Raw genomic sequence first — 56,148 nt, 5'->3', positions numbered from 1 at the left:
AACGTCAGCCTGCCGGGCATCGAGCGGGACACCGCCGTGTCCATCGTGGACGCCGCACATCAGACCTGCCCGTATTCCAAGGCCACCCGGGGCAACATCGACGTCGTGCTCAGCGTGGCCTGAGCGGACTCGGCAGTACAGCGAAATGTCCACTTCGCCAACGGAAGCCGCACCGATCAACCACCAGGAGACGCACGTGAGCATCACCTCGACCGGCGCGGCCAGAACGCCCGCGATCCCGTTTCACACCATCACGCTGATCGTCGCCGGCGTCGCGGCCGTCGTCACGTTCGGTACGGGTTGGGCGATGCTCTCTGCGCCTGCGATGTTTCTCGGCTGGGTCGCCTACGGCGTCACCGGCGACACCGTGCGTCACCGCTATGCCAATCTCGCGTCGTACGTGGCCGGCCTGGCCTTCGGCGCCGTGACGACGCTGGTGATCAATCGACTGCAGCCATCACTCGGTCTGGCCGCCACCGGCATTGTGATATTTGCCCTCGTCGCCATTGTCATGTGTCTGCGAGCGCTGCCCGTGTTCAACTATCCGCCGGCATATTTTCTCGGCATCACCAGTTTCTTCTACGCAGGGCACGCGCCCACGGTCGCAACGGTGATTGCGCTCGGAACGGCGGGAGCCGTCGGAGCCACCGGCGCAGCGCTTTCCGACTACTGTCAGAGCCGCTTTCAGAAGGGAAACGAATGACGAAGCTGCCGCGCCTCATGGGCTGTGCGGTCATCGCGGCCACTGCGGGGCTCATCGCATCATGTGGCACGACCGTCGAGACCTCGGACCACTCGAGTCACGAGAGTTCCGCTCCCGCTACGACTTCGCACGCCGCCGGAGCACCCAGCGCCGCGGACGTGCTCGGCCCTCCGGGCGTGGTGCCGCTGACCGCGCCGCAGCCGCCGGCCAAACTGATCGTCGATCCACCAGTTCCCGAGGCCCTCGCCAAGGGACAGGTGTTCATCCAATATCGCGCCGAAAACCTGCGCATCGAACCGGTTTTCGGCCCCGAGGCACTCAAGGTGACTCCGCGCATCGGCCATATCCACGTCGTCGTCGACGGGGCCCCGTGGCACTGGGCGGACGCCAGCGGTGAACCGGTGATCCTGGTCGGCCTGCCGCACGGACCGCACAAGGTCGAGATCATCCTCGCGGATGCCAATCACCATCCGCTCGACCGCGTCACCACCGACTTCGTGGTCCCCTGAACCCGGGCTACTTCGGACGCGAGCCGAGATCGGCGAAATGGTTTCCTGCCGAATGGCTTTCGCAACCATTTCGCCGATCTCGTCCCCCCATCAACCCGCGTTGGCTGACTGCTGCGTCGCCGACGCCTTCTTTGGCTGCTTGGCGACCTTCGGCGCCTTCGAGGTCTTCTGCGCCTTCTCGGCCTTCGCCGCCTTCTCGGTCAGCTTGCCCGACTTGTCCGGCTTGCCCGCCGAATCGGCGTCAGACGAGGTTGCCCCCGTCGCCTTGGTCCCCGGCTCGGACTTGGTGGTGTCTTTCTGAACCGGCTTGGTGGTCTCGACCTTGGCCGGTTCGGCCGATACGGGGTCGGCCGCGGGTGTGGACGTGTCGGCCTTCGTCGGTTCGGTGACCTTCACCGGCTGCGTCGCCGGCGCCTCGGCCTCGGTCGGGGACGGCGCCTCCGCCTTCGAATCCTCCTTGGCCACAGATTCTTTCGACTTCGCCGGGGCGGTCGAAGACTTGTCGATGTCACCAGTCTTGATTGCTGCGGTCGCCGACGGCTTGGTGGCCGGCGCCAGAGCCTTTGTAGCCGTGTCAGTTACGGCCGTCGCTACGGCTGCGCTGCCCGCGGTCGACGCGACCGGAGCCTCCGGAGCCGGCGGCTTGATCGCGTTTGCGATCGTCTTGAGCCCGTTCAAGACCGCATTCACGACCCCGTACGACCCGAAGATGCCGAAGATGCCCTTGTCCGTCCCATACCCATTGAGTACACCGCCGATCACGTTGGCCGGCGCATTGATCAACTCACTCAAAGACGTGACCAGATCACCGCTTTTGACCGCGTCGTAGAACTTCTGCGCCGTGTCGGCGAGCGCCTTGTTCCCCTCGTACACCGTGGACAAGAGCGCAAAGCCCACCCCGGTAGCAACGGGGGTGATCGCCTTGACCACGTTTGCGAAGTTCTGGGCCATCTTCTGGGGGATATCGAATCTCAGGAGCGGAAAGAAGGTGGCTGCAACGGCGTTGACAAACAACGAGTTCCCCGTCATCACAGCGTCTGAGATATGGCCCGTGGCCAGCTGTTGACCGATCGTCTGCAATTGGCCAGGAACCGTGTTGGCCCAGTACCTGAAGCCATTGGCCATCCCCTGAACAATCGAAACGGTCTCGCCCACATAGCTCATCTGGTTGATGATCAGCTGTCGCAGGATCGGGAACGGGTCGGCGGCGTACTCCTGCCCCAGCTTCCCGATGTCGGTGAGCGTCGTCGTCAGCACGTCACCCCACACCGCGATCGGGTTCACGAATGCCGTGAGGTCCACGGTGCGGGTGGCGACCGCAGTGGTCGGCGCCGGTAGATGGAGGTCCGGCGACGGAATCGTCAGCGGGCTGAGGGCGATGACGCCGGCGGATGCCATCGCGATTCCCGCAGTCGAATATCGGCGCAGCTCGAATGCCATACGTTCTCCTTGGACTCTGAGGTGTCAGCACTTGTGGCCGCGCAGACGGTAGTGACCAGGCCGAAAGCAAACATTCGAAATATGCAACAAGTTCTAATTTTTATTGACTGGCTCGCAGATTCCTCACAGGATGTTCGGAGAAAGCCGCCACGAGCACGTGCCCGAGGGCGCATGATCATGGCCAAGCTGGACATTCGGAGGTTCGGCATGGCACTCAAGCCATGGAATGACGACCGCCCCATGACGCCCCGCATCGTCGTCGGCGAGAGGTCCGTCGACAGTCGCGGTATGTCGCTGCGATTCGCCACCGAGCGCATCGAGCGCACCACCGATTGGTGCTGCCATGACTCGAGCCGCCATCTGATCTATGTGCACCGCATGGGCGCGCTGCGGTCCATGGAGACCAACCTGGACTGGGGGCCGACCGATCGCACATTGCCACGCATCGGTGATACCTGGGTGGTGCCGGCGGGCGTGCGCTGCACGTCGGTCGTCACGGGCGACATCTCGAGCTTCTGTGAAATCTCGATACCCGAGAATGCGCTGGGCGAGGTCGTGCACATCCCACGGCGCAAGCATCACGATCCGCTGATCCTCCAGCTGGTGACCAAGATTCGCAGCGTCGCAGGCCGCGAAGACGCGCTCGCCCGGCTGCTGCTCGATTCCGCAGGCGAGACACTGCGATTACTGATCCGGGACACCTACACCACGAGGCCACCGGCCACGGAATCCGAGCGTGACACCCTGCCGCCGTCGGCACGCGCGTCGATCATCGAATTCCTGGAGACCAGCCTCGAATCCGACATCAACCTGGAATCGCTTGCGCACCTTGCCCAGATGTCCGTGGCGACGTTCATCAAGGCATTCCGGGGCGCGTTCCACACCACGCCGTACCAGTTCCTGCTCGACCGCCGTATCGACCGCGCCAAGACACTGCTGTCCTCGACCCGGTTGTCGATCACCGAAATCAGCGCGGCAGTTGGGTTTTCGACACCCAACCACTTCGCCACGACATTCCGGCAGCGCGTCGGCCTGACCCCGCGGGACTTCCGCAGGGGCCGCTAGCGCGGCAGGCCCAACAGACGCTCGCCGGCCACGGTGAGCAGAATCTGTTCCGTACCACCGGCGATCGACAGGCAGCGGGTGTTGAGGAAGTACCGGACGTCCGGCGAATCCTCGATACCGGAACCGTCGTGGGCGTCCATGATGGTCTCGGCCAGCGTCTGGCGGTAGCGCACGCCGATCAGCTTGCGCACACTCGACGGCGCACCCGGATCGTGGCCACCGACGGCCATCTGGGCCGTCAGCTGATCCAGCAGCGAACCCACCTGGGCCGCAACGATCAGTGCGCCAAGGCGTTCCGCCTCGGCGGCGTCCAGTTCGCGGTCACCGAGCACGTCCAGCAGGTGCTCCATGCCCTTGTCCAGCGCGCCGCCAGCGGCCATGGCGACGCGCTCGTTGGCGAGCGTCGTGCGGGCCAGGGCCCAGCCGCCGTCGACCGGGCCGATGACGCAGTCGTCCGGCACGAACAGGTCGTCCAGGAAGACCTCGTTGAACAGCGCCTCGCCGGTGATCTCGCGCAGCGGCCGGATGTCGATGCCGGGCGAGCTCATGTCGACGACGAAGTAGGTGATGCCCTTGTGCTTCGGTGCGTCAGGGTTGGTGCGCGCCAAGCAGATTCCCCAGTTGGCGCGGTGCGCGTTGGAGGTCCACACCTTCTGGCCCGTCAGCTTCCAGCCACCGTCGACCTTGACGGCCTTGGTGCGCAGTGCCGCCAGGTCCGAGCCGGCGCCCGGCTCGCTGAACAGCTGGCACCAGTACACGTCCCCGGTGAGCGTGCCGGGGATGAAGCGGTCGATCTGCTCGGGGGTGCCGTGCCCGAGGATGGTCGGCGCGGCCCACCAGCCGATCGAAATGTCTGGGCGCACAACGCCTGCGGCGCTGAGCTCGTCGTCGATCACGAGCTGCTCGCCCGGCGACGCGGCGCGGCCGTAGGGCGCGGGCCAGTGCGGCGCCATCAACCCGGCCTCGGCCAGCGCGGCCTGATGCTTCTCGACGGGCAGCGCGGCGATCTGGGCGACGGTGGCGGCGATCTCGGGACGGATCGTCTCGGCCGCACCGGTGTCGACGTGCAGCTGACGGCGCAGCCCCGCGCGGGTCAGCGCGGCCACGCGGCGCAGCCACGTGCCGTGGCCACCCAGGATCTGCGCGGTGGCGTACGCGCGCCGCAGGTACAGATGGGCGTCGTGCTCCCAGGTGAAGCCGATGCCACCCAGGACCTGAATGCAGTCGCGCCCATTGTGTTTCGCGGCGTCGATGGCGGCCGCGGCGGCCACCGCAGCCGCGATGGAGAGTTGTGTGGCGTCGCCCTCGACGGCGGCCTCGGCGACGTCGCTCGCGGCGACGGCGACCTGCTGCGAACGCAGCAGCATCTCGGCACACATGTGCTTGACGGCCTGGAAGCTGCCGATCGGCTTGCCGAACTGCTCACGCACCTTGGCGTATTCGGCGGCCGTCTCGAGCTGCCAGCGGGCCAGGCCCGCGGCCTCGGCGGCCAGCACGGTCACGGCCAGGTCGGCCACCGGCGCATCGAGGACGGTCGCCGCGGCGCCACTGAGCTCGACCCGGGCCAGCGGCCGCGAGAAGTCGGTGGCCTCGAGCGGCGTGACGGTGACGCCGGCCGCAGTGGCGTCGACCAGGAGCCACGTATCACCCGCGGGCAGGATCAGCAGGCCGTCAGGCAGGGCGCCCAGCACGAACTTGGCGGTGCCGGTCGCGGTCTGCCCGTCGAAGGCGATGTCGGACTTCAGCGCGAGACCGGCCGTGCGCTGCCCCGAGGCCAATGCCTCCAGCAGAGCGGGGTCCGTGATCACGAGAGTTGCCAGAGCGGTGGTGGCGACGGGGCCGGGCACCAGCGCGGCGGCGGCTTCGTCGACCATCACGCACAGATCGGCGATGGAGCCGCCGGCGCCACCGAGGTCCTCGGGCACCGCGACGCCGAAGGTCCCTAGTTCGACCAGACCCTCATACGGGCCCCGCCACGCATCGGCGCCATTCCCTTCGGCAGCCCGGACCGCGGAGATGGAACCCGACGCGACAGCCCAGCTACGGACCATTTCGCGGACCTCGGCCCGTTCCGAGTCGATAGTTGTGGAAGTGATGGACACCATGCGCTCCTAGCGTTTGGGCGAGAAGAACACGCTTCTCACTAGAACGTGTTCTAATGGTGACAGCAATCAGACGTCAAGTCGATCGCCATTACAGCAGGACACTCGGGTGTCCCGGGGCGCCTGGAGGTGGGAAATTACCGATCACTTTGCGTATCGTTTTCACCCAATGCGCTACCTGAAGGAACTGACCGCCGAATGCCGACGCCAGCAACACCCGAGTCCGATTCCGCCGTCCGCCCGCGGGAGGTGACGAACATGGCCGTACTAACCGAATCCGAGCTCGGTTCCGAAGCACAGCGCGAGCGCCGCAAGCGCATCCTGGACGCCACCCTGGCCATCGCCTCCAAGGGCGGCTACGAGGCAGTTCAGATGCGTGCGGTGGCCGAACGCGCCGACGTCGCCGTCGGCACCCTGTACCGCTACTTCCCGTCCAAGGTGCACCTGCTGGTGTCCGCGCTGGGCCGGGAGTTCGAGCGCATCGACGCCAAGACCGATCGCGCCTCACTGACGGGCGGTACGCCGTACCAGCGTCTCAACGTGATGGTCAGCAAGCTGAACCGGTCGATGCAGCGCAATCCGCTGCTGACCGAGGCCATGACGCGTGCTTTCGTGTTCGCCGACGCGTCCGCAGCCGGTGAGGTTGATCACGTCGGCAAGCTCATGGACTCGATGTTCGCCCGTGCCATGAGCGACGGTGAGCCCACCGAGGACCAGTACCACATCGCCCGCGTCATCTCCGATGTGTGGCTGTCGAACCTGCTGGCCTGGCTGACGCGTCGTGCCTCGGCCACCGACGTGAGCAAGCGGCTCGATCTGGCGGTCCGGCTGCTGATCGGTGACGGGGAGCACCCTAAAGTCTGACCGGTGCTCCCGGCTGATCTGATCGCGGCGCTCGACACCGTCGCCGCCACCCCCCGACTGCTCGTCACCTCGGATTTCGACGGCACGCTGTCGCCGATCGTGAACAACCCTGCCGACGCGCGGGCCCTGCCCGCCGGGTCGGCCGCCCTGCTGGACCTGGCTGCCCTGCCGGACACCTTCGTCGCACTGGTGTCGGGACGCGCCCTCGACGTCCTGCGCGAGCTGTCCGGCATGCCGGACTCGGTGCACCTCGTGGGCAGTCACGGCGCGGAGTTCAACACCGGATTCACGCAGACCGTCGACACCGCACTGCTGGCCGAGATCGTGGATTCACTCACCGAGATCGCAAACCGCTACCCGGGTGCAGCGGTCGAGACCAAACCGGCCAGCGCCGCCCTGCACGTGCGCAACGCCTCGGCGGCCGACGGCGAGGCCGCGCTGGCCGCCGCGCGCGAGGCGGGAACGCAGTGGGCCGCCGAGCCCACCGAGGGCAAGGCGGTGCTGGAGTTCGCGGTGGTCACCACCAACAAGGGCTCGGCCATCGACGCCCTGCGGGAGCGCGACGACGCGACCGCCGTGGTCTTTCTGGGCGACGACGTCACCGACGAGAAGGCCTTCGCCCGGCTGCGCGACGGTGACGTCGGCGTGAAGGTCGGCCCGGGGCCGTCGGCCGCGCAGTACCGCGTCGACTCCCCCGAGGACGTCGCGGCGGCGCTGGCGTACCTGGCGGCGCGCCGGGCCGGTTAGGCAGGCGGGCCCGACGTGCGGCCGCGGACGAGTTCGGTGTCGAGCACCTCGATCACCGGGATGCCGGACCGCGGCGGATTGTTCAACAGATATCCGGCCCGCCGGCCCTTCTCGAGGCTCGGCTGGGCGACGGTCGTGAGCCCGCGCGCCAGCGCCTCGGGGACGCCGTCGAATCCGGTGACGGTCATCTGGCCGGGCACGTAGATGCCGCGTGACCGCAGATGGTCCATCGCCGAGAGCGCCAGCACGTCGGCGGTGCACATCAGCGCCGTGATGCGCGGATTGGCTTGCAGCGCAACGGCAGCCGCCGTGCCACCGGAGCTCGGTAGGTGCTCGAAGGTCTCCACCACAGTCAGGCCGTCGGGGTTCAGGCCCGCATCGGACATCGCGTCGCGGACCCCGAGGATGCGTTCGCACTGCACGTGGAAATGCTGCGAGGTGAGCCGTTCCGGGTCCACCACGGCCGACTGCGCGTCACCGTGCGGCCAGTCCCGGCCGAGCCGCATGGTCAGCAGGCCGATCTCCCGATGTCCAAGGCCGACAACATATTCCGCGATCCCGCGCATGGCCGCACGATCGTCGATGCAGACCCGGGATGCGCCCTGCAGGTCCTTCGGCTGGTCGACGACGACGATCGGGACGCCGCGCTGCTGCACGACCGGTAGGTACGGATCGTCGTCGGAGGCGGCGTACACCGCGAACCCGTCGACCCCGGCGGACAGCACCGCGGCGGTGCCGTCCTCGACCGACCGATTGGGCCCGGCCGCCACCAGCAGCAGGCCCTGCCCGGCCTCCTCGCATGATTCGGCAAGTCCGGCAACGAAATCCAGCGCCGCCGGATCACGGAACGAGTAGTTGAGCGGCTCGGTGATGATCAGTCCGACGGCACCGGCCTTCCGGGTGCGCAGCGAACGCGCCACCGGGTCCGGCCCCGGGTAGCCCATCTCCTTGGCGGCGGCGAGCACCCGCTCACGCAACTCCGGCGAGAGCTGGTCCGGCCGGTTGTAGGCATTCGAGATCGTGGTGCGCGAGACCTTCAACTCGGCAGCGAGCGAGGCCAGCGTGGCCCGACGCCTCGGGTTGGGGCTCCTCGGCATATTTGTGACGCTAGCGCATCCGATTCGCGCTGCACGGCAACGGTGCACTAGATTTATTGCAAACGGTTTTCATTAACACTAGCCCACAGGAGCACACATGACCCGGACCAGGCTCATCGCACTGTCCGCCCTCACCGCGCTGGCCTCGGTCACCGGGTTGGCCGCCTGCGGGTCGCAGGACGACTCCGGCCACGCCAACGGCGCCGCCAAGGTCGTCACCACCACCAACGTCTGGGGCAGCGTCGCCACCGCCGTCGCCGGCGGACACGCCGACGTCAAGTCCCTCCTCACCAGCGACGTCGACGACCCGCACTCCTACGAGGCCACCCCGGCCGACGCGGCCGCCATCGCCGACGCCTCCCTCGTCGTCATCAACGGCGGCGGCTACGACCACTGGGCCGACGATGTGCTGAAGAACCACAAGAACGTCACCACCGTGGACGCCTACTCGCTGCTGCCGCACAGCGCGCCCGGCGAGGCCAACGAGCACGTCTTCTACAACATGGCCGTCGCCAAGGCCGTCGCCGCCAAGATCGCCGACGACCTGGCCAAGTCCGATTCCGCGAACGCCGACGCCTACCGCGCCAACGCCGCGGAGTTCGGCAAGAAGACCGACGCGATCGCCGCCACCGAGCACGCCATCGGACAGAAGCACCCGGGCGCCGCGGTGGTCTCCACCGAACCCGTCGCGCACTACCTGCTCGCCGCCGCGGGCGTCGTCGACAGCACCCCGCACGGCTTCGCCGCCGCCGCCGAAGAAGGCCACGACCCCGCCCCGGCCGACGTGGCCGCGGTGCTCGACCTCATCAACGGCCACAAGGTCGACGCCCTGGTGGTGAACAAGCAGACCGAGACCGCCGTCACCAAGCAGCTCCAGGACGCCGCCCGTAAGTCCGCGCTGCCCATCGTCGAGGTCACCGAGACGCTGCCCGCCGGACAGGACTTCCTGACCTGGCAGCGGCAGACCGCGGAGGCATTGGCCCACCAGCTCGATATCGCCGCGGCGCCGGGTCGATAATCAGTAACCGTGCCTTCTGAAGCGGTCGCCGAACTCACCGGCGCACGACTGTCGTTCGGCGACCGCGTCCTGTGGGACCGGCTGGACCTGACGGTGCGCCGCGGCGAGTTCATCGCGGTGCTCGGCCCGAACGGCACCGGCAAGACCTCGCTGCTCAAAGTGCTGCTGCGCCAACAGCTGCTGACGGCCGGGCGGATGACCACCACCGGCGCCATCGGCTACGTGCCGCAGCACCGCTCACTGGACACCGGGCTGACGCTGCGCGGCCGCGACCTCGTCGGCCTCGGCTGCGACGGGCACAAGTGGGGTTTCGCCGGTCCGCGAAAGCGCGCGCAGCGCCGCGCCGTGGTGACCCAGGCACTCGGCCAGGTCGACGGCGCGCGGCTGGCCGACGTCCCCGTCTCGGTGATGTCCGGCGGCGAACTGCAGCGGGTCCGCATCGCGCAGGCCCTGGCGTCCGACCCCGCGCTGCTGCTGTGCGACGAACCGCTGCTCAACCTCGACCCGGCCAACGCGAAACTGGTGTCGGCCCTCATCGACCAGCGCCGCAAGGACGCCGGTACCGCGGTCCTGTTCGTCACCCACGAGGTCAATCCCGTACTGCCGTACGTCGACCGCGTGCTGTACCTGGTCGACGGCCGCTTCCGGATCGGCACCGTCGAGGAGGTCATGACGTCCGAAACGCTGTCCGCGCTGTACCGCGCCGACATCCAGGTCGCCCGGATCGGTGGCCAGTACGTCGTCGTCGGCCAGGACGGTGCCGGCGTGGACAACTCCGAGCATGCGAGCGGACACTGCTGTGAATAACTTCTTCAACACGGCGCTGACCGCGGACCTGCTCGGCCGCGACTTCGTCCAGCAGGCCGTGCTCGCCGCGGCGCTACTGGCGCTGCTCGGTGGCCTGATCGGACCGTTCATCGTGATGCGGCAGATGTCGTTCGCAGTGCACGGCTCCAGCGAGCTCTCCCTCACCGGTGCGGCCTTCGCACTGCTGACCGGGCTCAACGTCGGCCTCGGCGCCCTCGTCGGAAGTGCCCTGGCAGCAATCCTTTTCGGCATCCTGGGGCAACGCTCACGCGAGCGCGACTCGGCCATCGGCGTCGTACTGGCCTTCGGGCTGGGTCTGGCCGTGCTGTTCATCCACCTGTACCCCGGTCGCACCGGCACCAGTTTCGCGTTGCTCACCGGGCAGATCGTCGGCGTCGGCTATTCGGGACTGACGCTGCTGGCAGTCGTCACCGTGCTGGTGGTCGCGATCCTGGCAGCCTGCTACCGGCCGCTGCTGTTCGCCACCGCCGACCCGGAAGTGGCTGCCGCCCGCGGGGTTCCGGTGCGAGCGCTGGGCATCGTGTTCGCCGCGCTGGTCGGTGTCGCGGCCGCCCAGGGCGTGCAGATCGTCGGGGCCCTGCTGGTGATGTCGCTGTTGATCACCCCGGCCGCCGCGGCGGGCCGGGTCTTCAGTTCCCCCGTCACCACCATCGTGGCGTCGGTGGTGTTCGCCGAGATCGCCGCGGTCGGCGGCATCGTGCTGTCGCTGGCGCCGGGTGTGCCGGTCTCGGTGTTCGTCACGTCGATCTCGTTCGGCATCTTCCTGCTGTGCTGGGGCGTCGGACGGGTCAGTCGCCGGTAGCGGGATCGACCACCCGTCGCTACGCTCGCCCGACCGCTCGCCCCGGCTCGTTGCTCCACTGCGACCACGAACCGGGGAACAGCGCGACGTCCCGACCCGCGGCCGCCAGCGCGGCCACCGCCACCGCCGCGGTGACGCCCGAACCGCAGTAGACACCGTCCACGTCTGCGCCTCCATCGGTGCGCAGGGTGCCGTCGGCCGCCAGCACGCTCGGCAGGTTGATCGCCCCCGGAATGTGCCCGGCGATGGGGTCGATGGGTTCGACGTCGCCACGGAACCGTTCCGGCGCGCGGACGTCACCCAGGCGCGGGCCCAGCGCGGCGGCCTCGTCGGCGGTCAGCGTCGGCATGGCGCCGGCATACAGGTCCTGGTGCGTGACGGTGACGTCGCCCGGTGCCGGTTCGACGTCACCGCGGTCCAGCGGACCACCCGAGGTGGTCCAGGCGGCCAGCCCGCCGTCCAGGATGCGGACGTTCTCGACGCCCGCGGCGCGCAGCACCCACCAGGCGCGCGCCGAGCCCGCGCGGTTCCAGTCGTCATAGATGACGGTCGGCACGCCATCCCGCACGCCCCACCGGCGCGCCGCCTCCTGCACCGCGGCGCCCGACGGCAGTGGATGACGGCCACGGCCCGTGACGGTGTGATCGGACAGCTCGTCCTCCAGCGAGACGTAGACCGCGTCGGGGATGTGCCCGTCCAGGTAGTCGTCGCGGCCGTCGGGCTTGGCCAGCTGCCAGCGCACATCGAGCAGCGTCACGTCGCCCGCGGCGATCAGCTGGGCGAGACCGAAGGCGGTGATCAGAATGTCGTCACGAGTGGACATGGCGTCGAGCCTAGGCTGGCTGCCATGGCGGTGGTGGATCTCAATGCCGATCTCGGCGAGGGCTTCGGGGTGTGGCGCCTCGGTGACGACGACGCGATGCTCGATCTGGTCACCAGCGCCAACATCGCCTGCGGCTTCCATGCCGGTGATCCGGCCGGGCTGCTGCGGGTCTGCCGGGCGGCCGCCGAACGCGGCGTGCGGATCGGCGCACAGGTGGGCTACCGCGATCTGGCGGGCTTCGGGCGCCGCTACATCGACGTCAGCTCCGAGGACCTGACCGCCGACGTGATCTACCAGATCGGCGCGCTGCAGGCGCTGGCGCAGGTCGCCGGATCAACTGTCAGCTACGTCAAACCCCATGGCGCCCTGTACAACACGATCGTCACCGATCATGTGCAGGCGCGGGCCGTGGCCGCGGCGGTGCACGCCGTCGACCCATCGCTCCCGGTGCTGGGACTGGCCGGTTCGGCGTTCTTCGCCGCCGCCGAAGAAATCGGACTTCGCACCGTGCCCGAGGCTTTCGCCGACCGCTCCTACCGCCCCGACGGACAACTGGTGCCGCGCACGCAGCGCAATGCGGTGCTGCACAACGTTTCCACCATCGCCGATCGGGTGGCCTCCATGGTGACCGCCGGCCGCGTCGGTGCCGTCGACGGCTCAACCATCAAGATCACCGTGAAATCAATTTGTGTGCACGGTGATTCGCCCGGCGCCGTCGACATCGCGCGGGCCGTCCTCGACCGGCTCACCACCGAGAACGTACAGATCGAGGCCTTCTGCTGATGCGACCGAAACTGGGCCGGCCCGACCTGGCCGCATACACCCGCTACTTCGACCAGCCCGCGGCCGGTTCCGACTCGCCGCTGACCGTCACCTGGGCCGGCGTCACCACCATGCTGGTGTCCGACGGTTCGTCGGCGCTGTTGACCGACGGCTTCTTCTCCCGGCCGAGTCTCTTGGCCGTCGGGCTGGGCCGGCTGAACCCCGCACTACCGCGCATTGATGGCTGCCTGCACCGGCTCGGCATCGACCGGCTCGATGCGGTGCTGCCGGTCCACACGCACTTCGACCACGCCATGGACTCCGCTGTCGTCGCCGCGCGCACCGGCGCACAGCTGGTGGGCGGGACGTCGGCCGCGAACATCGGCCGCGGCGGCGGGCTTCCCGACGCGCAGTTGACGGTGGCCACTCCCGGCGAGCCGATCACGTTGGGCGCCTTCGACGTAACGCTGTTCACCGGACACCACTGCCCACCCGACCGTTTTCCCGGCACCATCACCGCACCCGTGGTGCCGCCGGTACGAGCATCGGCATACAAGTGCGGCGAGGCGTGGTCGACGCACATCCACCACCGCAGCAGCGGCCGTCGTCTGCTCGCCGTCGGCAGCGCCGGATTCGTGCCGGGCGCCCTCGCCGGGCAACGCGCCGAGGTCGTGTATCTCGGGATCGGGCAGCTCGGTCTGCAGCCCGAGCAGTACCTCGTCGACTACTGGAACGAGACGGTTCGGACCGTCGGGGCGCGCCGGGTGGTGCTGACGCACTGGGACGACTTCTTCCGGCCCCTGCACGAGCCGCTGCGCGCCCTGCCGTACGCCGGTGACGACCTCGACGTCTCGATGCGCGTCCTGAGCCGGCTGGCCGCCGACGACGGCCTGCCGCTGCATCTGCCGACGCTCTGGCAACCCGCCGATCCCTGGCTGTGAACACCGCACTCCACGAGATCGGCCGATTGCTGCCGGTCGTCGGGTTTCTCGCCGCGGTCCTGGTGCTGGCCAAACTCTGCGACGACGAAGGGCTCTTCCACGCCGCCGGCGTCTACATGGCCCGGCACAGTTGGGGCGCCGGACAGTCCGCGGCGCGCCGCCTCTTGGTCATCGTCTTCATCATCGCGGCCGGGACGACCGCCGTGCTGAGCCTCGATGCCACCGTCGTGCTGCTGACGCCCGTCGTGCTGTCGACCGCACGCACGCTCGGCGTGCCGGCGCGGCCGCACGGCTATGCCGCGGCGCACCTGGCCAACACCGCGTCGCTGCTGCTGCCGGTATCGAACCTGACGAATCTGCTGGCCTTCACGACCGCAGGCCTGAGCTTCACCAGATTCACCGCGGCGATGTCCCTGCCCTGGCTGTTCGCCGTCGCTGCCGAATATGTGTTGCTGCGGTGGTACTTCCGGCGCGAACTGCAGGCCGGCGCCGTGGACCGACCGGCCCCACCCCCACCCGAGATCCCGTATTTCGTCCTGACCGTGCTGATCCTGACGCTCATCGGCTTCGGCGCCACTTCACTGCTCGGGCTGGAGCCGGCGTGGGCCGCGTTCGCCGGCGCCGCGGTGCTGGCGGTGCGGGCCGTCGTGCGCGGTCACGAGACGCCCATGGGCATCGTGCGGGCGGCCAACGTGCCGTTCCTCGTCGCCGTGCTGGCGCTGGGTGTATTGGTGAGCGCGGTACTGGATCTCGGTTTGGGCCGGGTCCTTTCTCAGCTGCTGCCACACGGCGCCACGCTGCCGGCACTGCTCGGCATCGCGGCCATCGCGGCGCTGCTCTCGAATCTGATCAACAACCTGCCCGCCGTGCTGGTGCTGCTGCCGCTGGTCGCGGCCGGTGGGCCGGTCGCGGTGCTGGCGGTCCTCATCGGGGTGAACATCGGCCCCAACCTGACCTACCCCGGGTCGCTGTCGAACCTCTTGTGGCGCAACGTGGTCCGCGGCGAGATGCCCGCGCGGGCCCGGGAGTTCACGACCGTCGGGCTGGTGACGGCGCCGGTCACCCTGATTCTGGCCGTGACCGGATTATGGTTGACCTGTTCGATGTTGGGACTGCGATGAGCGGGGAAGACGAATGGCCGACAGCTGGAACGAACAGATCATGGCCGAATTCCGGGCCAACGGCGGCAAGGTCGGCGGACCGTTCGAGAACCTGACGCTGCTCCTGCTGCACACCACCGGCGCCAAGAGCGGTGAGCCGCGGGTGAACCCGGCGGCCACGTTCGTCATCGACGGCAAGCGACTGATCGTCGGATCCGCCGGCGGCGCCGACGCCGACCCGGCCTGGGTACACAACCTGCGGGCAAATCCCAACGCCCACATCGAAATCGGCACCGAGGAATACGACGTCGTGGCGCGCGAACTGCCCCGTGCCGAACGGGACGCCGCCTACGCCCGCATCGTCGAGCGCGCACCCGGTTTCGCCGACTACGAGAAGAAGACCGACCGCGTCATCCCGGTCGTCGAGCTGCAGCGCCGCTGAGCCAGCGCGGTTACCGCGGCGAGAACAGCACACGTCGATTCGTTGTCGGGCGGCGCTGCCGCCGGGCCGGCGGTCCGCATCGCAGGCAAGATGGCTGTCGTGGACGTGAGCCGCAGATCGCTGATCGTGGGAGGCACGTCGGCTCTCGTCGGCGCGGGCCTCGGAGCCGGCGCCACCGGATACGTCACGACCACGCGCAGCGGTCCGATGCTGTGGCAGCGGGCCGACCGCGGCGGCGCCCCACCGGTCACCGGGCTGCACACCCAGTTCGGCTCCGACGCGGCCACCGAGGTCGTGGTGTCCTGGCACACCGCGTCCGCAGTGCAGAATCCCCACGTCATGCTGGGCACCCCGGACGACGGTGTCGGCACCGCCGTCGCGGCCGAGACCGTCACCTACCGCGACGCGGCGTCACGCAGTGAGATTCGCGTCCACCATGCCCGGTTGACCGGCCTCGCGCCCGACACCGACTACATCTACGCCGCCGTGCATGACGGCGCGAGTCCCGAACTGGGCTCGGTGCGTACCGCACCCCGGGGCCGCGCACCCATCCGGTTCACCAGCTTCGGCGACCAGTCGACGCCCATGCTCGACGCCAAGGTCGCGGCATCGTTCGGCAGCGATCACGTCGGATCGCCGGCCGCCGGCGACATCACCACCGCGGTCGAACGGCTGGCCCCGCTGTTTCACCTCGTCAACGGCGACCTCTGCTACGCCAACCTCGCGCACGACCGGGTCCGCACCTGGTCGGAATGGTTCGAGAACAACACCCGTTCCGCGCGGCACCGGCCGTGGATGCCGGCGCCGGGCAATCACGAGAACGAACTGGGCAACGGCCCCATCGGCTACGGCGCCTACCAGGCCTACTTCGGGCTGCCGGACTCCGGTTCCGACCCCGAACTGCGTGGCCTCTGGTACGCCTTCACCGCCGGCTCGGTCCGCGTGATCATCCTCGCCAACGACGACGTCTGCTACCAGGACGGCGGCAACTCATACGTGCGCGGCTACTCCGGTGGCGCCCAAAAACGTTGGCTGGAAAAAGAACTCGAACGAACCCGCAGCAACAAGGACATCGACTGGGTGGTGGTGTGCATGCACCAGACGGCGGTCTCCACGGGCAACAAGACCAACGGCGCCGACCTCGGCATCCGCGAGAACTGGCTGCCCCTGTTCGACCGGTTCAACGTCGACCTCGTGGTGTGCGGGCACGAGCACCACTACGAACGCAGCCATGCGCTCCGCGGCACCCTGCCGACCGACACCCTGACACCGAATCCGGTTGCCGCACAATCGGACTCGATCGACACCAGCAAGGGCACCGTGCACCTGGTCATCGGCGGGGGCGGCACGTCGATCCCGTCGAACACGATGCTGTTCCCCGAACCGCGCTGCCGCGTCCTCATGTCCGTCGGCGAGGTGAATCCCGGCACCGGAAGGAAGACACCGAACTACATCGAGGAAGCCGCGCCCTGGTCCGTCTTCCGCGATCGGGAAAACCCGTGCGGATTCGTGGCTTTCGATGTCGACCCAGGCCAACCGGGTGGCAATACCTCGATGGACGCCACCTACTACGCGGTGAGCGGTCCGTTCGGCGAGGTGCGGGCGGTCGACAGCTTCAAGTTGACGCGGCCCCGCACCGACCGCTGAATCAGCGGCGCTGCCGGGCGATCTCGGCCAGCACCACGCCGGCGGCCACCGACGCGTTGAGCGACTCGGTGGGGCCCGCCATCGGGATCGAGACGATGTGGTCGCAGTTCTCCCGCACCAGTCGCGACAGACCCTTGCCCTCCGAGCCCACCACGACGACCATCGGCCCCGAGGCGTCCAGCTCGTCCAGGGTGGTGTCGCCGCCGGCGTCCAGTCCGACGATGGTCAGGCCGGCGTCGGCCCAATCCTTGAGCGTTCGGTTGAGATTCGTCGCCCGAGACACCGGCAGCCGGGCGGCCGCTCCGGCGCTGGTGCGCCAGGCCACCGCGCTGACCGACGCCGAACGCCGCTGCGGGATCACCACGCCATGCCCGCCGAACGCCGCCACGGACCGCACGATGGCGCCCAGGTTGCGCGGGTCGGAGATGTTGTCGAGCGCGACGAGCAGGGCCGGGCTCGAGTCGGAGGTCGCCGACTTCAGCAGATCGTCCGGGTGCGCGTACTGGTACGGCGGCACCTGCAGCGCGATGCCCTGGTGCATGCCGTTGCTGGTGATGCGGTCCAGATCGTGGCGCTGCACCTCCATGATGGCGATACCGGCATCGGCCGCGCGCGTGACCGACTCGGTCAGCCGCTCGTCGGCCTCGGTGCCCAGCACGACATAGAGCGCGGTGGCCGGGACGCCGGCGCGGAGGCATTCCACGACCGGGTTGCGGCCGACCACGACCTCGACGTCATCGGTCTTCTTGTGCCGTCCCTGATTCGACCGGGCGGCCTTCTGCGCGATCTTGTACGCCTTGTGGTTGGGGCGCTGTTCGGCGCGCGGCGTCGCGCCCTTGCCCTCCAGCCCACGCCGGCGCTGGCCACCGGAGCCGACGGTCGGGCCCTTCTTGGTGCCCGCTTTACGAATCGCGCCGCGGCGCTGGGAGTTTCCGGCCATGTCCTACCTCTTCCCCGTCGCTTCGCTCGCCCCAGGAACCCCATCAGTCAGGGCCCACTGCGGGCCGTCAGCGGTATCGGTGACCTCGATGCCGGCCAGCTTCAGCTGGTCGCGGATCGCGTCGGCGGCAGCCCAGTCCCGGTTCTCCCGGGCCTCGGCGCGGCTCTTGAGCGCCCACTGCACCAGAGCGTCGACGGCGTTCAGCGCTGCCGACGTCTCGTCGCGGGTTTCCCAGCGCTCGTCGAGCGGGTCGCAACCGAGGATGCCCATCATGGCCCGGATCGACGTCGCCGCGGCCATCGCGCCGGCGTGGTCACCGGCATCCAGCGCGCGGTTGCCGTCGGCGCGGGCGGCGTGCACCTCGGCCAGGGCCGCCGGCACCGCCAGGTCGTCATCGAGTGCGGCCGCGAACTTCTCGGTCCAGGTACCGACCTCGACGGCACCCACCCGGGTGCGGACCCGGTGCAGGAACTCCTCGATGCCGGTGTAGGCCTTGGCCGCGTCCTGCAGCGAGTTCTCGGAGAACTCGAGCATGGACCGGTAGTGCGCACTGCCCAGGTAGTAACGCAGCTCGGCGGCCCGAACCCGTTGCAGCACAGCCGGAATCGCCAGCACGTTGCCCAACGACTTGCTCATCTTCTCGCCACCCATGGTGACCCAGCCGTTGTGCAGCCAGAACCGCGCGAACTCGTCGCCGCAGGCGTTGGCCTGCGCCGTCTCGTTCTCGTGGTGCGGGAAGATCAGGTCCATACCGCCGGCGTGGATGTCGAACACCGAGCCCAGGTACTCCTGGCACATCGCGACGCACTCGGTGTGCCAGCCGGGGCGGCCCCGGCCCCACGGCGTCGGCCAGGACGGCTCACCGGGCTTGGCGCCCTTCCACAGGGTGAAGTCCCGCGGATCACGCTTGCCGGTCGCCACGCCCTCGCCCTGGTGCACATCGTCGATGCGGTGACCCGAGAGCTTGCCGTAGTCGGGCAGGCTCAGCACGTCGAAATACACGTCGCCGTCGGCCGCGTAGGCGTGCCCGCGCTCGATCAGCTTCTCGATGACCTCGACCATCTGGGTGATGTGCCCGGTGGCCCGGGGCTCGGCCGACGGCGGCAGCACGCCCAGCGCGTCGTAGGCGGCAGTGAAGGCCCGCTCGAAGGTGGCGGCCCACTCCCACCAGGGCCGGCCGGCTTCGGCGGCCTTGTTGAGAATCTTGTCGTCGATGTCGGTGACGTTCCGGATGAACGCAACGTCGTAGCCCTTGGCCGTCAGCCAGCGTCGCAGCACGTCGAAAGCGACGCCGCTGCGGACATGGCCGATGTGGGGCAGGCCCTGCACGGTTGCGCCACACAGGTAGATGGATGCGTGTCCGGGCCGCACCGGGGTGAAGTCCCGCACGGCACCGGTCATGGTGTCGTAGAGCCTCAGGCCCTCGAGACGGTTTTCGGTCACGACGGGCCAGCTTACCGGCCTAATCGAGCGAGACCACCAGCGCCGTCGCAATCGCCGCCAGACCCTCGCCCCGACCGGTGAGCCCGAGACCATCGGTGGTGGTCGCCGAGACGGAGACCGGAGCATCCAGAAGCGCCGACAGCACCTGCTGGGCCTCTTCCCTGCGGGGCGCGATTTTCGGGCGGTTGCCGATCACCTGGACCGCCGCATTGCCGACTCGAAAACCGGCAGCCGTCAGCAGCGTGGCGACATGTTTGAGCATGTCGGTGCCGGTGACGCCGCGCCACTCGGGACGATCGGTACCGAAGACACTGCCCAGGTCACCGAGGCCGGCAGCACTCAGCAAGGCATCACAGAGTGCATGCGCGGCGACGTCGCCGTCGGAATGCCCGGCACAGCCGTCAGCATCGTCAAAGGACAGGCAGAGCAGCCAACACGGCCGCCCTGCCTCGATGGGATGTACGTCGGTACCGAGACCGATACGGAAGTTCACTGCTCCGTTGGAGATGGCGTTCAGGACGCCGCGGCGAGAACCTCGTCCAGGATGGTGGCGGCCTTCGCGTCATCGGTGTTCTCGGCCAGGGCCAGCTCACCGACAAGGATCTGACGAGCCTTGGCCAGCATGCGCTTCTCGCCGGCGGACAGACCGCGCTCCTGGTCACGACGCCACAGGTCACGAACGACCTCGGCCACCTTGTTCACATCACCGGAAGCCAGCTTCTCCAGGTTCGCCTTGTAACGACGAGACCAGTTGGTCGGCTCCTCGGTGTGCGGGGCACGCAGCACCTGGAACACCTTGTCGAGGCCTTCCTGACCCACCACGTCGCGAACACCGACGTATTCAGCGTTTTCTGCGGGTACTCGAACGGTCAGATCGCCCTGCGCAACCTTGAGGACGAGATATTCCTTCTGCTCGCCTTTGATGGTCCGGGTTTCAATCGCCTCGATCAATGCTGCACCGTGGTGTGGGTAAACGACGGTGTCTCCGACCTTGAAAATCATCAGATTCGGGCCCCTTTCACATAGCAATGTTAGCACGGGCGTCAGACACCCGCGGATCAACAATGCAGGTCAGGGGCCATACAGATGCGTGAAAGGGGTTGACAGCGCGGCGTTTACGTGCAGTGGCGGGGGCCACAATCCGGCCGAATTCCCCCGGATTCACGTCCCATTCACCGGTCATTCCCGGCCGGAAAGACGCCCGAACCAGGCAGATGGCGGGCCTCCGCTACCGCCGCCAACCGCCACCTACTACTCTGCATAGTCGAACGCCGGACCAGTCCGGGGACACAGCAGGACATACCCAAGGCCGTCACGCGCATCGCCGCTGGCGCCCAAGCAGGAGGCTTGAGTGAACCGCATGAAATCGCGCACTTCTGCCGTCACGCTGGCCGCCTTCGGGCTGGCCACCGCGGTGACGCTCACCGGCTGCAGCAGCGGCCAGGTCTCACAGAGCGCGAACCAGCTGCCTGCGGTCAACGGCACCGCCACCACCATCGGCAACGAGAAGGCCGGTGTGGATCTGCGCAACGTCTACCTGCGCGCCCCGCAGACCCGCGACTTCGTCAAGCCCGGCACCATGGTCGAGCTGCTGTTCGTCGCGACCAACAAGTCGCCCGACAACCCCGACAAGCTGATCGGCATCACCTCCGACACCGGCGAGGTGCTGGTCAACGGCGGCACCACGGTGCCCGCGGGCGGCGTGCTGCTGGTCGGCACCCCGGACGGCCAGAAGCAGACCCTGCCGCGGTCCGAGGACGCCACGACCTCCATCGCGATGGTGGCGCTGACCAAGCCCATCAGCAACGGCCTGAACTACAACTTCACGTTCAAGTTCCAGAACGCCGGCGAGAAGACCATCGCGGTCCCGATCTCCGCCGGCGAGGCCCCGCGCCGCGAGGCCGGCGACGCCGCTCCGGCACCTGCCGGCGGCGGCGAGGGACATCACTAGCCTCGCTTCGTTCCTCGCAGCCACCACCGGTCGCGCTGCGGGATGCACCGTCGTCGAACTCGGAACGGTGCAGGTCAGTACCGGCGCATTGATCGCGCGGGATCCGTTCGGCCCGAGAAGCGGCGGTTGCATACTCGCCGTCCCGAATGGCTCGTACCGGGTTTGGGCAACGGTGGTCGATGTGAGCGACGACGGCACTCCTGAGCCCCGCCAGGCATATTTGAGCGTGGCGATCGGCGACGGCCAACCGGCCCTGCTCGGTTCCGCCGACGAATTACTCGTGCCGCCCGTCCCCAGCTTCGGCGCGTTCACCGGCACCGACCACGGGCTGCTCGCGGTTCACGATGCGGCGGTCGAGGATTCAGTGCTGGCAGATCGCGCCGAGGCCATCGACCGCGGCCTGTGGGCACCGGATATCGGCCCGGGCTACGCCAATGTGTCACTCGACCCGGCCTCCGGTGCCAATGTCGTCGTCAGCGGATCCGGTTGGGGCGACGGCGGTTTCCCGGTCCTTGCGACGTACGACCGCGACGACAGGCCCGTCGCCGTACACGTGGATTTCGGTGTCATCGGGGACCACCCGGATGATCAACCCGGCTTGATGCGAAAACTGGCCAGGCGACTCGGATTCGGACGCCGAGCCTGACGCAATCTGTCGGTACCAGCGACTAAGTTCGCGGCATGGCCAGAACCGGTTCGAAAGTACGTTCGCAGTTCCGCTGCTCGGAGTGCCAGCACACCACGGCGAAATGGGTGGGCCGCTGCCCGGACTGCGGCACCTGGGGCACGGTCAACGAAGTCGCCGTACTGAGCACGCTGACGCCCGCGACGCATCGCGCCGTCGCGCCGGCGTCGCCCGCAGTACCGATCAGCTCGATCGATCCGGGCACGACCAGGCATTTCCACACCGGGATCAGCGAACTGGACCGCGTGCTGGGCGGTGGTGTCGTACCGGGTTCGGTGACGCTGCTGGCCGGTGATCCCGGCGTCGGCAAGTCGACACTGCTGCTCGAGGTCGCGCACCGCTGGGCCATGTCCGGGCGGCGTGCGCTCTATCTGTCGGGCGAGGAGTCCGCCGGGCAGATCCGGCTGCGCGCCGAGCGCACCGGCTGCACGCACGACGACGTCTACCTGGCCGCCGAATCCGATCTGCAGACCGCGCTCGGCCACATCGAGGCAGTCCAGCCCACCCTCGTGGTGGTGGATTCGGTGCAGACCATGTCCACCGCCGAGGCCGACGGCGTCACCGGCGGCGTGACACAGGTCCGGGCCGTCACCACTGCCCTCACCATGGCGGCCAAGACGACGGGCATCGCGATGGTTCTGGTCGGCCACGTCACGAAGGACGGCGCCATCGCCGGGCCGCGCTCACTGGAGCACCTCGTGGACGTCGTGCTGCACTTCGAGGGCGACCGCGCGTCGGCACTGCGCATGGTCCGCGGCGTCAAGAACCGCTTCGGCGCGGCCGACGAGGTCGGCTGTTTCATGTTGCACGACAACGGAATCGAATGCGTTGCCGACCCGTCTGGGCTGTTCCTCGACCAGCGGCCGGCCCCGGTGTCCGGCACCGCGGTGACCGTCAGCCTCGACGGCAAGCGGCCACTCATCGGCGAGGTGCAGGCGCTGATCGGCTCGCCGTCAGCGGGTTCGCCGCGCCGCGCGGTCAGCGGTATCGACTCGGCCCGCGCGGCCATGATCACCGCGGTGCTCGAGAAGCGGGCGCGGCTTCCCGTCGGCACCAACGACATCTACCTGTCCACGGTGGGCGGCATGCGGCTGACCGATCCGTCGTCCGATCTGGCGGTCGCGCTGGCCATCGCGTCGGCGTACACCGACCTGCCACTGCCGGCCACCGCGATCGCCATCGGCGAGGTGGGCCTGGCGGGTGATCTGCGCCGGGTCACCGGCATGGACCGCCGGCTCGCCGAGGCCGCCCGCCTCGGCTTCACCACGGCCGTGGTGCCCACCGGAATCGAGTCACCGCCGCGCGGGCTTCGGGTGCTGCCGGCCGACAACATCACCGCGGCGTTGCGGGTGTTACGCAAGATCACAGAGAATGTGGACCGGACCGGGTAGAGCCCGGCCGGAAAACCACCGAGGAGTGCACCGATGTCGGTGAAAGCGGGAACCCGGGCCGGGCGCGGCAACGTCGTGCATCTGGCCCGACCGACACTGCGCGAGACGTTGGGCAAGCTGGCGCCCGGCACGCCGCTGCGGGACGGCCTCGAGCGCATCCTGCGCGGCCGTACCGGCGGGCTGATCGTGCTGGGCTACGACGACAGCGTGGAGGCCATCTGCGACGGCGGCTTCCCCCTCGACGTCCGGTTCGCGCCGACCCGGCTGCGGGAGCTGTCGAAGATGGACGGCGCCGTCGTGCTCTCCAGCGACCTCACCCGCATCCTGCGGGCCAACGTGCAGCTCGTGCCCGACCCGTCCATCCCGACCGACGAATCCGGTACCCGGCACCGCTCGGCCGAGCGCGCGGCCATCCAGACCGGCTTCCCGGTGGTGTCCGTCAGCCACTCGATGAGCATCGTCACGGTGTACGTCGCCGGGGAGCGGCACGTCGTTCCGGAATCGGCGACCATCCTGTCGCGCGCGAACCAGACCATCGCCACGCTGGAGCGCTACAAGTTCCGGCTCGACGAGGTCAGCAAGCAGCTGTCGATGGCCGAGATCGAGGACTTCGTGACGCTGCGCGACGTCATGACCGTCGTGCAGCGCATGGAGATGGTCCGCCGGATCAGCCTGGAGATCGACGCCGACGTCGTCGAGCTCGGTACCGACGGCCGCCAGCTCAAGCTGCAGCTCGACGAACTCGTCGGCGACAACGACGCCGCCCGCGAACTGATCGTGCGTGACTACCACGCCAACCCCGACCCGCCGACCGCCGACCAGGTGACGGCGACGCTCGAGGAGCTCGACGCACTGAGCGACAACGAGCTACTCGACTTCACCACGCTGGCAAGGGTTTTCGGTTATCCGTCGACGCCCGAGGCGCAGGATTCGGCGATGAGCTCGCGCGGCTACCGGGCGATGGCCGGCATCCCGCGCCTGCAGTTCGCACACGTCGACCTGTTGGTGCGGTCGTTCGGATCGCTACAGGGCCTGCTCGCCGCGAGCGCCGACGACCTGCAGTCGGTGGAGGGCATCGGGTCCATGTGGGCCCGCCACATCCGTGAGGGTTTGTCGCTGCTCGCCGAGTCGACGATCGCAGACCGGCTGGCCTGAGATCAGTTGGCCGGGCCGGGCAGCGTCGGCTCGCCGGGCGCCGGGGCCGCCGGCGCCGGGGGCGGTGCCTCGCCCGCCGGCGGTGCACCCGCGCCGGGCTGCTGCGCCTCGGACAACACGAACGGCACGGGGGCCGATCGCAGGTTGCCCAGCTGGACGACCAGGTTGTAGGTGCCCGGCCCGATCGCCTGACGCGGCAGCGGGCAGTTGGGCGCCGAGCCCATGCCGGTCCAGGTGACCTCGGTGGTCACCTGCTCGCCGGGCTTGAAGCCGCGGACCAGGGTCTCGTTCGACGGGGCGCAGTCCAGGTTGGACCACAGCCGGTTGTTGTCCAGTGAGTAGACGTAGGCGGCCAGCACCGCGGCACCGACGTCACGCTTGCACTCGACGAGGCCGATGTTGGTGACCACCATCGTGAACTTCGGCTGGTCGCCGATCACGTAGGTCGGCTGGTTGGTGATGCCCTTGGCGGCCAGTGTGCTGTCCGGGCAGTCGTCGCCCGCCTTGAGCACCGGCGGCGGCGTGACCGCGGTGGTCGGGGTGGGCGTCGGGGCCGGAGCCGCGTTCGGCGGCGGCGCGATCGGACTCTTCACCCCGGGTGTTTCGCCCGGAAGCGGCGTCGCGGACGTCGACGTCTTCGCGGTGGGCTGAGCATCCTTGGAATCGCCCGTGCTGTTGCTGAAGACGACGACCCCGATGATCACAACCAGGAGCAGGACGACTGCGGCGACACCGATCGCCAGCATCCGACGACGGAAATAGATCTGGGATGGCAGCGGGCCATGCGGTTCTAGATCCGGCACATTGTCACGGTAAGGGCACAAAACGCGGTGGGCTCTGACCTGGTCCGGCGTGTCGTCTGTGAACTGGGGTGGTATTCGCCACCCCAGTTCCGCCGACTATTCGCCGATATCGCCGACGTGGTCGCGCTTGGTGATCCGACCCTCGGCCAAGTGATAGGTGGCGCCGACGATGGCGACCTTGCCCGACGCCAGACGCTCGGCGATGATGTTCGACCGCCCGCTCAGCAGGCGCACCGTCTCGTTGACGTGCTTGGCCTCGAGCTCGTCGACCTCGGAGAGTCCTTCGCGGCGGCCGACGAGGATCGACGGCGTCACGCGCTCGACGATGTCCCGCACAAACCCGCCCGGCACCGCGCCGTCGTCGAGAGCCGTGATGGTGGCCTTGACCGCACCGCAGCTGTCGTGGCCGAGCACGACGATCAGCGGCACTTCCAGAACGGCCACGGCGTACTCGATCGAGCCGATCACCGCGGAGTCGAGGACGTGACCGGCGGTACGCACGACGAACATGTCGCCGAGACCCTGGTCGAAGATGATCTCGGCGGCGACGCGGCTGTCCGCGCAACCGAAGAGGACGGCCGTCGGCTTCTGCCCGCCGGCCAGTTCGGCACGGCGCTCGATGCTCTGGCTGGGGTGCAGCGACTCACCGGCAACGAATCGCTCGTTACCCTCTCTCAGTGCTTTCCACGCGCTTATCGGGTTCGAGTTGGGCATGCCGCCCATTGTGCCCTGCACGCATAGCGGACGCGCAATGAGTTCAGGGCAAATTCTCATACCCGCCGACGAGCTCCTGGGCTGGTACCGCACGGCGCAGCGCGACTTGCCGTGGCGGGCCCCGGATGTCACCGCATGGCAAATTCTGGTCAGCGAGTTCATGCTGCAGCAGACCCCGGTGTCGCGGGTCGAACCGATCTGGCGGGACTGGATCGCCCGCTGGCCCACGCCGTCCGCGACCGCGGCGGCCGGGGCCGCTGACGTGCTGCGCGCGTGGGGCAAGCTGGGCTATCCGCGGCGCGCCAAGCGGTTGCACGAATGCGCCGAGGTCATCGCCACCGAACACGGCGACGAGGTACCCCGCGACGTCGAGACGCTGCTGACACTGCCGGGCGTCGGCGCCTACACCGCGCGGGCCGTCGCCTGCTTCGCGTATCAGCAGGACGTCCCCGTGGTCGACACCAACGTGCGCCGCGTGGTGGCACGCGCGGTTCGCGGTGTGGCCGACACGCCCGCACGCTCGCGTGACCTCGACGACGTCGCCGCGCTCCTGCCCGAAGATGGCACGGCACATGTGTTTTCGGCCGCGTTGATGGAACTGGGCGCCATCGTCTGCACCGCCCGCACACCGAAATGCGGCGTCTGCCCGTTGACCGTCTGCGCGTGGCGCAGCGCCGGCCATCCGGAGCTGGACGCGCCGACGCGTCCCGTGCAGAAATACGCCGGGACCGATCGCCAGGTCCGGGGTCGGCTGCTGGATGTGTTGCGCGGCAGCGCAACTCCGGTGACGCGGGCGCAGTTGGATGTGGCGTGGCTCACCGATACCGCGCAGCGCGACCGAGCCCTGGACTCACTGCTGGTCGACGGCCTGGTCGAGCAGACCGCCGATGACCGGTACGCACTCGCGGGTGAGGGCGAGCGCTAAAAACCCCGTTTCAATGAGAACGGCATGAAACCGCCTGCTTTCCAATGAGAACGGCATGAGTCAGTACCACATGCGGTGATGCTCCGATAGAACGGAAGCATGACCGCATACCGAATTTCAGGTGAACAGAAAGCAAACAACAATCGACGCGGCCTCGTCATCGTCGGAGCCGCCGCAGCCGCAATCGCTGCCGCGGCACTCGCCCCGGCCACGGCCTCCGCGCTGCCGACCGGCGGCGGCTCGGCCGTCGACACCATCAACGAGCTGCAGTCCCGCGGCTATCACGTCCAGGTCAACACCAGCACTTCCGGCCCGCTGTCGGCGTGCTCGGTGACCGATGTGCACGGGCTGACCGGCTCCAACATCGACGGCCGGGGCCAGCGCATCAACTCCGGTCAGTTCGACACCGTGTACGTCAACGTGCAGTGCCGGCCGCAGGGCTAGTCAACGCGCTTGCGGCGCAACCAGATTGGGACAGGCGAAGCGCCGCCGGTAGTCGGACGGGTTGACGCCGACGACGCGCCGGAAATGGTGCCGCAGCAAGGTTGCGGTACCGAATCCGGCCTTGTCCGCCACCCGGTCGACATCGAGATCCGTCTCCTCCAGTAGCCGACGGGCGTACAGCACGCGCTGATCGGTGACCCATTGCATGGGCGTCCGGCCGGTCTCCTCGACGAACCGCCGCGCGAACGTGCGCCCCGACATGCTCGCCCGTTTGGCCAGGCTCGCCACCGTGTGCGGCTGCCGCAGGTTGGTCAGAATCCAATCCAGATGCGGCGCAAAGCCTTCCGAGCACCGGACCGGGATCGGCTGCTCGATGAACTGCCGCTGTCCGCCGTCGCGCTGCGGTGGCACCACCATGCGGCGCGCGATCTTGTTGGTGATCTCGCTACCCATCTCGCGGCGCACCAGATGTAGGCAGGCATCGATGCCGGCAGCGGTTCCCGCGCTGGTGATCAGATTTCCGTCGTCGACGAACAGCACGTCACGGTCGACGCGGGCGGTGGGAAACATGCGAGCCAGCTTGTCCGCATGCATCCAGTGCGTGGTGCACGCCCGGCCGTCGAGCAGCCCCGCGGCGCCGGCGACGAACACCCCTGAGCAGATGGTCAGGATCATCGAACCGGAGTCCGCGGCATTGCGGATGGCATCCAGCGCCGCCTGCGGATAGACCGGACCTGCCACGGCCGGAATGGCGACCAGGTCGGCCCCCAGCAGCTGGTCGATGCCGTGGTCGGGGGTCAAAGAGGCGCCGACCGACGTCCGTACGGGCTGCCCGGCCACCGGCCCGCAGACCTTGAAATCGAAGTTCGGCACACCGTCGGCTGACCGGTCGATGCCGAAGACCTCGCACACCACGCCGAATTCGAACGGCGCCACTCCGTCCATCACCAGGACCGAGACACTGTTGATCATGGCAGTATTTTATCGATTGCCGTCCGAACTGCCACTGTTTATTCGGTTGCCCCGGATTCGAGAATTATCGGCATGAACACCATCCTGACTCTCGTCGCGATGGTCGCGATCATGGTCGCCCCCTTCGCACTCGGCGCCCTGTTGAGCGCCATCACCCGAAATCCCGGTGCGCGCAACGGTTTCGGCAACGTCAACTGGACCGACGTGGGAGACTCCCGCGACCTTGACCGCGTCGCGCACGACCTCGCCGCGGCACGTTCCCGATTCGAGTAATCAGACGGACGCGAGGAAATCCTCGACCGCGCGGCGGTAGACCTCGGGTGCGTCGTCGTGCACGAGGTGGCCTGCGCCGGGAACTTCCACATACGTTGTCCGGTGCCCGATCTCGGCCATCTTGCGCATCTGCCCCGGCGGCGCGACCCCGTTGCCGGCCTCGATGAGGAGTGTCGGCGCCCGTACTGCCGTCCACTGCTGCCAGTAATCCCGGGTGCCCCACTCGGCGGCGATCGCCACCCAGTGCGCCGCCTCGCCATGCAGCCGCCAACCGGTCTCGGTGCGATCGAAAGCGTCCAGGAAGTACTGGCCGGCGACCGGGCCGAAGAGATCCAAAACCTGTTGCGCCGAATCGAATTCGACCGGAATCGAATGTGTCCAGGGATCCCAGGCACCGATGGTGAAGCCGACGAAATCCGCTGCCATGTCCTCGACCACCAGCGCGGTGACCAGTTCCGGATGCTCGGCGGCCACACACCAGCTGTGCAGCCCACCCATCGAGTGCCCGATCAACCGCGCCGGGCGCCCCAGCGAACCGACCGCGTCGGCCAGGTCAGCGACGAACCGTTCGGTGCTGATCGGCTCGGAATCGTGGACGCCGCGCCCGCGGTGCCACGGGGCGTCGTACGTGTAGACCTCGCCCAATTCCGTCAACCACGGCAACTGCCGGTCCCACGTCGTCCCGCGGCCCATCAATCCGTGCACCAGCACAATCGGCTCGCCGGTGCCGCCCCGGGCGGTGAGCAGGTCGGTCGTCATGGCCCCATCCTGCCTGTCGACTAGCGCGGTAACCTGAACCACATGCCTGTGGTGAAGATCAATGCGATCGAAGTTCCGCCCAACGCCGGCCCGGAATTGGAGAAGCGGTTCGCGAACCGTGCCCACGCGGTGGACGGCCAGCCCGGCTTCCTCGGGTTCCAGCTGCTCCGCCCGATCAAGGGTGAGAACCGCTACTTCGTGGTGACGCAGTGGGAGTCCGACGAGGCGTTCCAGGCCTGGGCCACGGGCCCGGCCGTCGAGGCGCACGCCGGGCAGCGGGCGAATCCCGTCGCCACCGGAGCATCACTTCTCGAATTCGAGGTTGTGTTGGACGTTGCTGGTTCCGGCCAGCAGGCATAAGACCCGGGCTGCGCTCGCCACGGCCGGCGCAGTCATCGTCGTCTTAGGTGGCTGTAGCAGTACGCCCGCAGCCGTCGCGCCGCCATCGAGCGCTGCCTACGGCGCGCTGATCGACATGAGCACCCCGCAGGGCATGCGGTCCAGGCAGACGATGGACATGCTCAACTCGGACTGGTCCATCGAGCCGGCCGGGGTGAAGACGCTCGCCGCGCCCGACCAGGTCGACGACATCACCTACCGGATGAAGTGGATCTGGTGGGACCGCCCGTTCAAGCTCACCGGCATCGACATCGGCGCCGGACAGTCGACGCTGCACGTCACCAACTCCTATGGCGTGAACCAGGACATCCAGCTGCACGTCGACGGCAAGGGCACCGTCGACCGCATGGAGGTCTCGCTGCGTCCGCCGCCCGTCAAGTCCTGGGCCGACGTCGACGCGGCGATCGCGAAGTCCGGCGCGCACTACTCGTATCAGGTCGCCAAGGTCGTCGACGGCAAGTGCGTCAAGGTCGCCGGCACCAACGTCGACGAGCCGATGCCGCTGGCGTCGATCATGAAAATCTATGTGCTGCTTGCCGTTGCGCGGGCCGTGTCGGCCGGCACCCTCAGCTGGGACGACAAGGTCACCGTCACCGCCGAAGGCAAGAAGCTCGGTTCGGCCGGCATGGACAACCTGGCGCCGGGCACCCAGGTGACGGTGCACGAGGCGGCCCAGCAGATGATCTCGGTGAGCGACAACATGGCCACCGACATGCTGATCAACAAGGTCGGCCCGGCCGCGGTCGACGAGGCACTCGTGGTCGCCGGGCACCACGACCCGGCGAGTCTGACGCCGTACCCGACCATGCACGAGCTGTTCTCGATCGGTTGGGGCAAGCCCGATGTGCGTGACCAGTGGAAGAACGGCGACAAGGCGCAGCGCACGGCGCTGTTGCAGCAGGTGAGTTCACGGCCGTACGAGCCCGACCCGTACCGCACCCGGACGCCGGCATCCAGCATCGGGGCCGAGTGGTACGGCAGCGCCGCCGACATCTGCCGCGAGCACGTCGCGGTGCAGGCCGCCGCTGTCGGGCCGGCCGCGCCGGTCCGGGACATCATGTCGAAGGTCGCCGGCATCGACCTGGACCGCGCCAAGTGGCCGTACCTCGGCTCCAAGGGCGGCAATCTGCCGGGCGACCTCGGTTTCAGCTGGTACGCCGTCGACCACACCGGCCAGCCGTGGGTGGTGAACTTCCAGCTGACCTGGCCGACGTTCAAAGGTCAGACGGCGGCGCAGTGGCTGCTGAGCATCATCAAGCAGGCGTTCGATCTGATCCCGGTGCGGTGAGCACGCAGTCGCCGCAGCACGCCGCCCTGTCGCCGGCCAGCTGGTAGATCAGGCAACAGCTGTTTCGGCGAAATGCCGGCCCTGAGCGCAGCACTCCCCCGTCGACTCGGGGGTCCGCGAGCACCGCGTCGGCCGCTTGTCGTGCCTGCTCGGCCAAGTCGGGCCGGGTCCGGCCGATCTGCTGGGCCGCACTGTTGGCGGCCGACCCGACGTTGCCCCACAACACTTTCGGGCTGACGCCGAATCGCCCGAACGCGTTCGTGAGTACTTCCACTGCGGGCGCGCCCCCGGCCGGCCGCGCGGAGACCGCCAGTGGATAGGGACCGCCCAGCTGGTCCTGCCAGGCCAGGTCGGCCAATGACCACGACACCGGCTCCCCGAGAGCGGCGGTGCCGATCATCGGCGCGATCAGCCGCGCCACCAGCCCCAGGTGCGCGACGGACGCGGCAACGCGAATCTCGGGCTCGCCGTTGCCCATCAGCGCCGACCTGACCTTGTGCACGCGCGCGGTCAGCGCGTCGGGATCGTCGACGAGCTCGGCCATCGGCCGCCACGGCGGCATCGGCGAATCCTGTTGCCGCACAATGGCGAAGAACGGGCCGAACCCGGCCAGGTCGTCAGTCACCGGCGGGCTGTTGAACCAGCCGGCGCGCGGCCTCGGCGACGGCGGCGCGCCGGACGGCGGCGGTTTCCGGCGACAGCGGCTGATCGACGATGCGGTCGATACCGAATCCGCCCGCGGCCAATGCATAGGTCATGTCGTTGAGCAGCACCAGCAGATCCATCGGCCGCCACGACGCGTCGATGATTCCGCTCCGCTGGGCCTCGGCGATCCGGTCCAGCTTGGACTGGAAGATGCGGCGCAGCACGTGGTCACCGAACATCCCGTCGGCGGCCTCCAGCTCGATCCAGCGCTGCAACCGCGCCCCGACCGGGTCCGCGACCATGTAGTCGAAGAGCGCGACAGCGTACGCCGGCACGTCGTCGGGTTTGAAGATCGCGTCGTACGGCGCGTCCTGAATCCACTGCTCGACGACCGCCTCGAACAGGTTCTGCTTGCTCTGGAAGTAGCTGTACAGCCGCTCCTTGCTGGCATTGGCTTCGGCGGCAATGCGATTCAGCCGGGCACCGGCAAATCCGAGGGCGGAGAACTCCGCTTTGGCGGCAGCCATGATGCGCTCGCGTGTCGCATGTCCGGCTGCTCTCATAGCATCCGCCAGGGTAACAGCCAGCTACCTCACTGGTCGCGTTCGAGGAGGAAGTAGAACAGCTTGTCGTCGGTGCGCTGCCGCTTGCCGTTCATGATGCCCATGAGGGTGTCGCTGTCGACCCGCTTGAAGTGGTCGAACACCGGCTGCCCGTCGTAGACCATGGTCCCGGTCACCTCGCCGCGAAACTCGATGTCCCACAACGTCGCGCCGCCACGGCTGAGGTCCCTGTTCGAAAACAGTTGCCCCGCTTCGTCGTAGCAGACGATGGGCTCGACATCGTTGATCGATTTGAAGATCTTGCCGTACCACCGGGCCGCCTGCAGTTGGCCGTTCATCTTGTGGCCGGTGTCGAACTCGTCGCCTTTCCAGTTGCCGACCATGTCGACGGCTCGGACCGGTTCCAGCGAGGCCCAGATTTCGTCCAACTCGGCCGGATCGACATGAGCCTGGCCCCGCAGTTCGGCGAAACGAGCGCGGGCGGTATCGACGTCCACAGGGACCTCCCAAGTCAGTTGGTTCGGAAACTGACTGTAATCCCGAACCAACCGGTTCGGCAAGCCTGGATATTGACGTGCCCAGATATTAATTCAGGTGTGCCCGCCCGAAGACGAGTAGGGCAAATCGGTGCTGCTGTGCCGGTCGACCTGCACGGGACGACCGACGTAGGGAAAGGCCCGCTGCGGGCAGGCAGGGCGGTCACAGATCTTGCAGCCCGCACCGATCGGAATCGCGGCCTCAGGGTCGGCCAGATCGATGCCGGCGGAATAGATCAACTTGTCGGCGTGCGCCAGGTCGCAACCGAGACCGATGGCGAAACGCTTCCGCGGCCCCCGGAACCGACTTGGGGCCGACGTCGTCGTGCGCGCGATCCAGAAATACGACCGCCCGTCGGGCATCTGCGCCACCTGGGTGATGAACTCCCCGGGTCTCGCGAAGGCCTGGTGCACCACCCACAACGGGCAGTTGCCACCGACCCGGGAGAAATGAAAGGCAGTGGCGGACTGACGTTTCGAGATGTTGCCCGCGCTGTCGGTGCGCACGAAGATGAAGGGCACACCCCTGGCTTCGGGGCGCTGCAGCGTCGAGAGCCGATGGCATACGGTCTCGAATCCGACCTCGAACCGGCGCGCCAACTGGTCGATGTCATACCGCAGTTCCTCGGCCGCCGCCAGGAACAGCCGGTACGGCATCAACAGCGCGCCGGCGAAGTAGTTCGCCAACCCGATCTGCGCGACTTCCCTTGCCTCGGCGCTCAGTTGGTCGTCGGCGGCCACCAGCGCCGCGATCAGGTCGGCATACATCAACAGCGCCAGCTGGGTGGCCAGCTGGAATGCGCGCTGCCCCGGGTGCAGCCACCGGGCCACGTAGAGAACGCCGACGTCCTCGCGGTACAAGCGTTTGGCATTGGGCCCCAACACCTCCCCGTCGTCGATGACCACACTGATGCCGAGCTCTGCGGTCAGCAAGTCGGCCAGTTGGGCATCCAAACCGCCGAGCCGCATAGCGAACCGGCCGAACAACGATTCGGCCGCGGCGTCCAGTTCACCGACGTGGTTCTTCCGGTCGTAGAAGAAGTCCCGGACTTCTTCGAACGGCATCGGCTGCGGCAACGGCGCCGACGCGTCGACGGTGGCGCGGGTGTGCATGGCGTCGAGTTCGGTTGTGGCATCGAACAATCGGCGGTTCATGCTGACCAGCATCTGACCGACCGCCGGCATTCTCGCCACCAGTTCCTCGATCTGGCCGGCCGTCGCCGAGGTGTCGGCGAGGATCTCGCGCAGGTCGGAAACCAGCCGCGCGTCCGATTCGGGCGCGAAGTAGTTGGTCGGCAGATCGAAGCGCTCCGCCAAGGTGAGCAGCACCGGTACCGTCACCGGGCGCTGGTCGTTCTCCAGCTGGTTGACGTAGCTCGTCGACAAACCCAGGACGCGCGCCAGCGCGACCTGCGTCAGGCCCTGTTCCTCGCGCAGCCGTCGCAGACGGGCGCCCACGAATGTCTTTGCCACTGCCGCGAGCCTAACCCCCGCGGCTTACACAAAGTTCGCAAACTACAACCACCAAGGACGCAAAATTACGCAAATACAGGGTCTTTCCGGCTCGCGATCAGCTGCGTAGCGTGCGAATCATGCAGACACACGAGGTACGCACCCGACGCAGCGCGGAGGAATTCCCCCGCTCGGAACACCTGGCGTGGAAGATCGCGGAGGTGGCCGCCGATCCGGTCGACGTGACGCCCGAAGTCGAGGCGATGGTCGTCAACCGGATCATCGACAACGCCGCGGTCTCGGCCGCATCGGTGATCCGGCGTCCCGTCACCGTCGCCCGGACCCAGGCACAGGCGCACCGCACGCCGCGCGGTGCCACGGTATTCGGCATCGACGGCACCTACTCGCCCGAGTGGGCCGCCTGGGCCAACGGGGTGGCCGTCCGCGAACTCGACTTCCACGACACCTTCCTGGCCGCCGAGTACTCGCACCCGGGGGACAACATCCCGGCCCTGGTCGCGGTGGCCCAGCAGCTCGACGTCCGCGGCGCCGACCTGATCCGCGGCATCGCCACCGCATACGAGGTGCAGATGGACCTGGTCCGCGGAATCTGCCTGCACGAACACAAGATCGACCACGTCGCGCACCTCGGCCCGTCCGTCGCCGCCGGCCTCGGCACCATGCTCCGGCTGGACCCCGAGACCATCTATGCCGCGGTCGGCCAGGCGCTGCACCTCACCACCGCCACCCGCCAGTCCCGCAAGGGTCTGATCTCCAGCTGGAAGGCCTACGCCCCAGCGCTGGCCGGCAAGGTCGCGATCGAGGCCGTGGACCGTGCCATGCGCGGTGAAGGCTCCCCCGCCCCCATCTGGGAAGGCGAGGACGGCGTCATCGCCTGGCTGTTGTCCGGGCCCGAGCACACCTATCGGGTGCCGCTGCCCGGCCCCGGTGAACCCAAGCTGGCCATCCTGGACAGCTACACCAAGGAACACAGCGCCGAGTACCAGAGCCAGGCCCCCATCGACCTGGCGCGCCGGATGCGTTCGCGGATCGGCGATGTCGACCAGATCGCCACCATCGTGCTGCACACCAGTCACCACACGCACGTCGTGATCGGCACCGGCTCGAACGATCCGCAAAAGTTCGACCCGGATGCAACACGGGAAACCCTGGATCACTCGGTGATGTACATCTTCGCGGTCGCACTGCAGGACGGTGAGTGGCACCACGAACGGTCGTACGCGCCCGAGCGCGCCCGCCGGCCGGACACCATCGAGCTGTGGCACAAGATCTCGACCGTCGAGGACCCGGAGTGGACCCGCCGCTACCACTCGAATGACCCGGCGGAGAAGGCGTTCGGCGCCCGGGCCGTGGTGACGCTCAAGAGCGGCGAGGTGATCGTCGACGAGCTGGCCGTGGCCGACGCGCACCCGCTCGGCGCGCGTCCGTTCGGGCGTGAGCAGTACCGCGACAAGTTCACCACGCTCGCCGAAGGCGTCGTCGCCCCTGCCGAGCAGGACCGGTTCCTGGCCGTGGTCGACGGCCTTGCGGCCATGAAGCCGGGCAGCCTCGGCGCCCTCAACGTGCGCGTCGACCAGGTCGTGCTGGACAAGGCGCCCACGATCCCGTCGGGGATTTTCCGATGAGCGCCGGCCTGCTCGGCTCGCGGGTCTCGGCCGCCGACAAGCGGGTGGCGTTGCGGACGGCACTGAATTCCGGCCGGCTGCAACGCTATCCGGGCGCATTCTCGCCACTGGTGGCGAAGCTGGTGTCAGAGATCGGCTTCGAGGGGGTCTACGTCTCGGGCGCGGTGCTGTCGGCCGACCTGGGCCTGCCCGATATCGGGCTGACCACCTTGACCGAGGTGGCCGCCCGCAGCGCCCAGATCGCCGCGGCCACCGACCTGCCCACCCTGGTGGACGCCGACACCGGCTTCGGCGAGCCGATGAGCGCCGCACGCACCATCACGATCCTGGAGGATGCCGGGCTGGCCGGCTGCCATCTGGAGGACCAGGTGAACCCCAAGCGCTGTGGCCACCTCGACGGTAAGGCAGTCGTGCCGGCCACCGAGATGATCAAGCGACTGCGTGCCGCGGTCGCCGCTCGCCGGGACCCCAACTTCGTCATCTGTGCGCGCACTGATGCCGCCGGAATCGAGGGCATCGCCGCGGCCATCGACCGGGCCAAGGCCTACGCCGATGCCGGCGCCGACCTGATCTTCACCGAAGCACTGTCCACCCCAAGGGAATTCGAGCAGTTCCGGGCAGCGGTCGACACTCCCCTGCTGGCCAACATGACCGAGTTCGGCAAGTCGGAACTCGTGACGGCCCAGCGGTTGTCAGACATCGGCTACAACCTGGTGATCTACCCGGTCACCACGCTGCGTCTGGCGATGCACGCGGTCGAGATGGGCCTGCGCGAAATCCACACCGCCGGAACCCAGGCCGGCCTGCTCGGCCAGATGCAACACCGCAGCCGGCTGTACGAGTTGCTGCGCTATGCCGAATACAACCAATTCGATTCCGACATCTTCAATTTCACCCTCCAGGACGTGAAATCATGACCACTCAACCGCCCCACATCCACAAGGGTCTGGCCGGTGTCGTCGTCGACACCACCGCCATCTCCAAAGTCGTGCCCGAGACCAACAGCCTGACCTACCGGGGCTATCCGGTACAGGATCTGGCGACGCACTGCACGTTCGAGCAGGTGGCCTACCTGCTGTGGCACGGCGAGCTGCCGACCGAACACGAACTCGCGATGTTCTGCCAGCGCGAGCGGGCGTCCCGGCGGATCGACCGGTCGATGTACTCGCTGCTGGCCAAGCTGCCCGAGAGCTGCCACCCGATGGACGTGGTCCGCACCGCGATCAGCTACCTCGGCGCCGAGGATCCGGAAGAGGACGACAGCACGACTCCCGCCAACTACGCCAAGTCACTGCGCATGTTCGCCGTCCTGCCGACGATCGTCGCCGCCGATATCCGCCGACGGCAAGGACTTTCGCCCATCCAACCGCACAGTCAGCTGGGATACGCCGAGAACTTCCTGAACATGTGCTTCGGATCGGTCCCCGAACCGGCGATCGTCGTCGCGTTCTCCCAGTCCATGGTGCTGTATGCCGAGCACAGCTTCAACGCGTCCACGTTCGCCGCCCGGGTGGTGACCTCCACGCAGTCGGACATCTACAGCGCGGTGACCGCCGCCATCGGCGCCCTCAAAGGCTCGCTGCACGGCGGCGCCAACGAGGCCGTCATGCACGACATGCTGGAGATCGGCTCGGCCGCGAACGCCCCGAAGTGGTTGCACGGCAAGTTGTCTCGCAAAGAGAAGGTGATGGGCTTCGGACACCGCGTCTACAAGAACGGTGACTCTCGGGTGCCGACGATGAAGGCTGCGCTCGACCGGGTGGTGGCAGCCCGCGGCGGCCAGCGGTGGCTGGACATCTACACCGTGCTGGAGCGCGAGATGTTCACCGCCACCAGGATCAAGCCGAACCTCGACTTCCCCACCGGGCCGGCCTACTACCTCATGGGTTTCGACATCCCGGTCTTCACACCGCTTTTCGTGATGGCCCGCATCGTGGGCTGGACCGCACACATCATGGAACAAGCGGCGTCGAACGCACTGATCCGTCCCCTGAGTGAATACTCGGGCCAACCACAACGTTCCATTGCCTGAGCGCGCCATCACCAAAGTCCTCGTCGCCAACCGGGGTGAGATCGCGATCCGGGCCTTCCGGGCGGCCTATGAGCTGGGTATCGCGACGGTGGCGGTATACGCCCACGAGGACCGGAACTCCCCACACCGATTGAAGGCCGACGAGTCCTACCAGATCGGCGAGCCTGGCCATCCCGTTCGGGCTTATCTGTCGGTGCCCGACATCATCCGGGTGGCCCAGCTGTCCGGCGCCGACGCGGTGTACCCGGGATACGGATTCCTCTCGGAGAACCCCCAACTCGCGGCAGCGTGCGCCGCGGCCGGCATCACGTTCGTCGGCCCGAGTGCCGGCGTCCTGGAGTTGACCGGTAACAAGGCCAGCGCCATCGCCGCGGCCCGAACCGCCGGCCTACCGGCGCTCGCATCGTCGGCTCCGTCTGCGTCAGTCAGCGAATTGCTCACGGCCGCAGCCGGTATGGAGTTTCCCCTGTTCGTCAAGGCCGTCTCGGGTGGTGGCGGACGTGGCATGCGGCGGGTGACCGAGCCGGCCGCGCTGGCCGAGGCCATCGCGGCGGCGTCGCGCGAAGCGGAGTCTGCTTTCGGTGACCCGAACGTCTACCTCGAGCAGGCGGTCCTCAACCCCCGCCACATCGAGGTGCAGATACTGGCCGACGGAACCGGCGAGGTGATCCATCTCTTCGAACGGGACTGCAGTGTGCAACGCCGGCACCAGAAGGTGGTCGAGCTGGCCCCCGCCCCGAACCTCACCGACGAACTGCGGAACCGGATCTGTTCTGATGCGGTGACATTCGCGCGCCAGATCGGTTACTTCTGCGCCGGAACCGTCGAGTTCCTGCTCGACGAGCGCGGGCACCATGTGTTCATCGAGTGCAATCCGCGCATTCAGGTCGAGCACACGGTGACCGAGGAGATCACCGACGTCGACCTGGTCACCGCCCAGTTGCGGATCGCGGCCGGCCGGTCGTTGGCCGAGCTCGGGCTGAGCCAGGATCGTGTCAGAATCCGTGGCGCCGCCATGCAGTGCCGCATCACCACCGAAGATCCCGCCAACGGTTTCCGTCCCGACACCGGCCGGATCACCGCCTACCGTTCTCCCGGCGGTGCCGGCGTCCGGTTGGACGGCGGCACCAACGTCGGTGCGGAGATCAGCGCCCACTTCGACTCGATGCTGGTCAAACTCACCTGCCGCGGCCACGACTTCGCGACGGCGGTCAGGAGGGCCCGACGCGCCCTCGCGGAGTTCCGCATCCGCGGGGTGTCGACGAACATCCCCTTCCTGCAAGCGGTTCTCGATGATCCGGACTTCGCCGCAAGCAAGGTGTCGACATCGTTCATCGACGAGCGTGCGCAACTGCTGACGGCCCACACTCCAGGGGACCGCGGCACGCGCATCCTCAACTACCTCGCGGATGTCACGGTGAACCAACCGCATGGCGGTCGTCCATCGGCTGTGTATCCACGTGACAAGCTGCCGAAGATCGATCTCGACGGTCCGGCACCGGCGGGCAGCAAGCAGCTGCTGACCGAGCTCGGCCCAGAGCGCTTTGCGGCCGCCCTGCTGGAGTCGCCGCGGCTGTGGGTCACCGACACCACGTTCCGCGACGCCCATCAGTCGCTACTCGCAACTCGAGTGCGTACCTCGGGCCTGGTCAAGGTGGCCCCGTACGTGGCGCGCATGACGCCGCAGCTGCTGTCGGTCGAGTGCTGGGGCGGCGCGACCTACGACGTGGCGCTTCGGTTCCTGAAAGAGGACCCGTGGGAGCGGCTGGCCGCGCTGCGGGAGGCGATGCCCAACATCTGCCTCCAGATGCTGTTGCGCGGCCGGAACACCGTGGGTTACACACCCTATCCGACATCGGTCACGTCGGCGTTCGTACAGGAGGCCACCGCCACCGGCATCGACATCTTCCGCATCTTCGACGCGCTGAACAACGTGGAGTCGATGCGGCCGGCGATCGATGCAGTGCGCGAAACCGGTTCCGCGGTGGCCGAAGTCGCGATGTCCTACACCGGCAACCTCTCCGACCCCGCGGAGACGCTGTACACGCTCGACTACTGGCTGAAGCTGGCCGAGCAGATCGTCGATGCCGGTGCCCACGTGCTGGCAATCAAGGACATGGCCGGTCTGCTGCGACCACCCGCGGCGGCAAAACTCGTGTCGGCGTTGCGATCCCGTTTCGACCTGCCTGTACACGTCCACACCCACGACACCCCAGGTGGACAGCTGGCCACGTACGTCGCGGCCTGGCAGGCCGGTGCCTCTGCAGTCGACGGGGCGGCGGCACCGCTGGCCGGCACCACCAGCCAGCCTGCGCTGTCGTCGATCGTTGCGGCAGCCGCGCACACCGCGCACGACACCGGTCTGTCGTTGGCAAACGTCTGTGAGCTGGAACCGTATTGGGAGGCGTTGCGCCGCGTCTACGCGCCGTTCGAGGCGGGCCTGCCCGCACCGACCGGCCGCGTGTACACCCACGAGATCCCGGGCGGGCAGCTCAGCAATCTGCGTACCCAGGCCGCCGCCCTCGGGCTGGGCGGCCGGTTCGAGGACATCGAAAACGCCTATGCCGGAGCAGATCACGCTCTCGGCAGGCTGGTGAAGGTGACGCCGTCGAGCAAGGTGGTAGGTGATCTTGCGCTGGCGCTCGTCGGCGCCGGGATGAGCGCCGGGGAGTTCGCCGCCGACCCGCACCGCTGCGACATCCCGGATTCGGTGATCGGCTTCCTCCGCGGCGAGCTCGGCGACCCGCCCGGCGGCTGGCCGGAACCCTTGCGCAGCAAGGCCCTTCGCGGAAGGTCCGACACCAGGCCGACGGCAACCCTCACCGTCGAGGACTACGCCGAACTGGCGGAACCCGGTCTTACCCGCCGAGCGGCCCTGAATCGGCTGCTCTTCCCCGGTCCGACCCGCGAATTCCGCACGCATCGAGAACAATTCGGCGACACCTCCCGCCTGAGCGCCAACCAGTTCTTCTACGGGCTGCGCCGCGGCGAAGAGCACCGCGTCGAGTTGGAGAAGGGCGTCGAGCTGCTCATCGGTCTCGAGGCCATCTCCGAGCCCGATGACCGCGGCATGCGGACGGTGCTGTGCCTGTTGAACGGTCAGCTACGCCCGATCCTGGTGCGGGACAGGTCGATCGACAGCGCAGTCCGCGCGGTGGAGAAAGCGGACCGCGGCAACCCGGACCACGTTGCGGCGCCGTTCGCCGGCGTCGTGACGATCCGGGTGACCGTTGGCGAGCGGGTGAGCGCCGGCCAAACGGTCGCCACCATCGAGGCGATGAAGATGGAGGCAGCCATCACGTCGCCGAGAGCCGGTACCGTCACGCGGCTCGCGGTGGCGCCCACGGCCAGTGTCGAAGGCAATGACCTGCTGGTGGTGGTCAGCTGACCGTCGTAGTGTTCACGGCACGACGACGAGCTTGCCGTGCACATGGCCCGTCGTGCTCGCCGAGAGCGCGGCACCGGCTTCGGTCAGCGGGTACGTCTCGCTGATCGAGACGGCAAGACGTTCCTGCGCGACAAGCGTCGCGAGTTCGCGAAGGGCGGCGCCCAGTTCGCTTCCGGACCCACCGGCGTGCACCTCGATGCCGGTGTCGGCCTGGTCGAAGGCGACCAGCGTGAGCACCCGGGCCGGATCGCCGGTGAGCTCGATCGACAACGGAATCTCGCCGCGACCGGAGGCGTCGAGAACGGCGTCGACTCCGTCGGGTGCGGCGGCCCGCACCCTCTCGAGCAGACCATCGCCGTAGGTGACCGGCGTCGCGCCGAGCGAACGCAGGTATTCGTGGTTGGATTCACCCGCCGTGCCAATGACATTGACACCCTGAGCCTTTGCGAGCTGGACGGCAAAAGTACCTACGCCGCCCGCGGCCGCATGGATGAGCAGGGTGTCGCCCGCCTTGACGCCGAGCTTCCCCAGCACCGTGTACGCAGTGCCGCCCGCGCCTGCCAGCGAGCCCGCCACTTCCCAGCCGACGCCCTCAGGCTTACGGACGAGCTCGGCAGCTTCCGCCAGCGCAAGATCCGCGAACGAACCTGTCGTCGACCGGCCCAGAACCTCGTCGCCAACCGCCCACTCGGTCACCTCGGACCCAACGGCGTCGACGACGCCGGCCACGTCGGACCCCACACCGGCGGGCAGCTCGAGCGGCATCAGTTCGCGCATGTATCCGCCGAGGATCTTCCAGTCGATCGGATTGACGCCCGCGGCACGTACCGCGATTCGCACCTGGGTGGGTCCGGGAGCCGGCGGCTCGACATCGACCACTCGCAAAACCTCAGGTGTGCCGTATTCGGCGAACTGCACTACTCGCGACATCGATTCGTCTCCAATCGGTTTCCGGGCACTGGCCCAGCAAGGTCAAGGCTCGGGCAGCCGGTTTTATTTCAGGTGACGCACCGCCGCGTGAACCCGAAAAGAACTGCGCTCCGGAACCTGGCTCAGGTTCCGGAGCGCAGTCATCGGCGAGCTATCCGGCGCGAACCAACAGTGCCGCCTGCACCATGCGCCGCAGCGACTCGGAAACCTCGTCGGTCTTGCGGGTCTTCAGCCCGCAGTCCGGGTTCACCCAGAGCCGTTCTGCCGGAACGGCATCCAGCGCACGGCGCAGCGATGTCGCCATCTCGCCGGTGGTGGGAACCCGGGGCGAGTGAATGTCGTACACACCGGGGCCGACGCTGTTCGAGAACCCGATGCCGTTGAGGTCGTCGAGGACCTCCATGTGTGAGCGTGCCGCCTCGATCGACGTCACGTCGGCATCGAGATCGGCAATGGCGCCGATCACCTCACCGAACTCCGAATAGCACAGGTGCGTGTGAATCTGCGTGGCGTCGCTGACGCCCGACGTCGAGAGTCGGAACGCGTCGACCGCCCACTGCAGGTAGGCCGCCTTGTCGGCATTGCGCAGCGGCAGCAGCTCTCGCAACGCCGGCTCGTCGACCTGGATGATCGCGATGCCGGCGGACTGCAGATCGACGGTCTCGTCCCGGATGGCCAGCGCCACCTGGTTGGCCGAGTCCGCCAGCGGCTGATCGTCGCGAACGAACGACCAGGCCAGGATCGTCACCGGGCCGGTGAGCATGCCCTTGACGGGCTTGTCGGTCAATGTCTGCGCGTAGGTCGCCCACTCGACCGTCATCGGCTGCCGCCTGGTGACGTCGCCGAAGAGGACCGGCGGGCGCACGCAGCGGCTGCCGTACGACTGCACCCAGCCGTTCTTGGTGGTCAAGAAGCCGTCGAGCTGCTCGGCGAAGTACTGCACCATGTCGTTGCGCTCGGGCTCGCCGTGCACCAGCACATCGAGGCCGAGTTCCTCCTGCAACCGGATCACCGTCTCGACTTCGGATTTCATCCGGCCGATGTAATCGGCCTCGTCGATCTCGCCGGCGACGAACGCCGCCCGGGCCTTGCGGATCTCGACGGTCTGCGGGAACGAACCGATCGTCGTGGTCGGCAGTGCCGGCAGATGCAGGCGGGCGTCTTGTGCCGTACGCCGTTCGGCGGCCGGCCCGCGGCTGATGCCACCGGACAGGACCGTGTCGAGCCGGGCTCGGACGGCGGCGTTGTGCAGTCGCGGGTCGTGCCTGCGTGACGCGACCGCCCGGTTCGATGCCTCGAGCTGCGCGGCCACCGAGCCCCGGCCAGTGCGCAGCGCCGTCGCCAGCGTCGCGACCTCGTCGACTTTCTCGGCACCGAACGCCAGCCAGCCACGGAGCGCGTCGTCGAGACCGTCCTCGCGCTCGAGCGAGTACGGGACGTGCAGCGTCGAGCACGACGTGGACACAGCCACCGAACGTGCCGACTCCTGCACTGACTCCAGCCGGAACAGTGCGGCCTCCAGGTCTGTGCGCCAGACGTTGCGGCCGTCGACGACGCCGGCCACCAACAGCTTGCCCGCGAGGCCCGGGATGCCGACTGTCGGTTGGTCACCCCCGGCAACGAAATCGACTGCCATACCGTCGATCTGGGTACGGGCCAGCGCCGGCAGCACGTTCCCCGGTTCGCCGAAGTAGGTCGCGACCAGGATCGCCGGACGATCTGCGGCGCCGGCCAGCACCGCGTAGACGTGCTCGGCCAATTCGGCGGCGTTGGCAGTGCCGTCCAGGATGTCGGTGACCAAGACGGGTTCGTCGATCTGCACCCACTCGGCACCGGCTGCGGCGAGTCGGCCCAGCAGTTCGGCATACAGCGGCACCAGCTCGTCGAGGCGCCCGATGGGCGCCTCGGCGCCGTCGACGGCCTTGCTCAGCGCCAGGAACGTGATCGGTCCGACGATCACCGGCCGGGCCGGAATACCCTGCGCCTGAGCCTCTTTGAGCTCTGCCAGCACCTTGTCGGGATGCAGTGTGAACGTGGTGTCGGGGCCGATCTCCGGGACCAGGTAGTGGTAATTGGTGTCGAACCACTTCGTCATCTCGAGCGGTGCGATGTCCGCCGTCCCGCGAGCCGCCGCGAAATAGCGATCGAGATCATCGGCAATGCCGCCCGCGCGACTCGGCAGGGCGCCGAGCAGTACCGCGGTGTCGAGCATCTGGTCGTAGTAGGAAAACGTATTGACCGGAATGGAATCCAGTCCGGCGGCCGACAACGCGGCGATGGTCTCGCGGCGCAGGCCCGCGGCGATTTCCTCGAGCGCGGCCCGGTCGATCCGGCCCGCCCAATAGCGTTCGACGGCCCGCTTGAGTTCACGGTTCGGACCGATGCGGGGCGCGCCGAGAATGGTTGCGGTGAATGGTGTTGACAACTGACGTCCTTCAAATGCGACGGAAGTGCGCACCGCCCAAGGACATTCATCGAGGACAGCACAAACCGCCCTCGGCGATCAGCCCATTCCACGAGGCGATGCACCGCCGGACGCGGCGCATCCGGCACAGCTGGCAGGTCTTCGGACTCGCGGGCACGCACCCTCGGGTGCACCTAGTGGCCGTCGCTTCCCAGTTCGATACGAACCAGTGCCGATGACGGCGGTCGTTCCTGCTCACCGCTGCGGGACAGTCCCGGATTCTCACCGGGTTCCCTCTCATGGCGATTTTCGCCATTCGATGCCGCAGACGCCGAAGCGCCATTGGCAAACCAGCTGCGCCGTGGAGACTACCCTGTCGGGCCCTGTGCCGGACCCGGGCCGCCGTAACCCAACTGCTGTGCGGTGTAGCGGGCGGCGTCGGTGACCGGAACCGCTTGTACCGCAGTGCCGTACGCGCAGATCTCGGTCCAGACGTCGCCGATCTCGGTGGTGTCGAACCGCATCCCGATGATCGCATTGCCGCCGCGGGCGTGACATTCCTGGAGCAGCCGGCCCATGGCTTCGTTGCGGCTCTCGGCGAGGTTCTTGGTCATGCCCTGCAGCTCGCCGCCGAACATCGCCTTGAAGCCGGCGCCCATCTGCGCGAAGGCGTTCCGGGACCGGACGGTGAGGCCGAACACCTCACCGCAGACCCGCTGAATCTCCCACCCGGGCAGGTCATTCGTCGTGACAACCAGCATGCTGCCGCCTTTCTGTGTCGGTATGCCTCGAACTGTAGTGCGCGGCAACCGCAATCGTCAGAGCGCGGCTGCCACGTCCTGCGCCGGTGCGGCCTTCCTGGTGCCACCGAGGTAGCGCTCGACGAGCCCGCCGAACACCAGCCCGATGACCGTCCAGATCAACGCCTGGTCGATCAGCGAGTACCACCGGAACTTCCACAGCAGGTCGGCGTCGAATCCGGGGTAGATCAGCTGCCCGGGGGCATAGACCTTGCCGTCGACGGTCACCGGCGTCCCGAACGTGTTGGTGATCGGCTGCGGCGTCTCGGTTGCCGCGCGCGCGAAGCCGAACTCGCCGGCGTGCTCGACATTGGCGGCCAGGTCACCCAGCGACGGCAGCGCCGCCAGCAGGCCGCCGTACAGCACGAAGAACCCGAGCACCGCGATACCGACGGCGCGCGCCCAGCCGACCTTCGCGGACAGCTTGCGCGCGGCGAACACCGCGAGGCCCAGCAGAGTCAGCGACCCCCACACCATTCCCAGGTACAGGAAACCGCGGGCCTCCATGGTGAATTCGTGGCCGACAGCGGGTGGGTTCGACGGGTATTTCACGAACGGCAGCAGGTACACACCCAGGAAGCCGAAACCGGCGATGGTCCAGCCCAGCACCTTGGGCCGGACCTGGAACCGGCCGTGCAGCACCAGATACGCGACGGCCACCAGCGCACCCATCGCCACCGAGAACGCGATGATGCCGGTGGCCGCACCGATACCCGACTGGATGGACCGGCTGAACAGTTCCGGTCCGTCCGGCTCGACCGGATGGCCCATGGCCGTGTGCACGGTCGAGAGCACGTTCATGCGGCCGGATTCGTAGTCGATGGCCTTGTCGATGGTGGGCTCGGCAAAGATCCAGGCAAACAGGAACCCCAGAATGCCGGCGACCAGGCCGGCGAGGGCTCCGCGCCCGATGACGCGGATTTCCATGAAAGTCCCTTGCGTCAGTGGCAGGGGAAGCCGAGGAAGTGCCGCGAGTCGTGCACCCACTCGTGGACCACGACGGTCTTGCCGAACATCGACATCATGCCCTCGTCGATGCCGACGAGGTAGTACGCCAGCATGGCCAGGAAGATCGTCACGCCCAGCAGCACTGCCACTCGAGTGGCCGAAAGCGCCTTGGTCGATACGCCCGGCTTGGAAACCGCAATACTCGTCATGGTCAAACCTCCTACGGGGTCACGCGCCCCTACTTTGTTCGGTTCTGCACGACGGCGAAAGATCTGACTCGCCGCAGAGGGCTCACAGTGGCGCAACCGTGCCGGATTCTCACCGGCTTCCATGCACCGTCGTAACGGGATCAAGATACACCGAACCGTTTCCCGTCCGCGCAGATCCGTAGGGACTTCCCTTATATCCGTGGCACCGCCGGGCGCTTAGCGTCGATCTCGACCCCCTGCACAGCGACGGAAAGGCACTGCGATGTTGTTCGCCACCACGGCCAGATTGGTCTGCACAGTCGCCACCGCCGCCACGCTCGCGGTGGCCGGCTGTGGCACCGCCGGCCACAGTTCGAACTCGAGCGCGGGCACGGCCGGAGCGACCGCCGCGGCCGGCAACAGCGGCGCCGGCGACTTCTGCACGCTCGACGCGAAGCTGGTCGCCCGCAAGCTGCGCGACATGAACTCGGCATTCGGCAGCGGTGCGGCAAACCAGAGCCAGATCGTCGACGACCTGCTCAAGGACGCGCCCGTCACGCAGGGTGAACTCATCGCCGCAGCGCCCGCCGAACCGCATCGCTACCTCGAAGACCTCGCCGATCCCAACAAGATGGACGCGATGCTGGACAACATGAAGGCGCTCAACGACTGGGCGCTCAAGAACTGCGATGCGAAGTACCGCCCGCTGTTCGAAGAGCACGGGAAACTCGTCGGCTGACCAAACGGAAAAGCCCCCGACGAATCGGGGGCTTTTCGCGTTGGCTGACTACTCCGAGGCAGTCGCAGCGGCCTCGGCCAGGTCGGCCGATTCCTTGCGACGGCCGGCGAACGTGAACACCGCATCCTCGGTGTTGTTGCTCTCGCCGTCCCAGTTGTCGACGTCCACGGTGACCAGCTGACCGGGGCCGACCTCCTCGAAGAGAATCTTCTCGGAGAGCTGGTCCTCGATCTCGCGCTGGATGGTCCGACGCAGCGGGCGGGCACCCAGGACCGGATCGAAGCCGCGCTTGGCCAGCAGTGCCTTGGCCTTGTCGGTCAGCTCCATCTCCATGTCCTTGGCCTTGAGCTGCTTGGACACCCGGCCGATCATCAGGTCGACCATCTGGATGATCTCGTCCTGCGTCAGCTGGTGGAACACGATGATGTCGTCGATACGGTTCAGGAACTCCGGGCGGAAGTGCTTCTTCAGCTCGTCGTGCACCTTGAGCTTCATCCGCTCGTAGTTGTTCTCGCCGCCACCCTGGGTGAAGCCGAGACCAACCGCCTTGCTGATGTCGCTCGTACCGAGGTTCGAGGTGAAGATCAGCACGGTGTTCTTGAAGTCGACGGTGCGACCCTGACCGTCGGTCAGGCGACCGTCCTCGAGAACCTGCAGGAGGCTGTTGTAGATCTCCTGGTGGGCCTTCTCGATCTCGTCGAACAGCACCACACTGAACGGCTTGCGGCGCACCTTCTCGGTGAGCTGGCCGCCCTCTTCGTAGCCGACGTAGCCCGGAGGGGCACCGAACAGCCGCGACGCGGTGAAGCGGTCGTGGAACTCACCCATGTCGATCTGGATGAGCGCGTCGTCGTCGCCGAACAGGAACTCGGCCAGCGCCTTCGACAGCTCGGTCTTACCCACACCGGACGGGCCGGCGAAGATGAACGAGCCCGACGGACGCTTCGGGTCCTTCAGGCCGGCGCGGGTACGCCGGATGGCCTTCGAGACCGCCTTGACGGCGTCGACCTGGCCGATGATCCGCTTGTGCAGCTCGTCTTCCATGCGCAGCAGACGCGTGGTCTCGGCCTCGGTCAGCTTGAAGACCGGGATGCCGGTCCAGTTGCCCAGGACCTCGGCGATCTGCTCGTCGTCGACCTCGGCGACCACGTCGAGGTCACCCGAACGCCACTGCTTCTCGCGCTCGGCGCGCTGGGCGACCAGCGTCTTCTCCGAGTCGCGCAGCCGGGCTGCCTTCTCGAAGTCCTGCGCGTCGATGGCCGATTCCTTCTCCCGGCGCGCATCGGCGATCTTCTCGTCGAACTCGCGCAGGTCTGGCGGAGCGGTCATCCGGCGGATGCGCATGCGGGCGCCGGCCTCGTCGATCAGGTCGATGGCCTTGTCCGGCAGGAACCGGTCGTTGATGTAGCGGTCGGCCAGCGTCGCGGCCGCGACCAGCGCACCGTCGGTGATGGAGACGCGGTGGTGCGCCTCGTAGCGGTCCCGCAGACCCTTGAGGATCTCGATGGTGTGCTCGACGGTCGGCTCACCCACCTGCACCGGCTGGAACCGGCGCTCGAGGGCAGCGTCCTTCTCGATGTACTTGCGGTACTCGTCGAGCGTCGTCGCACCGATGGTCTGCAGCTCACCACGGGCCAGCTTCGGCTTCAGGATGCTGGCGGCGTCGATGGCGCCCTCGGCGGCACCCGCACCCACGAGCGTGTGCAGCTCGTCGATGAACAGGATGATGTCGCCGCGGGTGTTGATCTCCTTGAGCACCTTCTTCAGGCGCTCTTCGAAGTCACCGCGGTAGCGGCTGCCGGCGACCAGCGAACCCAGGTCCAGCGTGTAGAGCTGCTTGTCCTTCAGGGTCTCGGGGACCTCGCCGTGCACGATGGCCTGCGCCAGGCCCTCGACGACGGCGGTCTTACCGACACCCGGCTCACCGATCAGCACCGGGTTGTTCTTGGTGCGGCGGCTCAGCACCTGCATGACCCGCTCGATTTCCTTCTCACGGCCGATGACCGGATCGAGCTTGCCCTCGGCGGCGGCGGCGGTCAGGTTGCGACCGAACTGGTCCAGCACGAGCGACGTCGACGGGTTGCCCGTCTCGCCACCGCGGCCACCGGTACCGGCCTCGGCGGTCTCCTTGCCCTGGTAGCCCGACAGCAGCTGGATGACCTGCTGACGCACGCGGGTCAGCTCGGCGCCCAGCTTCACGAGCACCTGGGCGGCGACGCCCTCGCCCTCGCGGATCAGGCCGAGCAGGATGTGCTCGGTGCCGATGTAGTTGTGGCCGAGCTGCAGCGCCTCACGCAGCGACAGCTCGAGCACCTTCTTGGCGCGCGGCGTGAACGGAATGTGGCCCGACGGCGCCTGCTGACCCTGGCCGATGATCTCCTCGACCTGGCTGCGCACACCCTCGAGCGAGATGCCCAGCGATTCCAGCGACTTGGCAGCTACGCCCTCGCCCTCATGGATGAGGCCAAGCAGGATGTGCTCGGTGCCGATGTAGTTGTGGTTGAGCATCCGGGCTTCTTCTTGAGCCAGGACGACGACCCGGCGGGCCCGGTCGGTGAATCTCTCGAACATCGGTGTTACCTGCTCTCCCTCGTAGCGCAGCTCCTGCCACGTCACTTCGCGTGTCGCGACGCTGTGCGCCTACCGTCCACTCTAATGGGCGGCGACCATGCGTGCCCTGCGGTATCCCCTAGCTCGCAAGGCCACTCAGCGCTGCGAAAAGGCCAACGCGCTGCGGCGACGAAACGTTTCCCGGATCGGGCCGACCGGGCTACGCCGAAAGCGAACAGAGAAACTGCGGGCAATCCTGAATTCTGTTGCCCGCGGGCTCAGGTGGCGGCGTGGAACGCGTCGATGATCTCCGCCGGGATACGGCCCCGGCTGGAGACATTGTGGCCGTTGCGGCGCGCCCATTCCCGGATCGCGGCGCTCTGCTCACGGTCGATGGACGCGCGGCCCCGCCCTGTCGCGCCGGTGCTGGCGCGGCCGCGGCGGCGACCACCGACACGACGGCCGGCCTCGACCCATTTCTTCAAATCATTCCGAAGCTTGGTGGCGTTCTTGGTGGTGAGGTCGATCTCGTAGTTCACCCCGTCGAGAGCAAATTCGACCGTCTCATCCGCCGCACCTTCACCGTCGAAATCGTCGACGAGCGTGACAGTCACTTTCTTTGCCATCGGCCCACACTAACCCTTCTGCCTCGGAAAAATGCAGAATCGACTCTGCCATAACAATGCTGGCATAGGAGTTCAATTCCTTCAACAAGTCTCAGGGTCAGCTCAGTTTTCAGTCGGCTTGGCGCCGCACAATCGGGAACAAAACCGTGTCCCTAATCGTCAACCCCGTCAACGCCATGAGCAAGCGGTCGAGTCCCATTCCTGTTCCGGTCGTCGGCGGCATCGCATACTCCAATGCGATAAGGAAATCCTCATCAAGTCGCATTGCCTCGTCGTCACCGGCAGCGGCGGCACGCGCCTGCGCCTCGAAACGCTCGCGTTGAATCACCGGATCGATCAACTCCGAATATCCGGTGGCGAGCTCGAACTTCCGGACATACAGATCCCATTTTTCTGTAACGCCCGGAATACTGCGGTGGGCCCGAGTGAGCGGCGTGGTCTCCACCGGGAAATCGCGGACGAAGGTCGGCGCCCAAAGGTGATCGCCGACGGTGTGCTCCCACAGTTCCTCGATCAATTTCCCGTGACCGTATCCGCGGTCCCGGGGAATCTCGGCGCCGAGCCGTTCGGCCACCTTCCACAGGTACTCGACGGAAGTCTCCGGGGTGATCTCCTCACCCAGCGCTTCCGACAACGACGGATACATTTCGATGGTCGCCCATTCACCATCGAGGTCATAGGTGGAACCGTCCGGCAGCGGGACCATTCGGGTACCAATGGCCTCGTCGGCAACCTCCTGAATAAGCTCACGCGTCACAATCGCGGAATCGTCATATGTGCCGTAGGCCTGATAAGTCTCCAACATCGCAAATTCCGGTGAATGCGTGGAATCCGCGCCCTCGTTGCGAAAGTTCCGATTAAGCTCAAAAACCTTCTCGAAGCCACCGACCAGGCAGCGCTTCAGGAACAACTCGGGCGCGATGCGCAGGTACAGATCCGCATCGAGCGCGTTGGAGTGCGTGATGAATGGCCGGGCGGCAGCGCCACCGGGCAGCGTCTGCAGCATCGGGGTCTCGACTTCGAGAAAACCGCGACGCTCCAATGCCGAACGCAATGCCCGCACCACCGCAATGCGCTGGCGGGCGACATTGCGGGCCTCGGGCCGCACGATCAGGTCGACGTACCGCTGCCGGACCCGCGTCTCTTCATTCAATTCCTTGTGCGCGACGGGAAGCGGCCGCAGCGCCTTGGACACAATTTGCCAGTTCTGGGCAAGCACAGACAATTCCCCGCGCCGGGAGCTGATGACCTCGCCCTCGATGAAGACGATGTCGCCCAGGTCGACGTCGGACTTCCAGGCATCGAGCGACTCCTGGCCCACCTTGTCCAGGCTCAGCATGGCCTGCAGCTGGGTGCCGTCACCCTCCTGCAGCGTCGCGAAGCACAGCTTTCCGGAGTTCCGGGCGAACACCACACGCCCTGCGACGCCGACGATGTCACCGGTCGCGGTGTCCGCGGCGAGCTCCGGATAGGCCGCCCGCAGCTCGGCCAGGGTGTGGGTACGCGGCACCTCGACCGGATACGGGTCGCGCCCCTCGGCCAGCAGCCGCTCACGCTTGGCCTGGCGGATGCGGAACTGCTCGGGAATGTCGGGGCTGTCGGCTTCGCTCACGAAATGCCAGCTTAAATGAAGCCCATGGCCACCAGTTTCGAGCAGTCCGCCGTAGACGCGCTGGACCACGAGCCGATCGACTGGAAATTCAAGGGACTGCCGGCCTCGTGGTGGGGCCAGACGCCTGCTCAGGTGTGCCGTCGCCGCCCCAGTCTGTTCGCCGACGGCGCGGTGTCGCCGGTGTGCACGCTGCGTACCCAGCCGCTGGTGCACAACATGGTCACCATGGCGCGCTGGTGCCGGCGCCGGGGCGTACAGCTCGCGCCGCACGGCAAGACCCACATGTCACCGCAGCTTCTCGCCCGTCAGCTCGGCGCGGGAGCAGTGGCTGTCACGGCCGCCACCATCAGCCAGGTCCGGGTGTTTCGGGCGTTCGGGGTGCGCCGGATCATCCTGGCCAACGAGCTCGTCGACGTCACCGGGCTGCGCTGGCTGGCCGCCGAGCTGGACGCCAATCCCGACTTCGAGCTGACCTGTTGGGTGGACTCGGTGCGTGGCGTGCAGTTGATGACGTCCGCGCTGACCGGCCGGCGCCGCCAGGTGGACGTCTGCGTCGAGATCGGCCAGCCGGGCGGCCGCACCGGCTGCCGCGACGCCGAGACCGTCGACGCCGTGGCGCGCGCGGCGGTGGACTCGGACCGGCTGCGGCTCGTCGGCGTCGCCGGATACGAGGCGGCCACCGGCCATGAGGTCGGTGACGCCGCGGTGGCTGCCGTCTCGGCGTACCTGCAGACCATGCGCGACACCGTCATCCGGTTGCACCCGCTGTTCGAGACCGACGAGATCCTGGCGACGGCCGGCGGCAGCACGTATTTCGACCTGGTCGCCGACATCCTGACCGGTTGGCCCGACGGCATGACGGTGCAGACCGTCCTGCGCAGCGGCTGCTACCTGACGCACGACGACGGTCTCTACGCCCGCACGACGCCGCTCGGCCGCACCGACAGCGCCCACCTGGAGCCCGCGCTCAGCGTGTGGGCGCAGGTGCTGTCCCGGCCCGAGCCCGACCTCGCCATCGTGGGCATGGGCCGCCGCGACGTCTCGTTCGACCAGGACCTGCCCGTGCCGTACGGGCGGCCCGACAGCCGCGTCGAGAAGCTCAACGACCAGCACGCCTACCTGCGGCTGGCACCGGCCGACCAGGACCTGGCCGTCGGTGACTGGCTGGAATTCGGCATCTCACACCCATGCACGGTGTTCGACAAGTGGCAGCTGATCCCGGTGCTCGACGCCGACCACCGGGTGGTCGAGTTGGTCCGGACGTTCTTCTAGGCCCGGCGGGCGTTGCGCTGGTTGCGCTCGAAGACCAGGCGGAGGCCGTCGAGCGTGAGGTTCTTCTCGTAGTGCTGCACGGTCCGTAGATCGGGCAGCACCAGCTGCGCGGTGTGACCGGTGGCCACCACGGTGACGTGGTTTCCGTCGAAGCCGTCGACATCGTCACGCACGCGGTTCACCAGGCCGTCCACCAGGGCCGCGAAACCGAACACCGCACCGGCCTGCATGCACTCGACGGTGTTCTTGCCGATCACCGACCGCGGCCGGGTCAGCTCGACGCGGCGCAGCGCCGCCGAACGGGCCGCGGCCGCATCAGAGGACACCTGGACCCCGGGCGCGATGGCACCACCGAGGAACTCACCCTTGGCCGAGACGACGTCGACGCAGATCGACGACCCGAAGTCGACGACGATGGCCGCGGTGCCGTACTTGTGGTACGCCGCAAGGCAGTTGACGATGCGGTCGGCCCCGACCTCTTTCGGGTTGTCGACGAGCAGCGGGATGCCGGTGCGCACACCCGGCTCGATCAGCACGTGCGGCACCTTCGGCCAGTACTGGTCCAGCATGACCCGGATTTCGTGCAGCACCGACGGCACCGTCGACAAACCCGTTGCGCCGAGCAGGTTTTCGGCATCGTCACCGATCAGGCCGTCGATGGTCAGCGCGAGCTCGTCGGCCGTCACCTCCGACTCGGTCCGAATCCGCCAGTTCTGCACCACTTTCGCGTGATCTCCGGAGCCGGAGATCAACCCGACGATGGTGTGGGTGTTGCGGACATCGATTGCCAGCAGCACCGGCGTTACCGCGGCGACAGCAGGCCGTCGACGCCGTCCGGGACGTGCGCGGCGTCGTGCGAGAAGTCGATCTGCCGGTTCTGCGCGTCGACGAAGATGACGTTCGGCTGGTACGTGCGGGCCTCGGCATCGTCCATGGTGGCGTAGGCGATGAGGATCACCAGGTCACCGGGATGGATCAGATGCGCTGCGGCACCGTTGATCCCGATGATGCCGGTGCCGCGCTCACCGGTGATGGCGTAGGTGACCAGCCGGTTGCCGTTGTCGATGTCGACGATGGTGACCTGCTCACCCTCGAGGATGTCGGCGGCGTCCATCAGGTCGGCGTCGATGGTCACCGAACCCACGTAGTGCAGGTCCGCCTGCGTCACCGTGGCCCGGTGAATCTTGGACTTCAGCATGGTGCGAAACATCAATTCCTCCAAGGTAATTCGTGGTTCCCGTCCTGGTCGGCGGCAGACCCCACATTGGGGTGACCGTCGATCCCTGCGGATGCACCGATATCGATGGCGATGTTGTCCAACAATCTGGTCGTGCCGAGCCGGCCCACCACCAGCATCCGGGCCGGGCCCGACGCCGGTGCCGGTCCCAGCCAGGGGTCCCGGACCTCCAGATAGTCGACGTCGATGGCGGGTACCTCGTCGAGGACCGCCCGGGCCGCATCGAGTGCGGCGGCCGCGCCGTGCGACGCGGAGTACTTACCGGCGAGCAGCGCCGCGGACAGCGCCCCGGCCTGCTCGCGCTGTTCAGCATCGAGATAGCGGTTGCGCGACGACATGGCCAGTCCGTCGGACTCGCGCACGATCGGCACCGCCTGGATGCGCACGTCGAGGTCGAGGTCGTCGACCATCTGGCGCACCAGAACCAGCTGCTGGTAATCCTTTTCGCCGAAGAACGCGCGGTCGGGCCGCACGATGTTCAGCAGCTTGAGCACCACGGTCAGCATCCCGGCGAAGTGCGTCGGGCGGGAGCCGCCCTCCAGTTCGGCGCCCAGCGGGCCGGGCACGACCGTGGTGCGCCGGCCGCTCGGATACATGGCAGCGGCGCTGGGTGCGAAGACGATGTCGACGTCCTCGCCGCGCAGCAACTCGACGTCGGAGTCCAGCGTCCGCGGGTAGGCGTCCAGGTCCTCCCCCGCGCCGAACTGCAACGGGTTGACGAAGATCGACACCACCACGACGGCGCCGGGCACCTTCTTGGCGGAGCGCACCAGCTCCAGGTGCCCCTCGTGCAGCGCGCCCATGGTCGGCACGAGCATCACGCGGCGCCCCGTCGCGCGCAGCACCCGCGACACATCCGACACGTCGGTCGGATTGGTGTAGAGGTTCAGCTCGCCGGCGGTGAACTTCGGCGGCCTGCGATCGGTCACTGCGCTCTCCCTGAGTCGTTCAACACGGCGAAAACCTCTTCGGGTGCGTGGGCACGTTGTGCGGTGCGCAGCGACATGGCCCGATATCCCTGCGCCAGTTCGGGATTCACTTCCGCCATGGCATGCAGATGGGCGGCGACGGCGGCGCCGTCACCGCGGGCCACCGGGCCGGTCAGCGCACTCTGCCCGCGTTGCAGCGCGTTCTCCAGGGAGGCCCGCGCCAGCGGCGCGAGGATGCGTTCGGCGATGCCGGCGGGGTCACCCGTGACCAGTTCCTGCCCCAGCAGTTCCTGGCCGGCGAGCGCCTCGCGCAGGGCTTCGACGGCGTCGAGGACGACGGTGATGACGTGATTGCCGGCGTGCGCCAGGGCCGCGTGATAGAGCGTGCGGGCGTCTTCGCGAACCCGGAACGGTTCGCCGCCGATTTCGAGAACAAGAGATTGGGCGATGGCGTAGCCGATGTCGTCGGCCGCGGTGATGCCGAAACAGGTCTCCGACAGCCGGGTGATGTCTTCGTCCGAGCCGGTGAACGTCATGGCCGGGTGGATGGCCAGCGGGATACAGCCCTGCTCGGTCAGCGGGGCCAGCACGGCGATGCCGTTGGCGCCCGAGGTGTGCA

The 56,148-nt window shown here is 67.7% G+C and carries 56 protein-coding genes, 1 pseudogene and 2 riboswitches (2 of these 59 running past the window's edge); of the genes and pseudogenes, 29 read left to right on the top strand and 28 right to left on the bottom strand.

Features of this window, described 5'->3' with window-relative positions; translation table 11 throughout:
* The 3 genes from ACJH6I_RS10400 to ACJH6I_RS10390 form a co-directional block, all read left to right on the top strand.
* Nucleotides 1–123: the final stretch of an organic hydroperoxide resistance protein gene (locus ACJH6I_RS10400; protein ID WP_226519838.1), read on the top strand. It extends 300 nt beyond the left edge of the window; 123 of the gene's 423 nt are visible here — the last part of the coding sequence; the start codon falls outside the window, past its left edge; the stop codon is at nt 121–123.
* Between the two features lie 73 nt (nt 124–196).
* Nucleotides 197–703 (top strand): DUF1097 domain-containing protein, encoded by a 507-nt coding sequence (locus ACJH6I_RS10395; protein WP_226519839.1) that lies wholly within the window; start codon nt 197–199, stop codon nt 701–703.
* Nucleotides 700–1,212 carry a DUF6130 family protein gene (locus tag ACJH6I_RS10390; protein WP_226519840.1) on the top strand — a complete coding sequence of 171 codons (513 nt, stop codon included), beginning with the start codon at nt 700–702 and terminating at the stop codon, nt 1,210–1,212. Before ACJH6I_RS10395 ends, ACJH6I_RS10390 begins: the two co-directional genes overlap by 4 nt.
* 90 nt (nt 1,213–1,302) lie before the next feature.
* Here ACJH6I_RS10390 and ACJH6I_RS10385 read toward each other — a convergent pair whose 3' ends face one another.
* Nucleotides 1,303–2,496: a hypothetical protein gene (locus ACJH6I_RS10385; protein WP_226519841.1), complete on the bottom strand. Its 1,194-nt coding sequence runs from the start codon at nt 2,494–2,496 to the stop codon at nt 1,303–1,305.
* A gap of 333 nt (nt 2,497–2,829) precedes the next feature.
* Between ACJH6I_RS10385 and ACJH6I_RS10380 the strand changes: the two genes are divergently transcribed.
* Nucleotides 2,830–3,717, top strand: a complete 888-nt coding sequence (locus ACJH6I_RS10380) for a helix-turn-helix domain-containing protein (RefSeq protein ID WP_346416106.1) — start codon at nt 2,830–2,832, stop codon at nt 3,715–3,717.
* On the opposite strand, the gene ACJH6I_RS10375 is transcribed toward ACJH6I_RS10380, so the two are convergent.
* Complete coding sequence (locus tag ACJH6I_RS10375) at nt 3,714–5,822, bottom strand: acyl-CoA dehydrogenase (RefSeq protein ID WP_318985415.1); 2,109 nt, start codon at nt 5,820–5,822, stop codon at nt 3,714–3,716. The two genes, ACJH6I_RS10380 and ACJH6I_RS10375, sit on opposite strands and share 4 nt — an antisense overlap.
* A gap of 255 nt (nt 5,823–6,077) precedes the next feature.
* Between ACJH6I_RS10375 and kstR the strand changes: the two genes are divergently transcribed.
* Together kstR and otsB are read left to right on the top strand one after the other, a co-directional pair.
* Complete coding sequence (kstR, locus tag ACJH6I_RS10370) at nt 6,078–6,683, top strand: cholesterol catabolism transcriptional regulator KstR (protein ID WP_346416108.1); 606 nt, start codon at nt 6,078–6,080, stop codon at nt 6,681–6,683.
* A gap of 3 nt (nt 6,684–6,686) precedes the next feature.
* A complete protein-coding gene (gene otsB, locus ACJH6I_RS10365) occupies nt 6,687–7,430 on the top strand; it encodes a trehalose-phosphatase (protein ID WP_226519844.1) in 744 nt (247 codons plus the stop codon).
* Here the strand turns inward: otsB and ACJH6I_RS10360 are convergent.
* Complete coding sequence (locus ACJH6I_RS10360; RefSeq protein ID WP_064984829.1) at nt 7,427–8,527, bottom strand: LacI family DNA-binding transcriptional regulator; 1,101 nt, start codon at nt 8,525–8,527, stop codon at nt 7,427–7,429. The two genes, otsB and ACJH6I_RS10360, sit on opposite strands and share 4 nt — an antisense overlap.
* A gap of 97 nt (nt 8,528–8,624) precedes the next feature.
* On the opposite strand from ACJH6I_RS10360, the gene ACJH6I_RS10355 reads away from it, so the two are divergent.
* Genes ACJH6I_RS10355 through ACJH6I_RS10345 form a run of 3 tightly spaced genes read left to right on the top strand, consistent with a single transcriptional unit; the run spans nt 8,625 to nt 11,175 of the window.
* On the top strand, nt 8,625–9,545 hold the full coding sequence (locus tag ACJH6I_RS10355; RefSeq protein ID WP_406784038.1) for a metal ABC transporter solute-binding protein, Zn/Mn family: 921 nt from the start codon (nt 8,625–8,627) through the stop codon (nt 9,543–9,545).
* 9 nt (nt 9,546–9,554) lie between these two features.
* Nucleotides 9,555–10,352 (top strand): metal ABC transporter ATP-binding protein, encoded by a 798-nt coding sequence (locus tag ACJH6I_RS10350; RefSeq protein WP_346416110.1) that lies wholly within the window; start codon nt 9,555–9,557, stop codon nt 10,350–10,352.
* On the top strand, nt 10,327–11,175 hold the full coding sequence (locus ACJH6I_RS10345; protein WP_406784037.1) for a metal ABC transporter permease: 849 nt from the start codon (nt 10,327–10,329) through the stop codon (nt 11,173–11,175). The genes ACJH6I_RS10350 and ACJH6I_RS10345 overlap by 26 nt, the downstream gene beginning before the upstream one ends.
* Nucleotides 11,176–11,194: 19 nt before the next feature.
* On the opposite strand, the gene ACJH6I_RS10340 is transcribed toward ACJH6I_RS10345, so the two are convergent.
* Nucleotides 11,195–11,998, bottom strand: coding sequence for a sulfurtransferase (locus tag ACJH6I_RS10340; protein ID WP_406784036.1), 804 nt, complete (start codon nt 11,996–11,998; stop codon nt 11,195–11,197).
* Nucleotides 11,999–12,022: 24 nt separating this feature from the next.
* Between ACJH6I_RS10340 and ACJH6I_RS10335 the strand changes: the two genes are divergently transcribed.
* From ACJH6I_RS10335 to ACJH6I_RS10315, 5 genes and pseudogenes are all read left to right on the top strand, one after another.
* Nucleotides 12,023–12,781 carry a 5-oxoprolinase subunit PxpA gene (locus ACJH6I_RS10335; RefSeq protein ID WP_318985411.1) on the top strand — a complete coding sequence of 253 codons (759 nt, stop codon included), beginning with the start codon at nt 12,023–12,025 and terminating at the stop codon, nt 12,779–12,781.
* Nucleotides 12,781–13,701, top strand: coding sequence for an MBL fold metallo-hydrolase (locus tag ACJH6I_RS10330; RefSeq protein ID WP_318985410.1), 921 nt, complete (start codon nt 12,781–12,783; stop codon nt 13,699–13,701). The genes ACJH6I_RS10335 and ACJH6I_RS10330 overlap by 1 nt, the downstream gene beginning before the upstream one ends.
* Nucleotides 13,653–14,822 (top strand): annotated as a pseudogene (locus tag ACJH6I_RS10325) (SLC13 family permease); the annotation flags it as partial. The gene ACJH6I_RS10330 and the pseudogene ACJH6I_RS10325, both read left to right, overlap by 49 nt.
* A 13-nt stretch (nt 14,823–14,835) precedes the next feature.
* A complete protein-coding gene (locus ACJH6I_RS10320) occupies nt 14,836–15,243 on the top strand; it encodes a nitroreductase/quinone reductase family protein (protein ID WP_212807270.1) in 408 nt (135 codons plus the stop codon).
* A gap of 90 nt (nt 15,244–15,333) precedes the next feature.
* Nucleotides 15,334–16,890 (top strand): metallophosphoesterase family protein, encoded by a 1,557-nt coding sequence (locus tag ACJH6I_RS10315; RefSeq protein WP_212807271.1) that lies wholly within the window; start codon nt 15,334–15,336, stop codon nt 16,888–16,890.
* Between the two features lies 1 nt (nt 16,891).
* On the opposite strand, the gene rlmB is transcribed toward ACJH6I_RS10315, so the two are convergent.
* The 4 genes from rlmB to carD are packed head-to-tail and all read right to left on the bottom strand — an operon-like array spanning nt 16,892 to nt 20,275.
* Complete coding sequence (gene rlmB / locus ACJH6I_RS10310) at nt 16,892–17,830, bottom strand: 23S rRNA (guanosine(2251)-2'-O)-methyltransferase RlmB (RefSeq protein ID WP_064984810.1); 939 nt, start codon at nt 17,828–17,830, stop codon at nt 16,892–16,894.
* A 3-nt stretch (nt 17,831–17,833) separates the two neighbouring features.
* The gene (cysS, locus tag ACJH6I_RS10305; RefSeq protein ID WP_256445373.1) at nt 17,834–19,273 is read right to left on the bottom strand and encodes a cysteine--tRNA ligase; all 1,440 of its coding nucleotides are present in this window, start codon (nt 19,271–19,273) and stop codon (nt 17,834–17,836) included.
* A gap of 19 nt (nt 19,274–19,292) precedes the next feature.
* Nucleotides 19,293–19,766, bottom strand: a complete 474-nt coding sequence (ispF, locus tag ACJH6I_RS10300; protein WP_020100885.1) for a 2-C-methyl-D-erythritol 2,4-cyclodiphosphate synthase — start codon at nt 19,764–19,766, stop codon at nt 19,293–19,295.
* 20 nt (nt 19,767–19,786) lie between these two features.
* The gene (gene carD, locus ACJH6I_RS10295) at nt 19,787–20,275 is read right to left on the bottom strand and encodes an RNA polymerase-binding transcription factor CarD (protein WP_020100886.1); all 489 of its coding nucleotides are present in this window, start codon (nt 20,273–20,275) and stop codon (nt 19,787–19,789) included.
* 349 nt (nt 20,276–20,624) lie between these two features.
* Between carD and ACJH6I_RS10290 the strand changes: the two genes are divergently transcribed.
* From ACJH6I_RS10290 to disA, 4 genes are all read left to right on the top strand, one after another.
* Nucleotides 20,625–21,224, top strand: a complete 600-nt coding sequence (locus ACJH6I_RS10290) for a hypothetical protein (protein ID WP_371825686.1) — start codon at nt 20,625–20,627, stop codon at nt 21,222–21,224.
* A 67-nt stretch (nt 21,225–21,291) separates the two neighbouring features.
* Entirely contained in the window at nt 21,292–21,870 is a 579-nt protein-coding gene (locus tag ACJH6I_RS10285) for a DUF4241 domain-containing protein (protein WP_212807273.1), read from the top strand.
* A gap of 35 nt (nt 21,871–21,905) precedes the next feature.
* On the top strand, nt 21,906–23,300 hold the full coding sequence (gene radA, locus ACJH6I_RS10280) for a DNA repair protein RadA (protein WP_135356482.1): 1,395 nt from the start codon (nt 21,906–21,908) through the stop codon (nt 23,298–23,300).
* Between the two features lie 75 nt (nt 23,301–23,375).
* Nucleotides 23,376–24,455: a DNA integrity scanning diadenylate cyclase DisA gene (gene disA, locus ACJH6I_RS10275; RefSeq protein WP_346415104.1), complete on the top strand. Its 1,080-nt coding sequence runs from the start codon at nt 23,376–23,378 to the stop codon at nt 24,453–24,455.
* Between the two features lie 2 nt (nt 24,456–24,457).
* Here disA and ACJH6I_RS10270 read toward each other — a convergent pair whose 3' ends face one another.
* Complete coding sequence (locus ACJH6I_RS10270) at nt 24,458–25,201, bottom strand: hypothetical protein (protein ID WP_135356528.1); 744 nt, start codon at nt 25,199–25,201, stop codon at nt 24,458–24,460.
* A gap of 153 nt (nt 25,202–25,354) precedes the next feature.
* Complete coding sequence (locus ACJH6I_RS10265; RefSeq protein ID WP_135356481.1) at nt 25,355–25,972, bottom strand: carbonic anhydrase; 618 nt, start codon at nt 25,970–25,972, stop codon at nt 25,355–25,357.
* Between the two features lie 37 nt (nt 25,973–26,009).
* Between ACJH6I_RS10265 and ACJH6I_RS10260 the strand changes: the two genes are divergently transcribed.
* Nucleotides 26,010–26,897, top strand: coding sequence for an A/G-specific adenine glycosylase (locus tag ACJH6I_RS10260; protein ID WP_135356480.1), 888 nt, complete (start codon nt 26,010–26,012; stop codon nt 26,895–26,897).
* Between the two features lie 99 nt (nt 26,898–26,996).
* Nucleotides 26,997–27,341 (top strand): hypothetical protein, encoded by a 345-nt coding sequence (locus tag ACJH6I_RS10255; RefSeq protein ID WP_135356479.1) that lies wholly within the window; start codon nt 26,997–26,999, stop codon nt 27,339–27,341.
* On the opposite strand, the gene ACJH6I_RS10250 is transcribed toward ACJH6I_RS10255, so the two are convergent.
* Nucleotides 27,342–28,313: a GlxA family transcriptional regulator gene (locus tag ACJH6I_RS10250; protein ID WP_135356478.1), complete on the bottom strand. Its 972-nt coding sequence runs from the start codon at nt 28,311–28,313 to the stop codon at nt 27,342–27,344.
* A gap of 72 nt (nt 28,314–28,385) precedes the next feature.
* On the opposite strand from ACJH6I_RS10250, the gene ACJH6I_RS10245 reads away from it, so the two are divergent.
* Nucleotides 28,386–28,586, top strand: coding sequence for a hypothetical protein (locus ACJH6I_RS10245; protein ID WP_135356477.1), 201 nt, complete (start codon nt 28,386–28,388; stop codon nt 28,584–28,586).
* Here the strand turns inward: ACJH6I_RS10245 and ACJH6I_RS10240 are convergent, their stop codons facing one another.
* Nucleotides 28,587–29,345 carry an alpha/beta fold hydrolase gene (locus ACJH6I_RS10240; RefSeq protein WP_135356476.1) on the bottom strand — a complete coding sequence of 253 codons (759 nt, stop codon included), beginning with the start codon at nt 29,343–29,345 and terminating at the stop codon, nt 28,587–28,589.
* Between the two features lie 42 nt (nt 29,346–29,387).
* Between ACJH6I_RS10240 and mhuD the strand changes: the two genes are divergently transcribed.
* Nucleotides 29,388–29,705 carry a mycobilin-forming heme oxygenase MhuD gene (gene mhuD, locus ACJH6I_RS10235; protein ID WP_226519856.1) on the top strand — a complete coding sequence of 106 codons (318 nt, stop codon included), beginning with the start codon at nt 29,388–29,390 and terminating at the stop codon, nt 29,703–29,705.
* On the top strand, nt 29,668–31,032 hold the full coding sequence (locus ACJH6I_RS10230) for a serine hydrolase (RefSeq protein ID WP_081633376.1): 1,365 nt from the start codon (nt 29,668–29,670) through the stop codon (nt 31,030–31,032). Before mhuD ends, ACJH6I_RS10230 begins: the two co-directional genes overlap by 38 nt.
* On the opposite strand, the gene ACJH6I_RS10225 is transcribed toward ACJH6I_RS10230, so the two are convergent.
* From ACJH6I_RS10225 to ACJH6I_RS10210, 4 genes are all read right to left on the bottom strand, one after another.
* The gene (locus tag ACJH6I_RS10225) at nt 30,998–31,594 is read right to left on the bottom strand and encodes a (2Fe-2S)-binding protein (RefSeq protein ID WP_167837992.1); all 597 of its coding nucleotides are present in this window, start codon (nt 31,592–31,594) and stop codon (nt 30,998–31,000) included. The two genes, ACJH6I_RS10230 and ACJH6I_RS10225, sit on opposite strands and share 35 nt — an antisense overlap.
* Before the next feature lie 55 nt (nt 31,595–31,649).
* Nucleotides 31,650–32,204 (bottom strand): TetR family transcriptional regulator, encoded by a 555-nt coding sequence (locus ACJH6I_RS10220; protein WP_135356475.1) that lies wholly within the window; start codon nt 32,202–32,204, stop codon nt 31,650–31,652.
* A gap of 65 nt (nt 32,205–32,269) precedes the next feature.
* A complete protein-coding gene (locus ACJH6I_RS10215) occupies nt 32,270–32,737 on the bottom strand; it encodes a DUF4334 domain-containing protein (protein ID WP_135356474.1) in 468 nt (155 codons plus the stop codon).
* Between the two features lie 93 nt (nt 32,738–32,830).
* A complete protein-coding gene (locus ACJH6I_RS10210) occupies nt 32,831–34,249 on the bottom strand; it encodes a short-chain fatty acyl-CoA regulator family protein (RefSeq protein ID WP_135356473.1) in 1,419 nt (472 codons plus the stop codon).
* A gap of 119 nt (nt 34,250–34,368) precedes the next feature.
* Between ACJH6I_RS10210 and prpD the strand changes: the two genes are divergently transcribed.
* Genes prpD through ACJH6I_RS10190 form a run of 4 tightly spaced genes read left to right on the top strand, consistent with a single transcriptional unit; the run spans nt 34,369 to nt 41,294 of the window.
* Nucleotides 34,369–35,874: a 2-methylcitrate dehydratase PrpD gene (prpD, locus tag ACJH6I_RS10205; RefSeq protein WP_212807280.1), complete on the top strand. Its 1,506-nt coding sequence runs from the start codon at nt 34,369–34,371 to the stop codon at nt 35,872–35,874.
* Entirely contained in the window at nt 35,871–36,791 is a 921-nt protein-coding gene (gene prpB / locus ACJH6I_RS10200; protein WP_212807281.1) for a methylisocitrate lyase, read from the top strand. The genes prpD and prpB overlap by 4 nt, the downstream gene beginning before the upstream one ends.
* Entirely contained in the window at nt 36,788–37,906 is a 1,119-nt protein-coding gene (locus tag ACJH6I_RS10195) for a bifunctional 2-methylcitrate synthase/citrate synthase (RefSeq protein WP_212807282.1), read from the top strand. Before prpB ends, ACJH6I_RS10195 begins: the two co-directional genes overlap by 4 nt.
* A 7-nt stretch (nt 37,907–37,913) precedes the next feature.
* Entirely contained in the window at nt 37,914–41,294 is a 3,381-nt protein-coding gene (locus ACJH6I_RS10190; protein WP_406774131.1) for a pyruvate carboxylase, read from the top strand.
* Between the two features lie 12 nt (nt 41,295–41,306).
* On the opposite strand, the gene ACJH6I_RS10185 is transcribed toward ACJH6I_RS10190, so the two are convergent.
* The 5 genes from ACJH6I_RS10185 to ACJH6I_RS10165 form a co-directional block, all read right to left on the bottom strand.
* Nucleotides 41,307–42,224 (bottom strand): NADP-dependent oxidoreductase, encoded by a 918-nt coding sequence (locus ACJH6I_RS10185; protein ID WP_212807284.1) that lies wholly within the window; start codon nt 42,222–42,224, stop codon nt 41,307–41,309.
* A 151-nt stretch (nt 42,225–42,375) separates the two neighbouring features.
* Nucleotides 42,376–44,649, bottom strand: coding sequence for a 5-methyltetrahydropteroyltriglutamate--homocysteine S-methyltransferase (metE, locus tag ACJH6I_RS10180; protein ID WP_318985409.1), 2,274 nt, complete (start codon nt 44,647–44,649; stop codon nt 42,376–42,378).
* A gap of 114 nt (nt 44,650–44,763) precedes the next feature.
* Nucleotides 44,764–44,973, bottom strand: a riboswitch (cobalamin riboswitch).
* A 23-nt stretch (nt 44,974–44,996) separates the two neighbouring features.
* Nucleotides 44,997–45,389: a YbjQ family protein gene (locus tag ACJH6I_RS10175; RefSeq protein ID WP_318985408.1), complete on the bottom strand. Its 393-nt coding sequence runs from the start codon at nt 45,387–45,389 to the stop codon at nt 44,997–44,999.
* A 57-nt stretch (nt 45,390–45,446) separates the two neighbouring features.
* Nucleotides 45,447–46,355, bottom strand: a complete 909-nt coding sequence (locus ACJH6I_RS10170; RefSeq protein ID WP_318985407.1) for a CbtA family protein — start codon at nt 46,353–46,355, stop codon at nt 45,447–45,449.
* Nucleotides 46,356–46,369: 14 nt separating this feature from the next.
* Complete coding sequence (locus ACJH6I_RS10165) at nt 46,370–46,585, bottom strand: CbtB-domain containing protein (protein WP_020100912.1); 216 nt, start codon at nt 46,583–46,585, stop codon at nt 46,370–46,372.
* Nucleotides 46,586–46,633: 48 nt separating this feature from the next.
* Nucleotides 46,634–46,718, bottom strand: a riboswitch (adenosylcobalamin (AdoCbl) riboswitch).
* Between the two features lie 129 nt (nt 46,719–46,847).
* On the opposite strand from ACJH6I_RS10165, the gene ACJH6I_RS10160 reads away from it, so the two are divergent.
* A complete protein-coding gene (locus tag ACJH6I_RS10160; RefSeq protein WP_133426367.1) occupies nt 46,848–47,303 on the top strand; it encodes a hypothetical protein in 456 nt (151 codons plus the stop codon).
* A gap of 48 nt (nt 47,304–47,351) precedes the next feature.
* Here the strand turns inward: ACJH6I_RS10160 and clpC1 are convergent, their stop codons facing one another.
* The 3 genes from clpC1 to lysS form a co-directional block, all read right to left on the bottom strand.
* Nucleotides 47,352–49,874 carry an ATP-dependent Clp protease ATP-binding subunit gene (gene clpC1 / locus ACJH6I_RS10155; RefSeq protein ID WP_212807287.1) on the bottom strand — a complete coding sequence of 841 codons (2,523 nt, stop codon included), beginning with the start codon at nt 49,872–49,874 and terminating at the stop codon, nt 47,352–47,354.
* Between the two features lie 257 nt (nt 49,875–50,131).
* Nucleotides 50,132–50,479, bottom strand: coding sequence for a histone-like nucleoid-structuring protein Lsr2 (lsr2, locus tag ACJH6I_RS10150; RefSeq protein ID WP_020100914.1), 348 nt, complete (start codon nt 50,477–50,479; stop codon nt 50,132–50,134).
* Nucleotides 50,480–50,588: 109 nt separating this feature from the next.
* Entirely contained in the window at nt 50,589–52,091 is a 1,503-nt protein-coding gene (gene lysS / locus ACJH6I_RS10145; protein WP_135356464.1) for a lysine--tRNA ligase, read from the bottom strand.
* 24 nt (nt 52,092–52,115) lie between these two features.
* Here lysS and ACJH6I_RS10140 point away from each other — a divergent pair, with 24 nt between their 5' ends.
* On the top strand, nt 52,116–53,363 hold the full coding sequence (locus ACJH6I_RS10140) for an alanine racemase (RefSeq protein WP_167837984.1): 1,248 nt from the start codon (nt 52,116–52,118) through the stop codon (nt 53,361–53,363).
* On the opposite strand, the gene ACJH6I_RS10135 is transcribed toward ACJH6I_RS10140, so the two are convergent.
* The 4 genes in view from ACJH6I_RS10135 to ACJH6I_RS10120 are tightly spaced (at most 5 nt apart) and all read right to left on the bottom strand, a layout consistent with a single transcriptional unit that may run on beyond the window.
* Nucleotides 53,360–54,160 carry a type III pantothenate kinase gene (locus tag ACJH6I_RS10135; protein WP_135356462.1) on the bottom strand — a complete coding sequence of 267 codons (801 nt, stop codon included), beginning with the start codon at nt 54,158–54,160 and terminating at the stop codon, nt 53,360–53,362. The genes ACJH6I_RS10140 and ACJH6I_RS10135 overlap by 4 nt on opposite strands.
* A gap of 5 nt (nt 54,161–54,165) precedes the next feature.
* On the bottom strand, nt 54,166–54,573 hold the full coding sequence (gene panD / locus ACJH6I_RS10130; protein WP_020100918.1) for an aspartate 1-decarboxylase: 408 nt from the start codon (nt 54,571–54,573) through the stop codon (nt 54,166–54,168).
* Nucleotides 54,573–55,529, bottom strand: a complete 957-nt coding sequence (panC, locus tag ACJH6I_RS10125) for a pantoate--beta-alanine ligase (protein WP_318985406.1) — start codon at nt 55,527–55,529, stop codon at nt 54,573–54,575. Before panC ends, panD begins: the two co-directional genes overlap by 1 nt.
* Nucleotides 55,526–56,148 carry the 3' portion of a DUF2520 domain-containing protein gene (locus ACJH6I_RS10120; protein ID WP_318985405.1) on the bottom strand. The gene runs 304 nt beyond the window's last position, so 623 of the gene's 927 nt are visible here — the last part of the coding sequence; its start codon lies off the right edge, out of view; it ends in the stop codon at nt 55,526–55,528. The genes panC and ACJH6I_RS10120 overlap by 4 nt, the downstream gene beginning before the upstream one ends.

This window comes from Mycobacterium sp. SMC-13, from assembly GCF_045311035.1.
Lineage (GTDB): Bacteria > Actinomycetota > Actinomycetes > Mycobacteriales > Mycobacteriaceae > Mycobacterium.
The sequence above is the reverse complement of the archived record's forward strand: the minus strand, read 5'-3'. Positions and strand labels throughout refer to the sequence as shown.

Excerpts from the sequence above, each read along its gene's own strand:
- ACJH6I_RS10390 (WP_226519840.1), top strand. The coding sequence starts at position 700 with ATGACGAAGCTGCCGCGCCTCATGGGCTGTGCGGTCATCGCGGCCACT.
- ACJH6I_RS10380 (WP_346416106.1), top strand. The coding sequence starts at position 2,830 with ATGGCCAAGCTGGACATTCGGAGGTTCGGCATGGCACTCAAGCCATGG.
- ACJH6I_RS10375 (WP_318985415.1), bottom strand. The coding sequence starts at position 5,822 with ATGGTGTCCATCACTTCCACAACTATCGACTCGGAACGGGCCGAGGTC.
- kstR (WP_346416108.1), top strand. The coding sequence starts at position 6,078 with ATGGCCGTACTAACCGAATCCGAGCTCGGTTCCGAAGCACAGCGCGAG.
- ACJH6I_RS10360 (WP_064984829.1), bottom strand. The coding sequence starts at position 8,527 with ATGCCGAGGAGCCCCAACCCGAGGCGTCGGGCCACGCTGGCCTCGCTC.
- ACJH6I_RS10355 (WP_406784038.1), top strand. The coding sequence starts at position 8,625 with ATGACCCGGACCAGGCTCATCGCACTGTCCGCCCTCACCGCGCTGGCC.
- ACJH6I_RS10345 (WP_406784037.1), top strand. The coding sequence starts at position 10,327 with ATGCGAGCGGACACTGCTGTGAATAACTTCTTCAACACGGCGCTGACC.
- ACJH6I_RS10340 (WP_406784036.1), bottom strand. The coding sequence starts at position 11,998 with ATGTCCACTCGTGACGACATTCTGATCACCGCCTTCGGTCTCGCCCAG.
- ACJH6I_RS10335 (WP_318985411.1), top strand. The coding sequence starts at position 12,023 with ATGGCGGTGGTGGATCTCAATGCCGATCTCGGCGAGGGCTTCGGGGTG.
- ACJH6I_RS10330 (WP_318985410.1), top strand. The coding sequence starts at position 12,781 with ATGCGACCGAAACTGGGCCGGCCCGACCTGGCCGCATACACCCGCTAC.
- ACJH6I_RS10320 (WP_212807270.1), top strand. The coding sequence starts at position 14,836 with ATGGCCGACAGCTGGAACGAACAGATCATGGCCGAATTCCGGGCCAAC.
- ACJH6I_RS10315 (WP_212807271.1), top strand. The coding sequence starts at position 15,334 with ATGGCTGTCGTGGACGTGAGCCGCAGATCGCTGATCGTGGGAGGCACG.
- rlmB (WP_064984810.1), bottom strand. The coding sequence starts at position 17,830 with ATGGCCGGAAACTCCCAGCGCCGCGGCGCGATTCGTAAAGCGGGCACC.
- carD (WP_020100886.1), bottom strand. The coding sequence starts at position 20,275 with ATGATTTTCAAGGTCGGAGACACCGTCGTTTACCCACACCACGGTGCA.
- radA (WP_135356482.1), top strand. The coding sequence starts at position 21,906 with ATGGCCAGAACCGGTTCGAAAGTACGTTCGCAGTTCCGCTGCTCGGAG.
- ACJH6I_RS10270 (WP_135356528.1), bottom strand. The coding sequence starts at position 25,201 with ATGCTGGCGATCGGTGTCGCCGCAGTCGTCCTGCTCCTGGTTGTGATC.
- ACJH6I_RS10265 (WP_135356481.1), bottom strand. The coding sequence starts at position 25,972 with ATGCCCAACTCGAACCCGATAAGCGCGTGGAAAGCACTGAGAGAGGGT.
- ACJH6I_RS10260 (WP_135356480.1), top strand. The coding sequence starts at position 26,010 with ATGAGTTCAGGGCAAATTCTCATACCCGCCGACGAGCTCCTGGGCTGG.
- ACJH6I_RS10255 (WP_135356479.1), top strand. The coding sequence starts at position 26,997 with ATGACCGCATACCGAATTTCAGGTGAACAGAAAGCAAACAACAATCGA.
- ACJH6I_RS10250 (WP_135356478.1), bottom strand. The coding sequence starts at position 28,313 with ATGATCAACAGTGTCTCGGTCCTGGTGATGGACGGAGTGGCGCCGTTC.
- ACJH6I_RS10245 (WP_135356477.1), top strand. The coding sequence starts at position 28,386 with ATGAACACCATCCTGACTCTCGTCGCGATGGTCGCGATCATGGTCGCC.
- ACJH6I_RS10240 (WP_135356476.1), bottom strand. The coding sequence starts at position 29,345 with ATGACGACCGACCTGCTCACCGCCCGGGGCGGCACCGGCGAGCCGATT.
- mhuD (WP_226519856.1), top strand. The coding sequence starts at position 29,388 with ATGCCTGTGGTGAAGATCAATGCGATCGAAGTTCCGCCCAACGCCGGC.
- ACJH6I_RS10225 (WP_167837992.1), bottom strand. The coding sequence starts at position 31,594 with ATGCCGCCGTGGCGGCCGATGGCCGAGCTCGTCGACGATCCCGACGCG.
- ACJH6I_RS10220 (WP_135356475.1), bottom strand. The coding sequence starts at position 32,204 with ATGGCTGCCGCCAAAGCGGAGTTCTCCGCCCTCGGATTTGCCGGTGCC.
- prpD (WP_212807280.1), top strand. The coding sequence starts at position 34,369 with ATGCAGACACACGAGGTACGCACCCGACGCAGCGCGGAGGAATTCCCC.
- prpB (WP_212807281.1), top strand. The coding sequence starts at position 35,871 with ATGAGCGCCGGCCTGCTCGGCTCGCGGGTCTCGGCCGCCGACAAGCGG.
- ACJH6I_RS10195 (WP_212807282.1), top strand. The coding sequence starts at position 36,788 with ATGACCACTCAACCGCCCCACATCCACAAGGGTCTGGCCGGTGTCGTC.
- ACJH6I_RS10185 (WP_212807284.1), bottom strand. The coding sequence starts at position 42,224 with ATGTCGCGAGTAGTGCAGTTCGCCGAATACGGCACACCTGAGGTTTTG.
- ACJH6I_RS10175 (WP_318985408.1), bottom strand. The coding sequence starts at position 45,389 with ATGCTGGTTGTCACGACGAATGACCTGCCCGGGTGGGAGATTCAGCGG.
- ACJH6I_RS10170 (WP_318985407.1), bottom strand. The coding sequence starts at position 46,355 with ATGGAAATCCGCGTCATCGGGCGCGGAGCCCTCGCCGGCCTGGTCGCC.
- ACJH6I_RS10165 (WP_020100912.1), bottom strand. The coding sequence starts at position 46,585 with ATGACGAGTATTGCGGTTTCCAAGCCGGGCGTATCGACCAAGGCGCTT.
- ACJH6I_RS10160 (WP_133426367.1), top strand. The coding sequence starts at position 46,848 with ATGTTGTTCGCCACCACGGCCAGATTGGTCTGCACAGTCGCCACCGCC.
- clpC1 (WP_212807287.1), bottom strand. The coding sequence starts at position 49,874 with ATGTTCGAGAGATTCACCGACCGGGCCCGCCGGGTCGTCGTCCTGGCT.
- lsr2 (WP_020100914.1), bottom strand. The coding sequence starts at position 50,479 with ATGGCAAAGAAAGTGACTGTCACGCTCGTCGACGATTTCGACGGTGAA.
- ACJH6I_RS10140 (WP_167837984.1), top strand. The coding sequence starts at position 52,116 with ATGGCCACCAGTTTCGAGCAGTCCGCCGTAGACGCGCTGGACCACGAG.
- panD (WP_020100918.1), bottom strand. The coding sequence starts at position 54,573 with ATGTTTCGCACCATGCTGAAGTCCAAGATTCACCGGGCCACGGTGACG.